Genomic DNA, 57,671 nt, shown 5'->3' with positions numbered 1-57,671 from the left:
GCTTCATACGAACCTCCGTGTTTTTCGGTCACATCCCGCAAGGCTCTAGTGGAGGAAAGATTGGAAACCGTATTCCCCTTTGTCTTGCTCAAAACATAATCAGCGCATGCAACCAAGGTATATTCCTCCCCAAACATTTCACCATCATTACTTATAAAAGCCAAGCGATCTACATCGGGATCCACAACAATACCAAAATCTGCCTTTTCCTTAACAACTAAATCACAGATATCTCCCAAATGTTCCTTAAGTGGTTCTGGGTTATGCGGAAAATGACCGGTAGGGTCACAATATAATTTGATGACCTCCACACCAAGTTCCTCCAACAATTTTGGAATAGCGACTCCTCCTGTTGAGTTAACTCCATCCACAACCACCTTGAAGCCTCCTTTTTTGATGACTTCTTTATCAACCAATGACAGATTCAGCACTTCTTCGATATGGGTATCTATGTATGTGTCATTTTTAGTGATCGAACCCAAATCATCAACTTGCGCAAAATCAAAATCTTCTTTTTCGGCCAATTCTAAAATCAAGGCGCCTTGTTTAGCATCTAAAAACTCTCCACGCTCATTTAATAGTTTCAGCGCGTTCCATTGCTTGGGGTTATGGCTTGCCGTTAGAATTATTCCTCCGTCAGCCTTTTCCAACGGAACGGCGATTTCAACGGTAGGCGTGGTAGAAAGGCCAAGGTCAAGAACATCAATCCCTAGACCAACCAAGGTAGAAACTACCAAGTTTTGGATCATTTCACCAGATAAGCGAGCATCCCTACCAATAACGACCGTTAATTTGTCTTTTCCAGAGTACCCCTTAAGCCAAGTCCCGTATGCAGCGGCAAATTTCACCGCATCTATTGGAGTTAAATTATCGTTTGTAGTTCCGCCAATGGTTCCACGTATTCCAGAAATTGATTTGATCAGTGTCATAGTTGTTGAAAAGTTTTTGCAAATATAAAAGGGTATTCCTTTTTCAAAGTTTCGAATTTGTAAATTTCACAAAGAAAACAAAACTGTACTATTGAACTTTCTTGCACATATCTATTTGTCCTTTGATGACAAAGAAATTACTTTGGGCAACTTTTTTGCCGATCATATCCGTGGCAACAAGTTCAAGCACTTTCCTGAAAAAATCCAAAAAGGCATTTTGTTGCATCGTGAAATTGACACTTTTACGGATTCCCATCCCATTGCGAAACAAAGCAGTAAAAGATTGCACAAAAATTACAGTCATTATAGTCGGGTAATCGTGGACATATTCTATGACCATTTTTTAGCCAAAAACTGGAGTAACTACTCGAAAGTTCCATTGAGGGATTATGTTGAAAACTTCTATGACCTTTTGGAAGACAACTACGACATCCTTCCGCTTGGCACGCAACGCATGATGCCGTACATGATTGCCGATAATTGGTTGTTGAATTATGCCAACCTACCCGGTATCTCAAGAGTGCTCAATGGAATGAATCGTAGGACTCAAAACAGATCCAAGATGAATTTTGCCATTCTGGATTTGGAACAAAATTACGATGCCTTTGAAAATGAATTCACTGATTTTTTTGAAGAATTAGTTACCTTTTCGGGCCAAAAATTAAAATCTTTATGCGAAGAATAATTTTTCTCACCCCTTTAATTCTCTTTCTACATTGTAAAAAACAACCCGCGGCGCCTACAGGCTTGGTCACCGAGAAAGCTATGGTAGTTTCTGCAAGGGAAGAAGCATCACGAATAGGATCACAAATCATGCAGAACGGTGGCAATGCCTTTGACGCAATGGTGGCCACCGAGCTGGCTTTGGCCGTAGCCTATCCGTTTGCTGGTAATTTAGGCGGTGGTGGTTTTATGGTCTACCGTAAAGAAAATGGAGATATTGGAGGAATAGACTATCGCGAAAAAGCTCCGCTGTCCGCCCATAAAGACATGTATCTGGATTCCTTAGGCAATGTAATCCCCGATATGAGTACAGTTGGTGCAACAGCCGTGGGAGTTCCAGGAACGGTTGCTGGCGTTATGGAGGTTCACAAAAAAATGGGCTCTTTACCCATTTCAGAAATCATGAAACCCGTTATAGCCCTTGCTAAAAAGGGAGTAATAGTAACCGAGAAGCAAGCAAAGCGGTTAGAAAGTTATCACGAACGAATCGTTCAGGTCAATGGTGACAGCACTAAGTTTGCACATCACTTTCAAGCAGGCGATACCATCAAATACCCAAAACTGGCCAACACTCTTCAAAAAATTCTTGATGAAGGGAAAAATGGTTTTTACAAAGGTGAAGTTGCAGAAAAATTAGCCGCATTCATTCAAGAAAAGGGCGGTTTTGTAACAGTTGAGGATTTAGAGAAGTATGAAGCCAAATGGAGGCAGCCCATAGTTTTCAAATATAAGGACCTTCGCATTATTTCCATGAGCCCGCCCAGCAGTGGCGGGGTTACCATCAATCAGATTTTTAAAATGATAGAATCGCATGACATTGCAAAATATGGTCATAATTCGGTTAAAGCCATCCAGTTATTTACAGAAGCCGCAAGAAGGGCTTATGCAGATAGAAATTACTTTTTGGGCGATCCTGATTTTGTAGATATTCCTTTAGATGTACTTCTTAGTGGTTCCTATCTCACTCAAAGAATGGAAACATTCTCTTTTGAAAAACCTACCCCGTCCTCGGAAGTATCCCACGGCACAGTTGAAATCATTGAAAGTGACGAAACCACACACTATTCCATAGTTGACACCCACGGAAATGCTGTGTCTGCTACTACTACGTTAAACGGGGGCTACGGTTCAAAGCTGTATTGCGATGAACTCGGTTTCTTTCTTAACAATGAGATGGATGATTTTAGCGCAAAACCCGGGGTTCCAAATATGTTTGGATTGATCGGGGCAGAAGCCAATAACATTGCTCCGGAAAAGCGAATGTTGAGCAGTATGACTCCTACGATTGTTGAGAAAGATGGTAAGTTGTATATGGTTGTGGGTACTCCGGGAGGGTCCACCATCATTACAGCGGTTGCACAGACCATACTCAATGTTTACGAATTTGACCTAAGCATGCAAGATGCTGTAAATGCACCTAGATTTCATCATCAATGGCTTCCAGACCTTATTTCTTTTGAGGAAGAAGGATTTTCACAGGAAACAAAATCCCAATTGAAAAATATTGGATATGAAATCCATGAAGGCAGAAATCGAATTATTGGTAAAGTAGATGCCATTCGGGTCTTACCAGACGGAAAACTAGAAGGAGGAGCTGATAAACGTGGAGATGATACTGCAGTTGGATTTTAAAGCTTCAAACGATGTATGATGTTGTAATACTCACAGATCACCGATACATAAATCCTAGGAACACCAATCAGTATATCCAAAATGTTCTTGAAGAAGATAGATTGGTGTTGGAAGCTTTGAAAAAAGAAGGCTTATCTGTAATACGCAAAGCATGGGATGATGTTGAATTTGATTGGAGTTCCACCAAATACGCTCTTTTTAGAACAACTTGGGATTGTTTTGAGCGTTTTGATGAATTTTTGGACTGGTTCAAACAAACGGGCAACATGACCGAATTTATCAATTCATATCGCCTGATTTTATGGAATATTGACAAGCATTACCTTCGAGATTTGGAAAACAATGGGGTAAATATTCCAAAAACCTTTTATGCTGAACCTAAATCTTCTCTTAGCCTAAAGGAAACCATCGAAAAAGCAAGACAAAAGTTAAAGTTCAATTCCGATGACTTGGTCTTGAAGCCCTGTGTCGCAGGAGGTGCTAGGCACACCTATAAGTTTCATACCTCGGAGTGGAAAAAATATGATGCTATCTTCCAAGAACTTACTGCCAATGAAACCATGATGCTTCAAGAGTTCCAAAAAAATATTGTAGATAAAGGCGAGATCTCCATGATATTGTTCAACGGCACTTTTTCACATTCTGTATTAAAGGTTGCCAAATCGGGAGATTTTAGGGTTCAAGATGATTTTGGTGGAAGCGTCCATGAGCATAAGGCCTCAAAGGAAGAAATTGACTTTGCAAAACATGTTGTTGCCGCAAGTCCGGAAATGCCTTTGTACGCGCGAGTCGACATTTTTAGGGACAATAATGGGCATTTGGTTTTGGCCGAACTTGAAATCTTTGAACCAGAACTCTGGTTCAGACTACATCATAAAGCGGCTTCAATATTGGCTAAAAGCATCAAGCAAAATTACTTTAGCTAATCTCTTCGTTATAAATCCTCAACAATTCAATTTACCAATATTTCAAGGAAAATTTTTAAGGCTTCGTTGTCCGTATTCCTATTCCAAACCGCAAAGAGCTCCGTTTTAAAAGGCTCATCGGTTAGTTCTATAAATTTTACTTTGCATTTTGTAGCTAAGGTCAATGATTTAGGTACAATGGATATTCCCAAACCACTTTCCACCAACTTAAAAATGGTTGGTCCATGAATCGATTGATGTGTAATCTTGGGCATAAATCCATTACTCGAGCAAAGACCAATGATTTGTTGATAGTACATTTGACTCTGCTGATTAGGAAACAGAATAAAGGATTCTTTCGAAAACTGTTTCAGGCTTTCAAATCCCTTCTTCAAAACTGGGTGATTTTCCGGTAAAACCAAACATAGATTCTCTTTTGAAACTGATCTAAAATCCATGGTTTCGGACACCTGATTTGAACGCATCAACCCAATATCGAGTTGGTGGTTTTCCAATAGTTCCAATTGGGTTTGGTTGCTCCCCTCTTGTAGCACAAATTTGACCTTGGGATAAGATTTACCCAACTGTTTGATCTTATCTGGTAAAAAGTCTTGCATTGCAGAACCCACAAAACCAATTTTAATTATTCCTTGGTAGCCCTCCATAGCATGACTCCAACATTCCATAGAACTTTCCATCTGTCCCAAGATTGTTTTTGCCTCCTTTTTGAATAATTTACCAGCATAGCTTAATTCTACCTTTCGATTGTGTCTCTTAAAAAGCGGCTGTTTAACAATGACCTCAAGACGCTGTATTTGCTGACTAAGTGCGGATTGCGAAATCAATAATCTTTCAGCAGCCTTACCGTAATGAAGGGTTTCGGTCAAAACCAAAAAGTATTGCAGATGTCGTATTTCCAATTGATTATTTAAATTAATCATTTTATATAAAATAATAATTAAAAACGATTAAATGTATGGTTAATTTTGTAATTCAATTTGAATTTTAAAAAACAAAGCCATGAAATTCACCAACAATACTCCATTAGAAATCGTTTTGAAGGCAATTTTTGATCCTTATAAAGCTAGTGTTGCGGATGTAGAAGTGATAAGTCAAGCCATGATGGAAAAAGAAATGATTAGCAGTGAGGAAGACATTGTAAATGATCATATAGCTTTTCGGACATTAGGAGTGCCCAATTTGGGAATTGCCTCGCTGGAAAAGATATTCTTGGCTCTTGGTTATCAAAAAAAGGAAGCCTACTACTTCGCCGAAAAAAAATTGGATGCCTATTGGTATGCTCCTCCCGGCCCTAAGTATCCCAGAATTTTTATCAGTGAACTTAGGGTGCACGAACTTTCTTTAAAATCCCAGGGTATAATCAAAAGGTACACAAGTGAAATAACAGAAGATCCCGTTGACCGTTTGAATCTTGATAATCCGAAAGAAGTTGGTGAGTTCTTTTATCGACCATTATGGCAGGTGCCAACCTTGGATGAGTTTTTGGAGTTGTCCAAAGAAAGCGAATATGCTGCATGGGTGATTTATAATCGATATTATCTAAACCATTATACTATTAGTGTTCATGAACTTCCTGAGCCTTACAACAGACTTGAAACATTTAATACATTCCTCGAAGAAACCGGAATTGTTTTAAACACCGCTGGTGGGAAGCTCAAAAAAAGTAAAGATGGTCTTTTAAAACAAAGTAGTTCTGTAGCCAAAATGGTAAATGCCACATTTGCCAATGGTGAACAAATGAAAATTGCGGGAAGCTATGTTGAATTTGCAGAACGTCTCCCTCTTCCTGAATTTGAAGACATGGAAAAAAATCTCTTAAGGCGGGAACACCTTCGTGAAGGTTTTGAAGCGGGCAATGCAGACAAAATTTTTGAAAGCACGTATAATGACCAAGTCCAAAAACTGGCTAAGACTCATTCTTGACCTGCCCCACCTGTCTTTTTAGTTCTTCCATGGATTGCTGAAGCTGTCTTAACAATCCTGTCTCGGTTGTGGCATCCACGTTGAATGTAAGCTTGCTGCTCACTTCCCATATTTCCTGAATCTGAAAGGGTTTTATTTCATACGGGGGATAGGTTTCATTCAAGGAAACCAAGGTTACATTGTTTGAATTCGGTCGCTTCTCAATTTTTTTGACCATGACCGAATCTTGTAGAACCACCACATACATTTTGTTCAAACTTACGTGGTCAATATGTTCAACGGCCTTTGCCAAAACCCATTCCCCTGGCCTAAGATTAGGTAACATACTATCTCCTTCTACCTGAAAACCTCGGTATGTTGCATTACGAAATTCAGGAATGGGCAAATCGAACGCTGGCAATTGCCTGTACCAACTTGTATCTTGTATATTCTGGGGGTATCCTGCCGCAGCCTTGGCATTTACCAGCACCATATTATCTTGGTCAGCACTATCAACAGTGACAACTTTTGGGATAACACTTGTCTGCGAGGTTTCTAAATGTTTTTGGTCACTTTCACCAAAAAGCCAAAGTGGGTTGATTTTGAACTGCCTCAACAATTCAGCCACTACCCTACCCGATAACTTGGTTCTCCCACGTTCAATGTCAGCAGTTGTATTGGAAACGCCTAGTAATTTGGCAAACTCCGCTTGAGTGTATCCGAGTTCCCTTCTTATTTCGGTAAATCGTTTTAGGGTTAGTTCATTTTCCATAATTGTATTTATAAGCTGTTTAAACGTGCTGAATTTGATTTTTAATTCAGTAGGTAAACGGGACTTTACGTTATCAAATATAGATAAAATGGATTATTTCCAAAAAATATTTTGGATTATTTCCATAATTAGGATTATTTCCATAATTTTGGATTATTTACAAAACAATGGGTTATGAAAAATTCAACCACCTTAATTTACGACGGCACTTTCAACGGATTCTTAACTGCAATCTATGTGGCTTTCGATGAAAAAGTAAATGTAAGTGACATCCAAAGAAATAGCGAACATCAAAATGAACTCTTTTCCGAGGTCAAGACTATTTTTACCAATGTTGAAAAAGCAAAACGGGTCTGGAATGGAATACGAAACAAGAACCACATTGCCATTACCAACATTTATTTTGCCTATTTAAGTGAGGTTGAAGGTATTGAACTTGCCCTGTATTCCTATATCCAAAAGCTATTGGAAGCTAAAACCGGAAAATCTTTGAATTATTCAGATGGAATTGTTCAAAGGATAAATCAACTTTCCGCATCTGTTAGGAAAGAAAAACAACATATTGAAAAACGACTTGGTTTTCAGCTCACAAAAGACAATGTTTTTTTTGCAGGCATTGAGCCAGGTTTTGATATACTGCCCTTGATTTCAAAATATTTCAGAACCGCTAGACCCAATCAGGAATGGTTGATTTATGACATGAAACGAAACTACGGTATCTTTTATAACCAAAATCATGTTGAACTTGTATCCCTGAGCTTAAAGAACATACAGTTTGAAAAAAATCATAAAAGTGATGCCTTTCTCAATCACGAATATGATTATCCAACCCTCTGGAATGAATTTGTTAAGACAGCTAAAATCAAATCATTGATTAATAAAAAATTGCATCAAAAACGTGTTCAAAAACGAAATACAAAGTATTTTATTTCCGAAAAAGAGGCCGTATAGCGGGAACGATTTATTTGCTTCGCTCCCCCACCAGCTGATCACTTTTGTTTTTAAAAAGAACATTGAACGAGGTCAAACTACCATATATTCGGGTGATATATTGCTGCAAATCAACCTTCTCTTGATCATCTAAGTTTTTACTGCTGTTTATCTTTTGCTCCATTACCCTGATACGGTCACGAACCATGACAATTTTATGAAAGAAAGTATCAATGGGCATTTCTTTGGCTGCCAATCCACCCGAAGGTTCCAAAATCAATTTTCCACCCTTCCATTTATCTGCTAGGGCAACCTTTTCGTGTGTATCGCTCCATTTTTCGAGAATTTTGACCAGAGAACGTTCCACATCAAAAAAACTCACTGTGTCCACTTCATCCTCAACGCTTTCTATGATTTCAAAATCCGAATCCAAATCAATCGTTTCCAATCCATTATCCAAAAAAGTCACCCAATAATGTTTGGACGACACATTGGTTACCACACCCTTTCCGTATTCAGAGTGATCAATTCGTGACCCTATTCCAAGTAATTTCATTATGCTCAATTTTATTTTTTCAATATCAAAATTTTCAATAAATCAGAATGCCACACTTCAACCATCCCTTGATAAATTCATGATGACATTGTTCCGTGTGACATTACCCTTCTGGGCAACCAAAAATAAGCTAACAATTAACAAAAACGAAACTGGAAGCAGCTTCTTTTTTAAGGCTCAAATCGCTATTTTTGAAGTTTTGCAATATTTTTCATGATTGATTACGAAGAACATATTGAGGTTAAGGGTGCAAGGGTCCACAATCTTAAAAATATTGATGTTACCATTCCAAGGGAAAAGCTTGTGGTAATCACTGGGCTTTCAGGTAGTGGAAAGTCTTCTTTGGCTTTTGATACCATCTACGCCGAAGGACAACGGCGTTATATTGAAACTTTTTCGGCCTATGCGCGTCAATTCCTAGGTGGTTTGGAACGACCAGATGTAGACAAAATTGACGGTCTTTCCCCCGTAATCGCTATAGAGCAAAAAACTACGTCAAAATCTCCACGTTCCACCGTAGGTACAATTACAGAGGTGTACGATTTTCTAAGATTGCTTTTCGCCCGTGCCGGCGATGCCTACAGCTATAATACGGGAGAGAAAATGGTTAGCTACAGCGATGAGCAGATCAAGAATTTGATTATTGAATCGTACCGGGAAAAAAAGATAAACATCTTGGCACCTGTTGTCAAATCCCGTAAAGGACATTATCGAGAACTTTTTGAGCAGATTGCAAAGCAAGGTTTTGTGAAAGTGCGTGTCGATGGTGAGATTTTGGATATTGTTCGGGGAATGAAGGTTGATCGTTATAAAACCCACGATATAGAAATTGTAATTGACCGGCTCAAAGTTGTGGAGAACGAGGATTTTCACAAAAGATTGAACGAAACCATCAATACTGCAATGTACAGTGGCGACAATGTGCTTATGGTTTTGGAGGAAGGTGAGGCCGAACCACGATATTTCAGTCGTGATTTAATGTGTCCTTCTACCGGCATTTCATATCCTACACCCGAGCCAAACACATTCTCTTTTAATTCCCCAAAAGGCATGTGCCCCGTTTGTAATGGTTTAGGACACGTTTATGAAGTAAATGAACATAAAATATTTCCTGATAAAAAGCTTTCGATAAAAGCGGGCGGTATCGCCCCTCTTGGGGAATACAAAAAATCTTGGGCCTTTAAACAGCTTGAAACCATAGCGCAACGTTATGATTTTGATCTTTCTGACCCTATCAACAAAATTCCACAAGAAGCTATTTCTGTTATCCTTAATGGTGGAAACGATAGCTTTGAGGTAGACTCCAAGACTCTTGGTGTAAAAAGGCAGTATAAAATTGATTATGAAGGTATTTCCAATTTTATCAAAAACCAGTTTGAAGAATCCAACTCAACTTCAATAAAGCGATGGGCCAAAGACTTTATGGACAAAACAGCGTGTCCAAGTTGTGAAGGAGCTCGCTTAAGGAAAGAATCCCTATATTTTAAAATAGGAGAAAAAAACATCGCCGAACTCGCCCATTTGGATGTCGCGGAATTGGCTGATTTTTTTGAAAAGTTAGAAAACAAGCTTGAAGGCAATCAAAAGAAAATAGCGGAAGAAATCATTAAGGAAATCAAGACCCGAATCCAATTTCTTTTGAATGTCGGCCTAGATTACCTATCACTTAATAGAAGTTCCAAATCACTTTCTGGAGGTGAGGCACAACGCATCCGTCTGGCCACCCAAATCGGCTCGCAGCTGGTAGGTGTACTATACATTTTAGATGAACCTAGCATAGGTTTACACCAAAGGGACAACGAACGTTTGATCAATTCGTTAGAATCCCTCCGTGACATTGGCAACTCGGTAATTGTAGTTGAACATGATAGGGACATGATAGAACACGCTGACCATGTTATTGACATTGGCCCTAAGGCTGGTAGACATGGCGGAAGAATTATATCCGAAGGAACACCTAAAGATCTCAAAAACTACAATACGCTTACTGCCCAGTATATTACTGGCACTCTCGATATTCCAGTTCCAACCAATCGCAGAAAAGGAACGGGAAAAAAGATAGTGCTTTCCGGTTGCACGGGAAACAATCTAAAGAATGTCAGCGCTGAATTTCCGTTGGGTAAACTAATCGGTGTTACCGGTGTCTCAGGAAGTGGAAAGTCCACATTGATCAATGAAACCCTCTACCCTATCATGAACGCCCATTATTTTAATGGTGTCAAAAAACCCATGCCGTACAAAAAAATAACAGGTTTGGAGCATATTGACAAAGTCATTGACATTAATCAATCACCTATTGGACGAACACCAAGGTCTAATCCTGCTACATATACTGGGGTTTTCAGCGAAATTAGGGCTTTGTTTTCGAAAACCACCGAAGCTACCATTAGAGGCTATAAACCTGGCAGGTTTAGCTTCAATGTTGCGGGAGGAAGATGCGAGACTTGTCAGGGAGGAGGATTGAAAGTTATAGAAATGAATTTTTTGCCAGATGTTTATGTGGAATGTGAAACTTGCAATGGCAAACGTTTTAATAGAGAAACCTTAGAAATCAGATATAAGGGCAAGTCCATAGCCGATGTCCTTGAAATGACCATAAATGAAGCCGTTGAATTTTTCGAAAATATTCCTAAAATCCACAGAAAACTTAAAACCATCAAAGATGTGGGTCTGGGTTATATTTCTTTAGGCCAGCAATCTACCACTCTTTCAGGTGGCGAGGCGCAGCGGGTAAAATTGGCCACGGAACTTTCGAAAAGGGACACTGGAAATACATTTTATATATTGGATGAGCCCACTACAGGGCTTCATTTTGAGGATATTAGAGTGTTGATGGAAGTTTTGAACCAATTGGTAGACAAAGGAAATACCATTTTGGTCATTGAACATAATATGGATGTTGTAAAAATGATGGACCATATTATAGATATCGGTTATGAAGGTGGCAGAGGTGGTGGAATGATTGTTGCCAAGGGCACACCTGAAGAAGTGGCAAAAGACAATAAAAGCTATACAGCTAAGTTTTTGAAAAAAGAGCTGGAACAAACAAAACAGAAAATTGCTCCAGCAGTATGATAAATGCAGTAACATGAGAAAAGAACAACATCATAAAGGGTGGAACGAGATAAAAACCAATGATTCATGGGCCATATTCAAAATTATGGGGGAATTTGTCAATGGGTTTGAGAAAATGAGCGCCATTGGCCCCTGTGTTTCTATTTTTGGGTCAGCACGTACCAAACCTGGGGAGCCCTATTACGAACTTTCGGTCAAAGTGGCCGAAAGCGTGGCCGAAGCAGGATATGGAATCATCACGGGAGGAGGCCCTGGAATCATGGAAGCTGGTAATAAAGGGGCAAATTTGGCCGGAGGGACGTCGGTAGGACTAAATATAGACCTCCCTTTTGAACAACATGACAATCCATATATTGATCCTGATAAAAGCTTGGATTTTGATTATTTCTTTGTCCGAAAAGTAATGTTTGTGAAATATTCGCAAGGATTCGTTGTAATGCCCGGTGGGTTTGGCACTCTTGATGAACTGTTTGAAGCCATTACCTTGATCCAAACCAATAAGATTCATAAATTCCCAATCGTTTTAGTGGGAACCGAGTTCTGGGGAGGGCTTTTTGAATGGATAAAAAGTACGATGCTAGAAGCAGGTAATATAAGTCCTACAGATTTGGATCTTATCAAAATCGTTGATACTGAGGACGAAGTAGTTCAAATTATAGATGCCTTTTACAAAGGACGGAATCTTAGTCCTAACTTTTAAGCAACAATTTTCCTTTGGACAAAGGCTCACCCTCACATATCATCATAGCTGTTTTTTGCTACTTGTACTGCCTTTCTTCCGTAGGGCAGCATCAAAATGAGATAACTGCTACACTTGACGGTATTAGCAAGGAAATTCATATTACCCAAAAATTCACCTACGTAAATAGTTCAAATAGTGGCCTTTCCGTAATATATTTCAACGATTGGACCCACGCTTATGCCAACAAGAACACAGCTATGGCCAAGCGTTTCGGTGAAGAATTCAAACGTAGTCTCCATCTTGCAAAAGACAAAGAAAGAGGGTTCACAAACATTATGAGCGTTGTGGACGAAGAGTACACTGGATTGCAATGGAAATATGAAGGCAACAAAGATATTGTTCGTGTAAAACTCAACAAAACTTTAAAGCCTAAAGAGTCGGTAAAACTCTTTTTGACCTATACTGTAAAATTGCCCCACGAAAAATTTACCGCATACGGTTATAACCCTAGAGGCGGATATTATCTACAAAATTGGTATTTGACCCCAGCAATTTATAATCAAGGTTGGAAGCTGTATAATAATATGAATCTTGATGACTTGTATACGGATATAGCTGACACAACCATAGATTTTAAGTATCCGAAAGGTCTTTTTCTAGCTACAAATTTTGATGAACGAGGAAGTACCTCTTTTCCAGGGGGACAGTATGCGAAACTTCAAGGTGTTGGACGCAAAAATTGTGAGATCATTTTAAGTCCTAGTGATCTTTTTACAAAGCATGTTACTGAATCAATGACCGTCGTCACTGATTTAGATTCCAACAAGTATGATAATAACTCTCAAGGTATTTCTATTAATAGGGTCGCCAATTTTCTAAATGAAAACCTTGGAAGTTTTCCATATGCCAACTTATTGGTGAGTGAAATCGACTATTCAAAATCCCCGCTATATGGTGTAAATCAACTTCCTTCATTTATAAGACCTTACGAAGCCCAGTTTCAATTTGAAATGAAGTTTCTAAAAACAGCTCTACATAGCTTTTTAAGTGAAACCCTGCTCTTAGATCCAAGAAAAGAACGCTGGGTAAGCGATGCCATAGCCAATTACCTTATGATAAAATTTGTGGAAGAGTACTACCCACAACAAAAGTTGGTTGGTAAGCTTTCTAGAATATGGGGATTCAGAGGGTTTCATTTGGCCCAAATGGACTTCAACGAACAGTATGCTTTAATGAGCATGTTTTCTGCCCGAAAAAATACCGATCAAGCGCTCACCACTCCTAATGATTCACTTATCTGGTTCAACCAAAAAATAGCAAATGGTTATAAAGCTGGTTTGGGAATGGCCTATTTATCAGAATATTTGGGTCAAAAGAAAATTGATAGCAGTATTACATCCTTTTATAAAGAACATAACCTAGATCCAAATGTGAAGGCAGCCGATTTCAGAAAGGCGATAGAACGATTTTCGGACAAGGATATTGATTGGTTTTTTGAAGAATATGTTTCTACCCGAAAAAAAATCGATTACAAAATCAAAAATGTTAAAAAAACCGAAGATTCCATAACCTTTACACTTAAAAACAAGAGGAAAACAAAAGTTCCTATTTCAGTTTTTGGACTAAAAAAGGATTCAGTGGTTTCCAAAGATTGGTTTACGGGTATAGATACCTCAAAGGTTTTTACCATTCCTAGAAATGGAGCTGACCGTCTTGTGCTCAACTATGATCAAAAAATTCCAGAGTTCAATCAGCGAGACAACTGGAAAACGCTCAACGGTTTCTTTTCAAGTAATAAAAAGTTGAAGTTCCAATTTTTCAAGGACACGGAAGATCCCTATTACAATCAAGTTTTTTATGTGCCCATTGCCAACTTCAATGTATATGACGGGATTACTCCGGGGCTTAGAATATACAATAAAACCTTTTTGGAAAGACCATTCCAATATGATCTTGCCCCTACTTATTCTTTCTTGGAAAAAACCCTGGTTGGAAAGGCCAGTCTAAGGTATCGGAAATACCATGGTAAAAGTGGATTATATGTTTCCAACTATTCATTTTCTGGGTCCACTTCCCATTTTCAGGTCAACTCGCGTTTTACCACCCTTACCCCTGCCGTAAGTTTTGGCTGGCGACCAGATAATCTACTGTCCAACCGAAGACAATCACTACTTTTCCGTTACAGAAACGTTTTTAGAAACATTGATGATGCCATAGCGGACCAAATTGATACCGATCCTGACTACAGTGTTTTCAATGTCAGGTTTAGAGATGTAGACAATAATATCCTCAATTATTCGTCATGGCTTTTGGATGCCCAACACTCCAGTCAATTCACCAAACTCGCATTTGAATTGGAGTACAGAAAACTGTTTCAAAGCAATAGACAGGTAAATGTGCGTTTTTATGCTGGTAAATTTTTGAGAAACAAAACGGATTCTGACTTTTTCAGTTTTGCTCTTGACCGCCCAACAGATTATCTGTTCGATTTAAACTATTTAGGACGGTCTGAGAATTCAGGAATTTACAGTCAACAAATCATTATTGCTGAAGGGGGATTCAAGTCTAAACTGAAAAACCCCTTTGCCAACGATTGGATAGCCACAACAAACGTAAGTACCAATATTTGGAAATGGATTGAAGCATATGGAGATATGGGCTACATAAAAAACAAAGGGGAAAATGCCCGATTTGTGTACGACTCCGGTATTCGCTTAAACTTAGTCACTGATTATTTCGAGCTTTACTTTCCGGTATATTCCAATCTGGGATGGGAAATTGCGGATAAAGATTATGGAGAACGTATCAGGTTTGTAGTGACCATTAGTCCTAAAACGCTAATAGGGCTATTTACACGAAAATGGTTTTAATTATCATATTCACAAAAAATACTTCGATAAAAACACAATGATTGAAAAATTTATTTTGAATCATTCATTTTATTGATATATTATCACATTATTAACACTCTACGTTATTGCCAATACGGATGTGTTTTAGTATTTTTGCAAAAAATCCTTCATAACCTATGAAACCCAACCCAAAGACAAGCAATGACATTTCCTTCGATGATTTTCAATTGCAAATTCTTGAGGATTATAAAGTTGCGGTCACCAGTCGGGAATGTAGCCTTTTGGGAAGACGGGAGGTACTTTCAGGAAAAGCTAAGTTTGGAATTTTTGGCGATGGCAAGGAATTACCCCAATTGGCCATGGCGCGGGCATTTCAGGATGGAGATTTTAGAAGTGGATACTACCGAGACCAGACATTTATGATGTCTTTGGGCTATTTAAACCCTAAAGAATTTTTCCACGGTCTTTATGCCACAACTGACCTTGAAAAAGAACCCATGAGTGCTGGGAGACAAATGGGAGGTCATTTTGTAACACATAGTTTGAATGAAGACGGTACTTGGAAAGATTTGACCAAACAAAAAAATAGCAGTGCCGACATATCATGCACGGCTGGGCAAATGCCTAGGCTTCTTGGTTTGGCACAAGCATCAAAAATATATCGTAGCTTAAAGGAAATAGACCAAACCAATTTTTCCAAAGACGGAAATGAAGTTGCTTGGGGCACTATCGGTAATGCAAGCACAAGTGAAGGGCATTTCTTTGAAACCATGAATGCCGCTGGTGTAATGCAGGTTCCAATGGTAATTTGCATATGGGATGATGATTATGGGATTTCTGTACCATCTGAATTCCATACCACAAAAGGGGACATTTCTGAAGCTTTGAAAGGACTGCAACGTGATGAAAACCATGAAGGTTTTGAAATCCTAAAGGTCAAAGGATGGGACTATACAGGGCTTATACACGCTTTTGAAAATGCCTCGGACGTGGCGAGGGAAAACCACATTCCTGTCCTGATTCATGTTACCGAGCTCACTCAACCTCAAGGACATTCTACATCCGGTTCACATGAGCGCTACAAATCCCAAGAACGATTGGAATGGGAACGCGAAAACGACTGCAACAAAAGGTTTCGAGAGTGGATTCTTGAAAATAACATTTCCACAGAAGAAGAACTTAAGAGCCTAGAAAGGGAAATAAAGCACAAAATCAGGGCTGCCAAGAAAGAAGCATGGTCAGAATTCCTAAAGCCCCATTTGGATGCAAAAAGACAACTAGTTAAGCTTTTGGGCAATGTTGCAAACCAAAGTCTAAACCGTAATTTTATCACAAAAGTAAAAAACGACCTTATTGCGATTGAAGAGCCGTTAAAAAAAGATTTAGCCTCTATGTCCAGAAAGGCATTACGTTATCTTTTGGGTGAATCATCAAAGGAAAAACTTGCGCTTCAACAATGGATAGACAATTTCTTAAGCAGCGTTCAGCCCAAATACAGCTCACATCTTTACAATGAGCTTGAAGATAAGGCTACCAACGTCAAGCTTCTTGCGCCTCAATATCCAGATGAGGATGAAATGGTGGATGGCAGAATCATTATTAGAGATAATTTTGATGCCCTATTCGAAAAATATCCGGAAGCACTAGTATTCGGCGAAGATACAGGCAGTATTGGAGATGTTAACCAAGGGCTTGAGGGCCTTCAAAAAAAATATGGTGAACTGCGCATTGCAGACACAGGTATTAGAGAAACAACAATTATTGGACAAGGTATTGGCCTTGCACTAAGAGGATTAAGGCCCATCGCAGAAATACAGTATTTAGATTACATTCTCTATGGAATCCAGACTTTAAGTGATGATTTGGCCTCATTACTATATCGTACCGTAGGCAAACAAAAGGCACCGCTTATTGTTAGAACCCGTGGTCACCGCTTAGAGGGCATTTGGCATTCTGGATCTCCAATGGGAGGACTCATTCATCTGCTTCGTGGAATGTACATACTTGTCCCACGAAATATGACCCAAGCAGCAGGTTTCTACAACACACTTATGAAAAGTGACGAACCAGCAATTATTATTGAGAGTCTGAATGGATATCGTTTAAAAGAAAAGAAACCTACCAATTTGGGTGAATTCTGCACACCAATTGGAAAGGTTGAGGTAATGAAAGAAGGCTCCGATATTACCTTGCTTTCATACGGTTCTACTTTGAGGATTGTAGAAAAAGTGGCTTCAGAACTCCAAGAAGTTGGAATTGACGTCGAAGTTATTGATGCGCAATCGCTATTACCTTTTGATTTAGATCACCAAGTGGTAGAGAGCCTTAAAAAAACAAATAGACTACTTATTATTGATGAAGATGTTCCTGGTGGATGCTCTGCCTATTTGATACAGGAAATACTGGAAAAGCAAGGAGGATATAAATATCTGGACAGCGCTCCGCAAACCCTGACCTCAAAGGAACATAGGCCGGCATACGCCTCCGATGGTGATTATTTCTCTAAACCCAACGCTGAGGATATCTTCGAAAAAGTTTACGAAATTATGAATGAGGTAAATCCAAGTGCCTACCCTAACCTAAGGTAAATTTTTAGTGAAATCTTTTCCTTACCCCTGCTTTTAATCGAATAGGGACTCTCAAATTCAGACTTTATTTATACATTCACGGGAAATTAAAAATCCCCCGTGATGAAAAACAATCTTTTGGTACATCTAGGTCTAGCACTTCTTCGTATAGTCCCATCCGCACTTTTAATGACCCATGGCTACCCTAAACTTCAAAAACTTATTAGTGGTGATACTGAGTTTTTAAATCCGATAGGCATCGGACAGGCTCCCTCGCTATTTTTAACCGTAGTGGGTGAATTCATATGTCCCCTACTAATAATTATTGGGTTTAAAACAAGGTGGGCGGCAATACCAGCTGCCATTACAATGTTTGTAGCCGCTTTTATTTTTCATGCTTCCGATTCTTTGGGAGACAAAGAACTTCCAATACTTTACTTTGTCGTTTTTGTAGTAATTTATTTGTTGGGACCTGGAAAATATAGTGTAGACAAAAAATAATTAGTCTACCTGAACAAGCAATTCTTTTAGCAAATCTGCCTGAGAAATACCATTGGCGTTTACACCTTTGCTTTTTAGGTCGAGTTGCCTTAATCCCGAAACAATTCCACTGACCTGTTTCATGGGATAGTTTTTCGCTGCAGTTGTGAACTCATTCACAAAATATGGGTTGATTCCCAATACTTTTGACACATTGTTCGGTGAATGATCTTTAAGACCATGATATTGTAAAAGTTGTGTAAAAAAAGTGCTCAACAAAGAAATGGTGACCACAAAAGGATTGTCTTTTGGATTCTGGGCGAAGTAATCTATTATACGGGTCACCTTTTGCATATTTTTCTCCCCAATAGCTTTTTTAAGCTCAAAATTGTTAAAGTCTTTGCTAATACCGATATGCTGTTCAATCAACTCTGGTGTAATCTCGGTTCCTTCCGGAATAATTAAGGTCAGCTTATCCAGTTCATTGTTGATTTTACTCAAGTCAGTACCTAAAAATTCTACCAACAATATACTGGCCTTAGGAGAGATTTTATATTTTTTCCCGCTTAATGTCCTTCTAATCCATTCAGAAACTTGATTTTCATATAACTTTTTACTTTCAAAAAGCTCTCCCTTTTTTTGAATGGCCTTATACAGTTTTTTTCGCTTGTCCAGCTTTTTGTATTTGTAACAAAGCACTAATATGGTTGATGGTTGCGGATTTTCAACATATGGCACCAAATTTTCAATAGTTCGGGATAGGTGTTGAGCCTCCTTTACAATAACCACCTGATGTTCTGCCATCATTGGAAATCTCTTGGCGTTCGAAACTACTTCATCTACACTGGTATCCTTTCCATACAATACCATTTGATTAAACCCTCTTTCTTCCTCAGCCAATACATGGTCAGCTACATACTGTGAAATTTTGTCAATATAATAAGGTTCATCCCCCATTAAAAAATAAACAGGTTTAGGCGTGCCCTGGTTTATATTTTCTACTATTTCTTTAATCCTGTCCATTCAGAAAAAATCATCAAATTTGTCCAATGCAGCCATTGAACTTTCCAAAGTATACGTTTAGAATCAAAAATAGCGAAAATAGCATCCATATTTTTGACATCGTACGCAAAAAATTTGTGTTGCTACAACCAGAAGAATGGGTTCGGCAACATGTGCTTCATTTTTTAATTTTTACAAAGAAGTATCCGCAAAGTCTTCTCAATGTAGAAAAACAATTGACTGTAAACAATTTAAAAAAACGATACGATATCGTAGTCTTTAAACCAAATGGTAGTATTGAGGTTTTAGTGGAATGCAAAGCTCCCGACATAAAGATTAATCAATCTACCTTTAATCAAATAGCTCAGTACAATTATACTTTAAAATCTAATCACCTCATGGTTACCAACGGAATGGAACACTATTACTGCAAAATGGATTTTAAACGTGAAAAATATGTGTTTTTGAAGGAAATTCCTGATTTTAGCCGTTAATTTGCTGCCGTTTTGAACGTTGCCATCGTCATATTAAACTGGAACGGCAGGAACTTGCTAGAAAGATTCCTTCCATCTGTTATTGCCAATTCTGAAGGAGCGAATGTTTACGTTGTGGACAATGCCAGTACAGATGATTCTATTTCATTTTTGAAGAATAATTATCCTAATGTAGGCGTCGTTAAGAATTCTTCCAACGGTGGTTTTGCAAAGGGATATAACGACGGTTTAAAAAGCATAGACGCCGATATTTTCTGTTTATTGAATTCAGATGTGGAAGTTACCTCTAATTGGCTTACCCCTGTTTTGGAGACTTTTAATAACATTCCCGAAGTAGCCATTCTTCAACCTAAGATTCTTGACTTGAATCGAAAAGAATACTTTGAATATGCTGGCGCGGCAGGCGGTTTTATTGATATGCTCGGATATCCCTTTTGTAGAGGGCGTATTTTTCAGGCTTTGGAAAAGGATCAAGGGCAATATAATGACATCAAGGAAGTGTTTTGGGCAACAGGAGCCTGTATGTTTATTAAAAGTGAGGTATTCAAAGCCCTAAATGGTTTTGATGAGGATTATTTTGCGCATCAAGAAGAAATCGATTTGTGCTGGAGAGCTAAAAATTTGGGTCATAAGGTCTTTTATGTTGGCGAAACCCATGTATTTCATTTAGGAGGGTCGACCTTAAAAAACATGGACCCAAAAAAAACCTTTCTCAATTTTCGAAACTCCCTTTATTCAATCACCAAGAATCTTCCTAGTAAAAGAGCGTTTACCATCATACTTTTACGATTGCTATTGGATGGTATTGCAGGCCTTCGTTTTATTTTTCAATTAAAATTCACCCATTGCTTTGCAATTCTAAGGGCACATCTAAGTTTTTATGCTAATTTTAGAAAAATTTACGGAAAAAGGGAAAAAGCTAATTTTTTGCAAAAATACTATTCCACAAGATCCATTGTCTGGTCACATTTCGTAAATCAAGTAAAGAGTTTTAACATTTTAGTAAAAGATTAACTAAGCCAGGCCCTGCAAGCATTGCATTTTATATAATTTTGGTCTCTGTTTTTCAAAGCTGAAATAAACCACAAACACATTTATAATTTATATTCTCAATTATGAAAAAAATTCTCCTCGGAACACTATCCATGGTAGTGCTACTATCTTCTTGCGTATCGCAGAAGAAATATGCTGATCTAGAAGCCAAACAAAAAGAAACACAAGATCTTTTAAATTCTGCAACCGTTAAATTGAACGATTGCTTAGAAGAAAGTGCCACAACCACATCAAGACTGAAAACCCTTGAAGATCAAAACGCATTCTTAAAAGCGAACAATCAAGAGTTGATCAACAATATGGGCAACTTGACCACCTTGACCACCAAGGGTGCGGAGAATCTTGAGAAGTCTTTGGAAAGCTTACGCGAAAAAGACCTTACCATCAGAAAACTACAAGATGCCGTTACAAGAAGAGATTCTGTAAACCTTGCTTTGGTACAAAGTCTAAAGGGGGTTCTTGGGAACTTGGATGATGAAGATATCGAGGTAAGTGTAGAAAAAGGTGTTGTGTATGTATCTATTTCGGATAAGCTTTTGTTTAGAAGTGGAAGCTACAACATTACAAGTGCTGCACGAAATGTATTGGGTAAAGTAGCCAAAGTGGTCAACAACAAACCTGATTTCGAATTTTTGGTAGAAGGACACACCGATAACCTTCCTTATAAAGGAAGTGGAGGGCTTGTTGACAACTGGGATTTGAGTGCAAAACGTGCTACATCTATAGTTAGAACTTTACAAAACGACTTTAATGTAGATCCAAAGCGTATGACCGCTGCCGGAAGAAGCTATTATATCCCTGTTGCATCTAATGATGATGCTGCCGGAAGGGCCAAAAACAGAAGAACCCGCATTGTGGTGTTACCTAAAATCGATCAATTCTACAGTATGATTGAAGAAGGTATGAAAGACCCTGCTATTGGAGGCTCTGGAAATTAATTGAAGGAAAACCAAGATATGTAAAGCGGCCTATTCGGCCGCTTTTTTTATTTTATAATATATCCAACTCTCCCTTACCCTCCCTTACCACTTCAGGATAGCCAGTGGACAAATCAATAACCGTAGATGCCACGTTTCCTCCATACCCACCGTCAATAACCACATCCACTAGACTTTGCCACTTCTCATAAATGAGTTCTGGGTCGGTTGTGTATTCTAAAATATCATCTTCATCATAAATAGAAGTAGAGACAATGGGGTTCCCCAATTCTGCAATCAATGCTTTGGTGATAGAATTATCGGGAACACGAATACCCACGGTCTTTTTTTTCTTAAAATCCTTTGGGAGATTATTATTTCCTGGGAGTATAAACGTATAAGGTCCTGGCAAAGCTCTCTTCAATATTTTGAAGGTAGCCGTATCGATTTGTCGTACAAAGTCAGAAAGGTTGCTCAAATCTGCACAAACAAAAGACCAATTTGCTTTTTCCAGTTTTATGCCCTTGATTCTAGCAATGCGATGCAAAGCTTTGGAATTTGTGATATCGCAACCCAAACTATAAACAGTATCAGTCGGGTAAATCGCCAATCCTCCTCTTCGGAGTATCTCTCCAATTTTCTCTACTTGTTTCGGATTAGGGTTTTCCTCAAATAGTTTTATAAATTCTGCCATGCCCAAAATTGAATGTTACAAAGCAATGATTTGCCATATTTCAAAATTACACGAAAATAATTTCGTCAACCCAAACCCGCCATTCGTCAATTAAAACTTATTATCCATAAATTGAAACAACCTTTTCTTGTTTTAGACATCCATCTTTACAATGAAAAAGAAAAACTATGGATGTTTTAACAAAATGGCTCTTACTTACTCTGTTTCCTGTTCTAATTTGTTGCAATAACAAAAATGATTCACACAGTACAAAACAAGTTCAATCTGGTAAAGCTTTTGTGGATTCGTTAAATAAATCGATGGAAGAACTATCTTCTTTGCATTCCAGAGGCTCAGAAGATTCTATAGCCCAGTTAAATGAAACTATTAGGGTTTTTATTGAAAAAGTGAACTCCCCAAAGTTACTCCAGGAAATCGACAGGTCATATAAATCAAAAAAACAACACTTCTCTTTTACCATGTCCAATGATGGAAAACTTGCTGTTTTCACTTGGAATACGTATAGCAATTCATCCGCATCAGGTCATAGGAACATCGCCTTGTACTTAAAAAACCAAAAGGTGATACCGACTTCATTATACAATGGCTCCGTAATTTATGATCAGATATATACCGTACAATCCATCAAAGGAAATCTACCCATTTATATTCTTCACGGTCTCGAAAAGTCAAAAGAAGGTGAAAAATATGTCCGTTTGGATGCATATTCGATAAAAAATAATGGTATTGAACTGGAAAAAGTTTTTCCCGATAGAAGGGAATCGATTACTCTATTGTCCACCAATGTGAATTATCCTCTTAACTTGGCCGATTTTAAAATTGAACAAAAGGGAGAACAAATAAAAATACCTCAACTTAAAGATTCTACTGGAAGATATAGCCTCATCAAATTTGACGGAACAAGATATAGTCAAGCCAGCTTAGAAGGTGAGGACTTGATACGGTAGGTGATGGCATAACCAAATACAACTTCTAACCCCCAAGTAGATAATTCGAATTTAAACGGAGAAAGTATTCCCAAGGTATCTTAACCCTGAATTACCCTTCCAATACTTCTAACTTGGCAAATCTGAGAAGGAGTTTTTTAATATCTCCCCGATCAAATTGGATTTCAGCCTTTTTATCATTCCCTACTCCTTCGATTTTGAGTACTTTTCCCTTACCAAAACGGGTATGATTGACCAAAGCGCCTTCAACTAGATTGGCATCGATGGAATTTTTACCATTGTTGGGGGACGAAAGTTCAGGTTTGAGTTTTCTGAGCTTCCGCAATTGATTTTCGTTAGGCCTTTGTACACTGGGGGGCGTTCCGCTTTTTGGTTTGACCTGTCGCAACTTACTTTTATCAACTTCACCAAAAATATCGGCGTTAATCATAGATTTATACCGATAACCATCATTTACCGGAGTAAGATTTTCAACATATTGTTCATCTATCTCCTCCAAAAAACGGCTAGGTTCTGCATCGATAAGCTTTCCCCATCGATATCTATTCTGTGTGTAGGTCAAATAGGCTTGTTTTTCTGCCCTGGTCAAGGCAACATAAAACAATCTACGCTCCTCTTCGAGCTCGCTTCTGGTATTCATGCTCATGGCGGAGGGAAATAAATCCTCTTCCATACCAACAATATAGACATAGGGAAACTCCAATCCTTTTGCCAAATGAATTGTCATTAAGGCCACCCTATCGTCATCTCCAGTATCCTTGTCCATATCGGTAGCAAGGGCAACATCTTCAAGAAACTCGGTCAAACTTCCTGTGGCATCGGCCAACTCCTTTTGTCCTTCCACAAAATCCTTGATACCATTTAGAAGCTCTTCAATATTTTCCATTCGAGCTATTCCCTCAGGCGTGCCATCTTTTTTGAACTCCAAAAGCAAACCTGTTTTTTTGGAAACATGCTCGGCCAGGGTAAAAGCATCGGTGCCATCGTTCATGATCTGAAAACTCTTGACCATGGTCACAAAGTCTTCAAGCTTTCGTTTGGTTCCCGCATTGATTTTTAAATCGAGTTTATCCAAATGCTCTATGACCTCAAAAATGGAACGCCCGTAATGATTGGCGGCTACGGTAAGTTTATCAATCGTGGTCTGTCCAATTCCCCGAGCCGGAAAATTTATGATTCGCTTTAAAGCTTCTTCATCTTTTGGATTTATCACCATACGCAAATACGCCAACACATCCTTAATCTCTTTTCGTTGATAAAACGAAAGTCCTCCATAAATACGATAAGGGATATCGCGTTTCCGTAAAGCATCCTCAATTGCCCGGGATTGGGAATTGGTGCGGTACAAAACAGCAAATTCACCGTTCTGCATTTGCAGCTGCATCTTATTTTCGAAAATGGAACTTGCCACGTACCTGCCCTCTTCGGCATCGGTTATGCTTCTATGTACCTTAATCTTGTTTCCTGCATCATTAGATGTCCATACCACCTTTTCCAACTGGTCCTTGTTCTTCTCAATAATAGAATTGGCCGCATTGACAATATTTTTTGTGGAACGATAGTTTTGTTCCAATCGATATACCGCCACATCGTCATAATCACGTTGAAAGTTAAGGATGTTACTAATGTTTGCCCCTCTAAATGAATAGATGCTTTGGGCATCATCGCCTACCACGCAGATGTTTTGATAACGGTCGGATAATGCCTTTACTATCAAATATTGGGAATGATTGGTATCCTGGTACTCATCCACTAAAATATACCGAAACCTGTCTTGATACTTCATCAGCACCTCTGGAAAACGCGTCAACAATTCATTGGTTCGTAACAAAAGGTCGTCAAAATCCATGGCCCCCGCTTTAAAGCAACGGTCTACATAGTTTTGATAAATCTCTCCCAATCGCGGTCTCTTCGCCATAGCGTCCGCTTCAACAAGTTCTGGGTTTTGAAAATAGGCTTTGACCGTAATTAAACTGTTTTTATAAGAGGAAATTCTGTTTTGAATCTGTTTGTATTTGTAAATATCTTTGTCCAAACCCATTTCCTTGATGATTGAGGCAATCAACCGTTGGGAGTCTTGGGTGTCGTATATCGTGAAATTACTTGGGTAGCCCAATTTATCTCCATCATAGCGTAATAGCTTGGCAAAAACGGAGTGAAATGTACCCATCCAGAGATTTTTCGTCTCGGCATTTCCCGCTATATCCGCAATACGTTTCTTCATTTCTCTTGCCGCCTTGTTGGTAAAGGTCAATGCGAGAATGTTAAACGAATCTACCCCCTGCTCCATTAAATGGGCAATCCTATATGTTAGTACACGTGTTTTCCCAGAGCCCGCACCGGCTATGACCATCAATGGACCATCTTTATGCAGTACCGGGGCCCTTTGGGCATCATTCAATTCATCTAAAAAAGTGCTCAAACCTTCAGATATTTAAAAAGTAAACGTGAAATTAGCCAATAATGACTTCATGCTAAAATGATGCCACCAATACTTATAAACAGGAATCTTAATATTCAGCTGGATTTGAATATATTTAGGAAATCTAAAAAAATGGTAAAACCCCTTCTATTTTCATTTCTTACGATATTATTCATCTTTTTTCATTTTTCGGGAAATTCCCAAGTATCAAAATCAGGGCCAATCATAAATGATTTTGGAAAGGTGTACAAAATAGAAAACCCTGATTTTAAAATCCATGTGGACAAAGAATATAAAGCCGTTATAGATGTTACAGGAAAACCGGATTCCCATTCACAAAGAAATCCACTTATAGAAACTGCTGCTAGATTTTTAAATATGCATGCCCAAAGTGGTGTTCCCGCTGAAAAACTTAAGGTCGCTTTGGTAGTGCATGGTGCTGCTTCAAAAGATGTAATTTCCAATGAAGCATATCAAAAAAGGTATGGCAAAGACAATCCCAATACTAAATTGATAAAATCATTATTACAAACTGAAGTTCCTGTAATTATCTGTGGTCAATCTGTGACCTATCACAAAATCGAGAAGTCTGATTTAATAGACGGTGTTCAAATGGCCTTGTCTGCCATGACCGCGCTGGTTCATTTGCAAGGTGAAGGCTATCAACTTATAAAATTCTAAACTCAATAAATATGTACAAAACGCTAACATTTGCTTTACTGCTCCTAGGTTTTTCTACCTGGGCCCAAGACCATAACCTGAAAAAGGATTATTCCTCGGTAGAAAATAAAGTAATTGAATGGAGACGAGATATCCATCAGAACCCAGAGCTCAGCAATCGAGAATTTAAAACAGCTGAAAAAATCGCCAAACACTTAAAGTCTTTGGGAATAGAGGTTCAAACTGGCGTCGCACACACTGGTGTTGTTGGCTTACTAAAAGGAAATCAACCCGGAAAAGTAGTTGCTCTCAGAGCAGATATTGATGCACTTCCGGTTACAGAACGAAATGACCTTCCTTACAAATCAACGGTAAAATCTACTTTTTTAGGTGAAGAGGTCGGTGTAATGCATGCCTGCGGACATGATACCCATACCGCTATTTTAATGGGAGTGGCAGAAGTTCTCTCCAAAAACAAAGACAAGATAAAAGGAACTGTTAAGTTTATCTTTCAGCCAGCGGAAGAAGGTGCACCTCCGGGAGAAGAAGGTGGGGCATTGCTTATGGTTAAAGAAGGCGTTTTATCCAATCCTGATGTTGATGCCATTTTTGGCCTTCATATCAATTCCCAAACCCCTGTTGGCACCATAAAATATAAACCGGGCGGAAGTATGGCAGCGGCACAGCGCTTTGTTATCAATGTGAAAGGTAAACAGACCCACGGTTCTCAACCTTGGGGTGGCGTAGATCCCATTTTGATCAGCGCAAAAATCATTGATGGTTTGCAAACCATTATTAGCCGAGAAACCGAATTGACCAATGAGGCCGCCGTGATTACGGTTGGAAAGATTACCAGTGGGGTTCGTTTTAATATTATTCCTGAAAGTGCTGAGTTAATCGGTACCATACGTACTTTGGATTATGATATGCAAAAACACATCAACCGCCGTATGGAGGAAATGGTACCAGCTATTGCAAAGGCATACGGAGGTGAAGCTACCATTGACATAAAAAGCTCTACTTCCATTACATTCAATGACTTAGCACTAACTCCAAAAATGGTTCCGACCCTTCAAAGGGTTGCAGGAACAGAAAATGTTGTAGTCCATAAGGCCATCACGGGCGCTGAAGATTTTAGCTATTTTCAAGAAAAGGTTCCCGGGCTATATTTCTTTCTTGGCGGGATGACCCCAGGAAATACAGAATCATTTCCGCACCACACCCCTGACTTTAAAATCGATGACAGTGGTTTGCTCTTGGGAGTGAAAGCAATGACCGAGTTAACATTGGATTATTTGAATATGTAAAATGGAGGTGATTTTGGATTTTTTGGGTTCCATTCCTTGGTGGGGCTGGATTCTAGTCTTCTTGGTTTTAGTAGCCATTCGAGATATCTTTTTGCAGAAGGCACATACCATTAGCCATAATTTCCCAATAATTGGTCATCTAAGATACTGGCTGGAAAGCATTGGTCCGGAAATGCGTCAGTATTTTGTGGCAAATAACCGAGAAGAGCTTCCATTCAATCGTATTGAGCGAGGTTGGATATATGCCTCTGCCAAAAAGGAAAACAATTATGAGGGTTTTGGTACTGATCGGGATATTTTTGCGCACCAGCACATCTTTGTTAAAAATGCCATGATTGGGTATCAAGCCCCAGAAAATCATCCAAATAAACAAAATCCTTATTTTTTACCGAGCGCCAAGGTCATTGGAGCCCATAACAAGCGTAAAAAACCTTACCGACCAGCCTCCGTCATTAATGTATCTGCCATGAGTTTTGGATCCTTGTCCGCTGCAGCTGTGGAGTCGATGAATAAGGGGGTTCTAAAAAGTGATGCTTATCATAATACCGGGGAAGGAGGCCTATCTCCCTATCATAAACAAGGTGGTGACGTAATATTTCATTTCGGAACGGGGTATTTTGGAGTACGGTCAAGAGAAGGCAATTTTTCTATGGAAAAAATGAAAATCTTGGTTGACGAAAATCCCTGTATCAAGGCAATCGAGATAAAACTTTCGCAAGGCGCAAAACCTGGTAAGGGAGGCGTATTACCTGGCGCTAAAATTTCACCTGAAATTGCCAAAATACGTGGAGTTGAAGTAGGAAAAGATGTCCTCTCCCCTGCTACTCATAAAGCATTTGGTTCTATTCCAGAACTTTTACAACTTATTGAAAACATTGCTGATGAAACAGGGCTTCCCGTTGGAATCAAAGCCGCCATTGGTAAATTGGATCAATGGGAAGAGCTTGCCGATTTGATGAAAGAATCAGGAAAAGGCCCTGATTTTATTACCATTGACGGAGGGGAAGGTGGAACAGGTGCCGCTCCACCAAGTTTTGCAGATCACGTTTCGCTACCATGGGTCTATGGCTTTTCATCAGTCTATAAAATTTTTGAGCAAAGGGGGTTGACAGAACGAATCGTATTTATTGGAAGCGGAAAACTTGGGTTCCCTGCCAAAGCAGCCATGGCCTTTGCCATGGGAGTTGATTGTATTAATGTTGCAAGAGAAGCGATGATGAGTATTGGGTGCATTCAGGCTCAGGTATGTCACACAAACAGATGTCCCGCCGGAGTGGCGACCCAAAGCAAGTGGCTTCAAAATGGCATTAACGTTCCCTTAAAATCAGATCGCTTGGCACAATATTTCAAAACGTTTCGAAAAGAATTTCTGGAAATCACCCATGCCGCTGGATACGAGCATCCTTGTCAATTTAGCATGAAAGATATTCAGGTTAATGTAGATGATGATTATTTGAGCAGCGATTTGGAATCTGTGTATGGATATCAAAAAATGGAAGTTCCTTTTACTTCTATGCAAGAACTTTATGATTGTATTTATTTGGGAGGGAATGTAACTTCCGAAAAAACATTATAATTTTGACTGAAGAAAAATGGAACCAAATATTACTTACTTATGAAAAGACAACTACTCGTCGTACTTTGTTTACTAACGGCTTCGATAGGTTTTAGCCAAAAGAAAAGTGAGCTTTTTGCGCAAATTGAAGAACTCAAAACCGATCTTCAAGATACTCAACAGCAATTGGCCGAAACCAAACGCAAAGTTTCTTCCAGTGAAGCAAAAGCAGAGACACTGGAGGTGGAAAACGTGGGATTGAGAGATGCCAATGCCACACTGTTAAAAAATCTCAGCAGTTTTTCTGAACTTTCAAAAAAGAATAGCGAAAACGTAAACAAAACATTGGCCGCCCTTGAACGGAAAGAAAAACAGCTTAGTGTTTTGAACGAGATGATCGCTTCAAATGATTCAACTGCCATTGTATTGCTCACCAAAGTAAAACAAACACTTGGTGAAGATGCAAATGCAGATGTAAGCGAGGGCGCCATCATAATATCAAACAGTCTTACAAACTTGTTCGGTTCCGACACCTCTACAGATTTAACCGATACCGGAAAAGCTTGGTTGACCAATGTATCCAAAGTAATTATTGCCAATCCGACCCTTAAGACTGAAATTGAAGGGTTGAACATTACAGGAGAGTTCGGGGTTACTTTGGATCAGACTGCTTCCGTTTCCAAGGAATTAATCGGAACGTTAAACGTACCCGCCGGCGCATTGAATGTTTCGGTAAAAGATGGCAATTTTAAGGAAGGCATTGTAATAAAGCTTCAACCCGACCACAAAGGCTTCTACAACAGAGCCAAAGAACGTTTGACAAAAGGGTTGTAATTAACAGATAGTACCTTAAGGCCATTGTTGGATTGATTCTCTTTTTTTAGGTTTTTAACCCAATGGCCTTATGCTTGTAATAAAATGTATTGGTTGTTGCGCTGCGGTTATTGGTCGATTTAACTATAAAAAAGAAATCGATTACCTTATCTTGATTTCTTAATTAGCAAATCAACTTTTCCATGATCGTTTTCCGCAAAAGATTCCTCTTCATTGGTGCTATAGCTTTATTTATCCTTTCCTGCTCTCAAGAAAACAAAAAGAGTCCGACACAAATAGACCCTATAGCTTACGTAGATCCGTTTATTGGCACCGGATTTCATGGACACACCTTCCCCGGAGCAGTTTTACCTCATGGAATGGTGCAACTCAGCCCTGACACGCGTTTAAATGGCTGGGATGCTTCAAGCGGGTACCATTATAGTGACAGTACCATTCATGGTTTCTCGCATACACATTTAAGCGGAACGGGTATCGGTGATATGGGAGATGTTTTAGTACTTCCCTTCACTGAAGACAAAAATGAAAAACCCATTGCCCGTTTTAACAAATCAAATGAGCAAGCAGAAGTGGGACTTTACACCGTCAAATTCGACAATTATAATGTTGAAGCTGAATTGACCGCAACTGAAAGAGCTGGTATGCATCGTTATAGTTACGGCTCAACCTCCGAGAAAAGAATTCTATTTGATCTAGGACATATATTACAACAGACCTGGGGTCATAATAATCTGTATAACGAACTAGAAATTGTAAATGATAGCACTTTAAAAGGGTTTAAACATTCCCGCGGATGGGCATACGATCATAAAGTATACTTCTATGCAAAATTCTCAAGTCCTTTTACTGTGAATAGCGTAGTAGTTGATAGTGTAGTAACTGGTGCAAATGCGAACCCATATCAAGGGGTTAACATACATAGCATTCTTAGTTTCGATTCACTCAAAAACACCGAACCACTCCTGCTCAAAGTTGGGATTTCTGCGGTGGATGCAAAAGGGGCTGAAAAAAACTTGAATGCCGAAATACCTGATTGGAATTTTGATTCAGTAGTGTCAGATGCCAAGAATAAATGGAGAAAAGAATTAAGTCGCATAAAAGTTGAGACAAAGAACAAAGAAACACTTACTACTTTTTATACCGCCTTATACCATACTATGATAGCACCAATGCTATATCAGGACGTTGATGGCAGGTACAGAGGTATTGATAAAAAAACACACCACGCCAAAAAAGGTGAAGAGAATTATACGGTGTATTCGCTTTGGGACACATTTAGGGCTCTTCACCCACTAATGGTGATTATAGACGAACCCAAATCCGTTGCATATGTCAACAACCTATTGTCAAAATATGAGCAGGGCGGCTTATTGCCAAAATGGCCACTTGCCTCAAATTATACAGGTACCATGGTGGGTTATCCGGCAGTAGCTAATATCGCCGATGCCCTTTCCAAGAAACTGCCCGGTATTGACCAAAAATTAGCTTTGAGAGCATCAGTCACCAGTGCTTCATACATTCCAGAATTAATATCCGATAAAGATGAACCCCGGAAAAAAAGAGTCATGACCGAACACAACAAATACATTAACGAAGGCCTTCATATTCCTTCGGATAAAATTACAGGCTCCATTTCTTACGGTTTAGAAAACGCTTATTATGATTGGTGCATCGCTCAAATTGCAGCTTTTGCCAATAATGATTCCATTGCCGAAAAGTTTCAGCGTAGAGCCTTAAACTATCAGCAATATTTTGATACATCAACCGGATTCATGAGAGGAAAAAATGCGGATGGAACATGGAGAGAACCTTTTAATCCAAGGTACTCAGACCATGAGCATTCCGATTACATCGAAGGTAACGCTTGGCAATGGAACTGGTTTGTTCCCCATGACATTGACGGTTTTGCCGAACTGTATGGTGGTTATGATCAGTTCGCAGTTAAATTGGACAGCCTTTTCACCACCTCTTCAGTGATTGAAGGAGACAACGCAAGCGGAGATATTACAGGACTTATAGGCCAATATGCCCATGGTAACGAACCTAGTCATCATATAACCCATATGTATACCTATGCAGGTCAAGCATGGAAAACCCAGGAGTTGGTCGATCAAATTTTAAAGGAATTCTACACCAATGAACCTGATGGAATAATAGGAAACGAAGATTGTGGCCAAATGTCAGCATGGTATATACTCAATGCCATTGGATTTTATCAAGTTGCACCGGGCAAGCCCGAATATGTAATCAGTAGACCCATTTTTGACAAAATTGAAATTCCGCTGGAAAACGGAAAAACCTTTAGTATAATTGTTGAGAATAATTCACCTGATAATATGTATGTGCAATCGGCTTCAATCAACAATAAGAGTCTTGATGACCTTTTCTTTACCCATGAGGATATTGTGAACGGAAGCATCTTGACAATAAACATGGGCAATCAACCTAAAAAATAAGCAAGTTCGAGTGGAGAATACTTTTTGTTCTTTTCGTCCGTTGTAGTTCTATAAAATCCAAAAACTAACTATCCCATGACCGGAGATCAAATCTTTCAACTTTTTGCTTATTTACTTCCTGCTGTAGTTACTGGAGCAGTCGCTTTTTATTTCTTTAGGTTACATACCAGAAACGAAGATGGGCGCAGACGTTTTTTATTACACAAGGATTCGCAAAAAGACACGCTGCCTGTTCGCTTACAAGCTTATGAACGAATGGTACTGTTTCTAGAAAGAATCTCCATTAACAGCTTGGTTGTTCGCGTAGCGCCAAAGGGAAAAAACAAAAGTGACTACGAAAATTTGCTCATTAAACAGATTGAAACCGAATTTGAACACAACCTTTCCCAACAAATTTATATGTCGGATGAATGCTGGAACATCATCAAGGCTGCCAAAAATGCAACTATCCAGATTATTCGTTCTGCCGGAATGAGCGAAACTGATTCGCCAGATAAACTTCGGGAAGACATTCTAAATAAAACTTTGGAAAAGCAATCTCCGTCATCAACCGCTTTGGCTTTCATTAAGAAAGAGGTCAGCGAACTCTGGTAGTTTTACACCCCTATTCCATATGGTTGGGGTCAATGGGGCTCGTTTCATCATTTTTATTCTTAGCGTATAGATATCCTCTTTTCCACCAAAGGGTCATTCGTTCTTTGTCAAAAATCAACGAATTGGTCGTTAGAATAGTAGGCGTGTAATAAAAGTTGATGATGGCATCTTTTTGGTTCGCCACTAATTTTCCTATCCGTACATTCTGGTTTTCAATACGATCCAGCACAAAACTGAAAATTGTGGTAATTAGTTCAAACGGATTCCTCGCAGGCATTCGATTTAGATGGCTTACCTCAGTATGCAGCACAATAACATCAACTTCGGTCGCTCCACGCCTTACAGCCTCCTCAATGGGTACTAAACTTCCCAATCCGCCGTCTGCATATTCACAACCATTGCGCCTAACCAAACTCATGAAAGGTGCATAGTTTGATGAAATCCATATCCAATCGCAATATTCGTCGTAAGTACAATCTTTGATAGACTTATATTCCACTTGATTTAAGGATAGGTTGGAAACAGTCACCACCAATTCGGTCGGACCTTGTTTTAGCTCGTTGAACTCTTCAGGCGTTATGGACTCCCGAATTAATTTTCGTAGGTTTTCGCTTTCCCCAAAAGTCTTCTTTCCCCTGATGAAGTTTTTGACCACATTCCAATGGTTTATGGTGATAATCTCAACTCCGTGTTTCTTTCTTATTAAAAAAGGACTATTGCTAAAAATACTATCTTGGTTGACCGATGAGTAAATTTCCTTGATCTTGTCCAATTTGTTCAAAGCCAAATGCGAAATGAGCAAACTACCCGTAGACGTGCCTACAAACAAATCATACTTGTGCTGGGCTTCTTGAATCAGGAATTGTGCCACTCCACCTGCAAAAGCACCTTTGCTACCACCACCAGAAATTACCAATGCCCTCATTTACCCAAAGTTTTATCAATGTATTTTTGTTGTTCAAGACTTAGTGTTGGGTATATGCCCTTTAACCTTTCTTTATTTGCTTCTGTTTTCAAGAAATCCTTTAGCAATTTTCGGCAAGATTTCTTAAAGTGCCAAACATGGTGGTCACACGCTTGAATTAAATTTTTTATCGTAGCGTCATTAAAAGCACCAAGGCTTTTTAAATATTGGAATGCCAATAATCTTACCTCAAAATGATGTTCAGAACCCGTATACCCACTTAATTCCTCATAATACTTCGGCTTTAAATCCATTTTATAGTCTGGAGTTGCCAACGCAAGCGTCAACCATAATAATCTTACATTCCTATCGGGGAGCCCTATAATTTTTGAAGTTTCATCCAAGTACAGATTTCTACGCTCTGGGAAATCAGTCCACAATTGGTACAACGCGGACTCCACAGTTTTATAGCTTTTATCCTTTAATAAGCTTTCAAAGTCTTTTTTAATAATCGTGGGTACTTTTCTTAAAGCAAAAGCTATAGCCTGTCTAACCTTCAGATTTTCTTGATTCAAAACCTTCATTATGAACTCCGGTGACAGGTCATTTACATAGTCCAAAAGCAATTGATATTTTAATTTATCGGATGTCAACATAGCCCATTGCTCTGTTAATAGGGCCTCCGCAAAAGTCGTCATGTCTCCAATACCATCCTTTATTTCAAAATATGTTTTGATAGATGGATTATGGCTAATCAAAAATGCTTTAGCTTTTTCGAGTGGAAATTCCGATTCTTGCAACCACGATTCCTCAAAATCGCTAAGTTTCATTCCGGATGCCTTTTCCATTTCCCACATAAAATCCCGAATGGTCACGTTCTTATAGGCATATTTTGATAGGTGATTTTCAATTCCTTGTCTAAAATTAGCTTCCCCTACTCTTTCCTTTAGCATAACAAGTGCCCAAGCTCCTTTTTCATAAAAGGTTAGGCTGCCTGCTTTGGGATCTGTAAGCGCTTCTCCGTTTCCTTCTCCAGAAAAATTGTTCAGCGCTTGCGCTGTTTCCAAAAGTCTCCAATAAAAATAATCCTCGCCAAAAATTTCTTTTTCGGCCAAATAGGCATAATAAGTGGCAAAACCTTCGTGCAGCCAATGGTGTTCCCCACTCTGTTCAGTCACTAGGTTGCCAAACCATTGGTGTGCTAATTCATGCGCATTGACATTCACAAAATTTTTGTCCATAAAAGCTGTGGAGTCTACCACAAAGGTGTTGGAGAAAATGGTTGCACCGGTATTTTCCATTCCGGCATATAGAAAATCCTGCACCGGGATTTGTTTATAATTCTGCCAAGGGTAAGTCACCCCAATTTCACTTTCCAGAAAATCAAAAATCTTTTTGGTATACCGATAAGTAGGTTCAACTTTCAAACTGTCCTTAGGTTCATAGTACAACTCAATAGGAATACCCGATTTGGATTTGATAGTTTTCTTTTTAAAATCTCCTATGGCAAACGCTAACAAATAACTGCTCATAGATTTTTGCATATCAAACTTCCAAAGAGTATGGTTATTATACTCTTTCTTTTTTATTAGAATTCCATTGGCAAATACTTGGTATCCTTTGTTAAATGAAATCGACAAATCAAACACCACTTTTTCGGTCATATCATCAAAACTGGGTAGCCAATGACTGGTATATTTGCCTTGACCCTGGGTCCAAATTTGATATGAGTTAGATTGGCTGAGCGGAGTTGAAGCCAAAGCACCAAGGTCACTTCCACTCCATTCAGTGTTCTCTATAAAATAAACTGTCTGTTTAGGAGTGGTTTTATAATCAAGAAATAGCAAATGCTTTTTACCTTTTTTGAACTTTCGTTTTATAACAAGGTTTTCTCCACTATTTGTAAATTTTACTTTTTTAGAATCAAGCAGGACATTGGAAAATTCCATGTTCTTGGCATCCAAAAAAACAGAATCTACATCCTTTAAAACATTAAATTCGTATTGGACAGTTCCAATAATTTCTTTTTCCTCAGGGTTTGGTTCAATATACACATCACCTTTTATGAAATCTACTTTATCCTGAACCTGAGCTTCTAAGAGCTGTGCAAAAAGAAAAAAAACAAGTACGAGGCTAAGCTTCATATTGGGGATATATCAAAAGTCCTTCCAAATTACATATTTTAGTTCGATGAATCCCAATTTTCTGCAAACTCCCATCCCCTATTTAAAAGGTGTCGGTCCCAATCGGGCAGAAACCCTTCGCACTGAATTGGGCATTGAGACCTATCGGGATTTATTGCACCTGTTTCCTAACCGTTATTTGGACAAAACCCAATACTACAAAATCAATCAACTGCAGCCCAGTGGGGCCGATGTTCAAGTCGTTGGAAAAATCATTCATATCAAAACGGTTGAGCAAAAAAGAGGGAAGCGTTTGGTCGCCACTTTTATGGATGAAACAGGGCAGATGGAACTCGTATGGTTTCGTGGTCATAAATGGATTCGTGAAAATCTAAAGTTGAATGAACCCTATGTTGTTTTTGGAAGAACGGCACGCTATGGAAGCACGTTTTCCATGCCCCATCCAGAAATGGAATTGTTATCGGAACACCAGCAAGGGTTAAAAATTGCCATGCAGCCTATTTATCCCTCCACAGAAAAACTGAGTGCCAAGGGTATTACAAATCGTGTCATCAGCAAAATGGTGCAACAGCTTTTTTTGGAATGCAAAGGACAATTTCCAGAGTCCCTTTCTTTATCCATTATGGATGAGTTAAGACTTGTCTCAAAAAGTGATGCGCTTTTTAATATTCATTTTCCCAAGAATCAAGATTTATTGGCGAAAGCCCAATTTCGATTAAAGTTTGAAGAATTATTCTTTGTCCAACTACAATTGATTTCCAAAAAAATCCTGCGAAAGCAGAAAATCAAAGGGCTCAAATTTGATGAAGTGGGCACCAACTTTAATTCATTTTTCAATGAGCATCTTCCATTTGATTTGACCAATGCCCAAAAAAGGGTTATCAAAGAAATCCGAAAAGATATGGGCAGTAATGCCCAAATGAACCGTTTGCTTCAAGGTGATGTGGGTTCTGGAAAGACCATAGTTGCATTGATGTGCATGCTTCTGGCCATAGACAACGGGTTTCAGGGCTGCTTAATGGCACCAACCGAGATATTGGCCCAACAGCACTACAATGGCCTTAAGGAATTGCTGGGCAAAATGGATATGAAAATTGCTTTGTTGACGGGCTCCACAAAAAAATCGGAACGAACCTTGTTGCACAACCAATTGGAAAATGGGAATCTGAATATTTTGGTAGGCACCCACGCGGTTCTAGAGGATAAAGTGCAATTCAAAAATCTTGGATTAGCGATTATTGATGAACAACATCGCTTTGGGGTCGCTCAACGCTCCAAACTTTGGCATAAGAATGATGTTCCACCACATATTTTGGTGATGACCGCCACTCCCATACCTAGAACTTTGGCCATGAGCTTGTATGGGGATTTGGACATTTCAGTAATTGATGAGCTGCCACCGGGGAGAAAACCAATTAAAACAGTGCACCGGTTTGACAATAACAGGTTAAAGGTTTTTCAGTTCATCAAAGATGAAATCAAAAAGGGAAGACAAATCTATATTGTTTATCCATTGATCAAAGAATCTGAAGCTTTGGACTATAAAGATTTGATGGACGGCTATGAAAGCATAGTTCGTGATTTTCCGATGCCAGACTACCAAATCTCAATTGTTCATGGCAAAATGAAACCTGCTGACAAAGATTATGAGATGGAGCGTTTTGTAAAGGGTGAAACACAAATTATGGTTGCAACAACGGTTATTGAAGTTGGGGTTAATGTGCCCAATGCCTCGGTAATGATTATTGAAAGTGCCGAGCGATTCGGTCTTTCACAATTACATCAGTTAAGGGGTCGTGTTGGTCGTGGTGCCGAGCAAAGCTTTTGTATTTTAATGACGGGTTCCAAACTATCTGAAGATGCCAAAACACGGTTGCAAACCATGGTCAGAACCAATGATGGTTTTGAAATTGCGGAAGTCGATTTAAAACTTCGTGGACCTGGAGATTTAATGGGAACACAGCAAAGTGGAATGCTGAATCTAAAGATTGCTGATATTGTCAAGGACAATCAAATACTAAAATCCGCAAGGTTTTATGCCCTGCAACTGTTTAAGGATGACCCCAGATTGGAAAAAGAGGAAAATAAATCAATTTTGTTAGCTTATTCCAAAATAATGCAACAATCGAATATCTGGAACTATATCAGTTAGTATCAATTCGTAATAAAAAGCCCAACTAAAGTTGGGCTTTTAAAATTGCGGTTGTAGTATTGGTTAATTGATTCCCTCTCCTTTTTCGGCTTTGGCCAAATTAGCCGCTACCCTATCTTTATTTACTTGTGCAGGAGCATTTTCCATAGCTAGTTTTAGGTGCTTAACGGTCGACTTATTATCGCCCAAAGCGGAATAACCTCTAGCCAAACCATAATGTACAGGCCAAGTACCCTTATGGTTTTTGGCATTCCATTTGAAGATTTCCAAAGCCTCATTATTCTTGCCTTGTCCTATGAGTTGTCTACCATATCCGTGCACTTGGAAAACAGTTCCCAGAGGCAATGCTTCTTCCATTAAAGCTTCCGCCTCTGCTGTTTTGCCTTGCTTCGCCAAAATTTGTGATTTGATACTTAAGTTATTGAAGGTTTTCTGGCTGAAAAATTGTCCCGCAATTGCAGCATCAACCCATGCCAGGGCTTCATCCAAATCACCTTCATTATTTAAAGCAAAATTTGCGGCTTGCTCCCAACTTTGTCTACTAAAACCAGGTGTAGTCTGTAATTGTTGTCTGATTTCGACAAGGATATTTTCGGTAACATCAGTTTCTATTTTGAACGGAATTTGTTTTTTCTCCCAATTCAAAGTAGCAATGGCCGATGTTGCATCAACATTTTCAAAATTGAAAGTAAGTTGTTCCACATGTGGAATTTCCTTTGTTTCAACATCTACACGAAGGACGTCTTCTTCAGGTTTGTAAAAATAACTCCCCCATGCATCGTGATTTTTTGAGAAAATCACCGTTGCCGTATTGTTTTCATTGACAATCATATGCAAACCGTATTTTCCTGCAGGTAAAGTCTTTCCGCCTATGGTAAGGTCATGAGTAGTTTTAAAAATGCTGTTTTCATTGGCTCCTGCTCTCCATGGAGATTCTTTGGCAGTTCCAAATCCTAAATTATTCATGCCATAAGGCACAAGGGCTCCCCATACTTCCCTGTCATTTACACTTGGACGGGAATAGATAATAGAGACATCAGTATTTCCTATTCGCTGTGAAACTTTGGCCATTTGGCTACCACGTGGTAAAAAATTCAATTGGGCAACAGCACTGGTGGAAATAAAAAATACTGCAGTTAGTATCATGGCCGAAATGGCCGAGTAACTTTTTTTCATTTGTTCGTTTTTAGATGAGTTAATGAATAAACTTTTAGGTCGTTTCTTCTAAAGTAGTCAGCACACTGCTTTGATACCGTTACAGCAATGTTAAATTAAAATAGAGGGTGTTAAAATTCCCGTAAACGACCTTAATTCACTCAAAACCAACACATATATGACTGCGAACGTAATTTCTTTACATCATAGACCCAAATTAAAGATTCCTACAAACGTTTTATCAAACTAGTTCTGTAATGTGGGTTACTTCCATTAAACGGGTAACAATTGAATTGGTTTTTGTTTTAAATCCTCATGACCAGAAAAGTCAACCCTATTCATGTTGCAAAACAAGCCTTGAACATCGTAATTTTCATCCCAAAATAACAAAGGTTTTCTTTTCATACTTTAAATTTACCAGCTTATAAAATATTGAATTCGACCATGAGTAAAACACTATTTGATAAAGTTTGGGATTCCCATGTTGTGCAGCACATAGAAAATGGGCCCGACGTGCTTTTTATAGATAGGCATTTGGTACATGAGGTTACTAGCCCCGTGGCTTTTCTAGGATTAAAAAATAGGGGTATTAAAGTCCTATATCCGGAGCGTACATTTGCCACTGCGGATCATAACACTCCCACAATCAACCAACATTTACCGGTTAAGGATGAACTATCTGCCAATCAATTGAAAGCATTGGAAGAGAATTCCTTGGCACACAATATTCCTTATTGGGGTCTTGGACATGAGAAAAATGGAATTGTACACGTTATCGGTCCAGAAAACGGAATTACCGTTCCCGGGGCGACCATAGTTTGTGGAGATTCCCACACATCAACCCACGGAGCTTTTGGAGCTATTGCCTTCGGAATAGGTACAAGTGAGGTTGAAATGGTGTTATCCACCCAATGTATTATGCAACCAAAGCCTAAGAGCATGCGTATCAATGTAAATGGCACATTGAACAAGGCGGTTACACCAAAAGACGTTGCACTTTTTATCATTTCCAAACTGACAACTTCTGGAGCAACTGGATATTTCGTGGAATACGCCGGTGATGTTTTCCAAAATATGTCCATGGAAGGTCGAATGACCGTTTGTAACTTAAGTATTGAAATGGGTGCTCGTGGAGGCATGATCGCTCCAGATGGAAAAACCATTGATTACATAGAAGGAAGAGAGTTTGCCCCTAAAGGTGCTGCTTGGGACAAAGCAATGAAGTATTGGGAGACGTTATATTCAGATGACAATGCCACTTTTGACAAAGAACTTACTTTCAACGCATCAGAAATAGAGCCCATGATTACCTATGGTACCAATCCTGGAATGGGAATGGGCATCAAAAATGATATCCCACTAGCTGAAGCTGTTGAGGGAGGCGTTGCCACCTATAAAAAATCATTGGAATATATGGCTTTTGCCGAAGGGGATGCTATGATTGGAAAACCAATCGATTTTGTGTTCCTTGGAAGTTGTACCAATGGCAGAATTGAAGATTTCAGGGCATTTGCCTCCATTGTTAGGGGAAGAAAAAAGGCCGACAATGTTACAGCTTGGTTAGTTCCCGGTTCTCATCGCGTTGAAGATGCCATCAAAGAAGAAGGTATCTTAGATGTTCTTCACGAAGCAGGATTTGAACTTCGTGAACCTGGATGCTCTGCTTGTCTTGCAATGAACGACGATAAAATTCCTGCTGGAAAATACGCGGTCAGCACTTCCAATCGAAATTTTGAAGGTAGGCAAGGTCCCGGAGCCCGTACACTTTTGGCAAGTCCACTAGTTGCCGCTGCAGCAGCAGTTACCGGAAAAGTCACTGATCCAAGAGAATTGCTAGAAGAAGTTCTGGCTTAAAACCTATTTATAATTGCAAATTGACTATTGAAAAATGGCTTACGATAAATTCAACATATTAAAAAGTTCTGCGGTTCCACTACCAATTGAGAATGTGGATACCGACCAAATCATCCCAGCCCGGTTTTTGAAGGCCACCGAACGTAAAGGTTTTGGAGACAACCTTTTTAGGGATTGGAGATTTAATTCCGACGATACTCCAAAAGAGCACTTTGTGCTCAACAATCCTATCTACAGTGGAAAAATTCTTGTGGGAGGAAAAAATTTCGGTTCAGGTTCATCCCGAGAACATGCTGCTTGGGCAGTTTACGATTACGGGTTCCGTTGTGTGGTATCCAGTTTTTTTGCGGATATCTTCCGAAATAATTGTTTAAACATTGGGGTGCTTCCCGTTCAGGTAAGTGCCGAATTTCTTGATAAGATTTTCAAGGCAATCGAAAGCAATCCAAATACAGAGTTGGAAGTAAACCTTCCGGAGCAGACCATTACCCTTTTGGAATCTGGTGAGAATGAAAGTTTCTCTATCAACGATTACAAAAAACAAAATATGCTCAATGGATTCGATGATATTGATTTCCTATTGAACATCAAAAACAATATCCAAGAATTCGCAAAGAACACTCCACTTTAAAGCTGTTAAAGTTTAAAGGTCTAGAATTTGAAAATGGAAAAAAGGACGGTTGAAATCATGGACACTACCCTTCGGGATGGTGAACAGACCTCAGGGGTATCATTTTCGGCTTCCGAAAAACTTACCTTGGCCAAGTTGCTATTGGAAGAACTAAAGGTAGACCGTATCGAAGTGGCTTCGGCTAGAGTATCCGATGGTGAGTTTGAAGCTGTCAAAAACATTACGGACTGGGCAAATACAGAAGGTCTTCTTTCCCAAGTAGAGGTCTTGACTTTTGTGGATGGTGGCGTTTCTTTGGAATGGATGCAAAAAGCAGGTGCCAAAGTACAGAACCTATTGACCAAAGGGTCTTTAAATCATTTAACGCATCAACTCAAAAAGACTCCGAAGCAGCATTTCAAAGACATTGCGAATGTGGTGGCCAAGGCATCTGAGTTGGGTATAATGACCAACGTATATCTTGAGGATTGGAGCAACGGCATGCGAAATTCACCTGAATATGTGTTCCAATACTTGGATTTTTTGGTCACCATCCCAGTGAAAAGGATTTTATTGCCAGATACTTTGGGCGTGCTTACACATGAAGAGACTTTTACCTTTTTAAATCAGATTATTGAACGTTATCCCGATACCCATTTCGATTTTCATGGCCACAACGACTATGATTTAAGTGTTGCCAATGTCATGGAGGCGCTAAAAGCCGGTGTAAAGGGATTGCACCTGACCGTCAATGGCATGGGTGAGCGAGCTGGTAATGCCCCATTGGCAAGTGTGGTAGCTGTGGTTAATGATTTTATGCCTGAAATTTCTATCGGAGTCAAGGAGTCCTCACTTTTTAAAGTGAGTAAATTGGTTTCTGCGTTTACCGGTTTTGGCATTCCTGCCAACAAGCCCATTGTCGGTGACAATGTTTTCACTCAAACAGCTGGAATACATGCAGATGGAGATAGCAAAAAGAATCTTTACTTTAATGATTTGTTGCCTGAACGTTTTGGTCGAAAACGGAAATATGCTTTAGGAAAAACTTCGGGTAAAGCCAACATTCAAAAGAACCTTCAAGAACTTGGATTAACTCTAAACGACGAAGAGCTCAAAAAGGTAACCGAACGTATCATTGAACTGGGTGATAAAAAGGAAAGAGTTACTAAAGAGGATCTTCCGTATATCATTTCAGACGTTCTGGACACAGGATTACATCAACAACGTGTATTTGTAAAATCGTATGTTCTAACGCATTCCAAAGGATTAAAGCCTTCCACTACCCTTTCCATTGAGATTGACGGGAAATCGTACGAGGAAAATGCACAGGGTGATGGGCAATTTGATGCTTTTATCAATGCCTTGCGAAAAGTTTATATAAAAGAAGGTACGGAACTTCCCAAATTGGTGGACTACGCTGTTCGTATCCCGCCAGGAAGTAACTCTGATGCCCTCTGCGAAACCATAATCACCTGGCAGACCGAAGAAAAGGACTTTACCACAAGAGGATTGGATTCAGACCAAACGGTATCTGCTATAAAAGCAACTGAAAAAATGCTCAATCTTGTTTAAATACAATATGCAATTAATACAATAAACAATTGATAATGAGCAGTGAGAATATTTATCCATACTTCAACTAAATAACCGACAACTGATAATTGACAACTGATAATTGATATAAATGAAATTAAACATAGCCCTTTTAGCCGGAGACGGAATTGGACCTGAAGTCATAGACCAAGCCGTAAAAGTATCCGATGCCATTGCAAAAAAGTTCAACCATGAAATCAACTGGGCACCAGCTTTGACTGGAGCGGCTGCCATCGACGCTGTTGGCGAACCTTACCCAGATGAAACTCACGAGGTGTGCGCAAATTCTGATGCTGTTCTGTTCGGTGCTATAGGACACCCACGATTTGACAATGATCCATCTGCCAAGGTACGCCCAGAACAAGGCCTGTTGAAAATGCGCCAAAAACTGGAACTTTTCGCTAATGTACGTCCAACATTTACCTTTCCTTCTTTGATTGACAAATCACCATTAAAACGTGACCGAATCGAAGGAACAGATTTAATCATCTTACGTGAGCTTACCGGAGGGGTTTATTTTGGTGAGCGTGGTAGAAAAGATAACGGTGACACCGCTTTTGACACCATGACTTACCAACGTTTCGAAATAGAACGTTTGGCACGCAAAGGCTTTGAAATGGCATTAAAACGCGGAAAAAAGCTTTGCTGCGTAGATAAGGCCAACGTTTTGGAAGCCTCCCGCCTATGGCGCGAAACCGTTCAGGCATTGGAAAAAGAATATCCTGACGTGGAAGTATCTTACGAATTTGTAGATGCCGTTGCTATGCGTTTGATCCAATGGCCAAAAGGGTACGATGTTATCATTACCGCTAACCTATTTGGTGATATTCTTACCGACGAAGCTTCTGTAATCTCAGGTTCTATGGGACTAATGCCTTCTTCTTCGCTTGGCAGTGAAGTTTCTTTGTATGAGCCCATCCACGGATCATACCCGCAAGCCGCCGGAAAGGATATTGCCAACCCATTGGCAACCGTATTGTCCGCAGCCATGATGTTCGAAGATTTTAACCTAAAAGAAGAAGCTGAAGCCATTAGAGCAGTTGTGAACAAATCCTTGGCCGAAGGTGTGGTCACGGAAGATTTGGCCGATGGTGGAAAAGCATACAAAACCAGTGAAGTGGGTGATTGGTTGGCTGAAAACCTCTAACCCCAACAGAAAATAGATATAAAGGGCACCAATTGGTGCCCTTTTTTATTGCTCCCCGTCAATCGATACACCTCATTTATCAATTCATACTCCCCATCCGTAAATCCAGGCTCCTATAGAACCAAAATAAAGGGTATCATTAATTGTTAACATCTAAAATCAGACAATATGAAACAATTAAATCTTACCATTGCCCTACTTTTTGCTGCAGTATTATGCACTTTATCGTCTTGTAGCAAAGATGAAAACTGTACTGAAAAAACCTATTACAAAGATGCAGATGGAGATGGCTTTGGCGATGCTGCCAATTCCCAAAGCTCCTGTTCACAGCCCGAGGGATATGTTGCCAATAATACCGACCCTAACGACACTGATGCAAAGATTTTCCCTGACTGTACCGAAATCACCTATTACGAGGACGCCGATGGAGACGGGTTCGGAAACGAGAACAACTCTCAAAAAACCTGTGGTGCACAGCCAGAGGGTTATGTGGAAGACAACACCGATCCAGACGACACTAATGAAGAAATTTTCCCAGGATGTGAAGAAATCACCTATTATGAAGATGCGGACGGTGATGGGTATGGAAATCCAGATGTTTCGCAAAATTCCTGTGTTGAGCTTGAAGGTTTTGTAACCGACAATACTGATTGTGACGATGCCAATGCCGATATCAACCCCGAAGCTGATGAAGTACTCGGTGACAACATTGATAACAATTGTGATGGCATATTGGGAATAATCTGGGACGGCCCTGATTTTGTATTTACCAAAGCAGCGAATGCAGATTGGACCCTGCCTGAAAACCAGGACAAGCTAACCGACAATGTGATATTCACTAGACAAGACAAGGGGCCGATGTACAACTACCAATGGTGGCAAGATACTTTTGAAGAGGATGCAATACACAATAATGTTTCTTCATCTGATTTAGTTTCAGATTTTCATAATGCTGAAGATGCTGCTGTAAAGGATTTTGCCTCTATAAACCCCACAGGAGGTACAAAAAGAGTTCGTTGGGCCATTTTACCACAGGATGACCTGCCTAACCAAGCTTGGCAAGATTTCTCCTTATATGGCACACTTGGTGATGATGAGCATTTTTACAGCTTTAATAATATCATAGCAATTATTTCGGTATTAGATAATAATGTTGCAATAAACGGTGTTGTCGATGATTTTGGTTTGAATCCTAATCTTGGAGACGTACAGCACCCTCCATATCTTGTTGGAAAGAAACTTGGGGTATGGCTAATGGAAGACGATGTTTACCTGACCCTCACCTTTACTGAATGGGGAGAAGGAAACGCTGGTGGAGGAGCTATTTCCTATACTCGCTCCACACCTATAAATAATTAATGCATTTTTTTAATGGTTAATGATAAGGGCCCTGCGCTTTGCGCAGGGTTTCTTTTAGTACATATACCCCTTGACCATTGATTCTTTTAACCATTTGATCCATCCAAAAGGCAGATATATCAATCCATATTGGCTATCCGTCAATTGTACTACATAAAAGGCAGCTATTGCTTATACTTTAGCTTGGTTAACAATAGGCTTGAGCATGAGAATATTTATTTCTACATTAATTTTACTGATTACAGCAACAGGTTTTGGACAGAAAAAAATCAAGATCACCAAAAATCCGGTGGCTTGGTCCTATCAAATTACACCAAAAGCTCTTCTACCCGATGAGCTTAGAAACTATGCCATTCACGTAGAAACCGATTTGGATCCGATGACTTTTTGGGGAGAAATTGATTGGAGGTTACAGCACGCAAGTATGGAAAGGTCAAAAAAAGAACGCCTATTAGAATTAGCCAAACAAGACACCATAAATAAATGGGTCGATAATCACATGGTCCTTCGCTACCCCGATTATGTGCGAACCAAACCAACGGAATTTACCATCACGTTAAACACCGACCAATTTAGTGTGGACAGCCTCAACACCAATATCGATTATGAAGATCAAGAAAGCTTGTTGGGCATTGTGAACGTATCGGCAAGACTTACTCTAGAACTTGCTGATGGTTCTATACTGCTGGATCAAGAGATTCCCTATTATATTGATGATTTTGATGGCCCTACAAAAGAACTTCGCTTAAAACATTTGATATTGAACCCATCATTTAAACTAAAGTTCAAAATGACCAAAAAGCCAGAAAAAAAGAAAAAGCTTTTAGCAAAACGAATCAAAAAGTTTGATGCTGACATTCTGGAATACTACATACGACAAGCTGGAAAAATTTTAAAAGACGAATACCAGAATCAAAAGATAAATGCATATAGTGCCGTTTTTGGAATCAAAAACAAAGGTTTTGAAGCCTTAAACGATGCGACGGAAATCGCTCAAAGCTCCATCAATGCCCTTTCAGCTTTAAGCAAAAAGAAAAGAAAGACCTTTGACCAAGTAAAACCTGATTTGGAATACGCTAGAGATTATTTTTCGGACAAATTATCCCGAACAGACCATCCAAAAGTTCAAAGCATTTTAAATGCCAATCTCGCAACCGTACATTTATTATTGAACGATGTTGAAACTGCCAAACTTCACCTTCAAAAAGTCCCTGAATTCCATGAATTGAATTCGAAAACCATATGGGAAGGTAGTTTCGCATATTACCTTCAAGAATTGGGCAAAGCAATCAAAATCAAAGAAAAGTACTTAGGCAGAGCCGAGTTGCAAAACTCTGGGGCGTCAACTCAATCCCGCTAATCTCATAAAATATAATCCGTACTTAAAAAGTTACTTACTTTGGCCTCTAACAATTGTTCGATGGTTTCATTGTTGAGTTCATTATCCTTAAAAGCCACAAAAGTACGAATTGAAAAAGAGCGCAAAGCGTCATGAACACTGAGAGTAGATTGAGCAGAGTCTTTTCGACCTGTAAACGGGTATACATCCGGCCCACGCTGGCAAGAGCTATTCAGGTTTACCCGGCACACCAAATTGGCCAACGTATCAATAAGCGGTGATAGTGTATACACATCTTTTCCAAACAAACTTACTTGTTGGCCATAATTGGACTCAGCCATGTCATCCAGAGGCTCTTCAATATCTTTAAAGGAAACCACTGGAATAATCGGCCCAAATTGCTCTTCCTCATATACCCGCATATCCTTGCTCACAGGGTAAAGCACAGCAGGCCAGATATAGTTGTCTGAATGTTTTCCTCCTTTTTTGTTCAAAATTTTGGCGCCCTTTGCTTTGGCATCATCTAATAGTTCTTGAATATAAGCTGGTTTGCCAGGTTCGGGAAGCGGCGTCAATTTCACCCCTTCATCCCAAGGGTTTCCAAATTTTAGGGCATCAACTTTCTCGGAAAATCGTTTTAAAAACTCTTCTTTCACATCCTCATGCACGTACAAAACCTTCAGAGCTGTGCACCGTTGTCCGTTAAATGAAAGTGTCCCTGCGATACATTCGTTTACGGTCAGGTCCAAATCCGCATCTGGTAATACAATAGCTGGATTTTTGGCTTCCAGACCCAAAACCAAACGCAATCTGTTGCTTTTAGGGTGTTGATCCTGTAGCGCATTGGCCGATTTGCTATTACCTATCAATGCCAATACATCCACTTTGCCGGTTTTCATGATTGGAGCAGCTACTGCCCTACCCCTTCCAAACAAAATGTTGACCACACCCTTCGGAAAACTGCTTTGAAAAGCTTCCAAAAGTGGTGTTATCAGGAGTACGCCGTGCTTTGCTGGTTTAAAAACAGCTGTGTTTCCCATAATCAAAGCTGGAATCAACAGGGCGAAAGTCTCATTCAAAGGGTAATTATAAGGTCCGAGACAAAGTACAACACCCAATGGTCCTCTACGAATATGAGCATAAACACCATCATGTTTTTCGAACTTGGCCGAATTACGATCCAATTGCTTATAATCCTCGATAGTGTCATAAATATATTCAACGGTACGATCGAATTCTTTATAAGAATCTGGCAAGGATTTTCCAATCTCCCACATGAGAAGCTTAACCACTTCTTCCCGCTTTTCCTCCATCTTTTTCACAAAGGATTCCATGCATTCAATACGATCTTTCACCTTCATTGTAGGCCAAACACCTTGTCCTTTGTCATAAGCAGCCAAAGCAGTATCCAAAACTTCCAAAGCTTCCTCTTCTCCCATGTCGGGAATGCTGCCCAAAATTGTATGGGCATATTCATCTGTGGAGGATATGGTGGAAATTACTTCTGAACTTTTACCATTCCAAGTTCGAAGTTCACCATTTATCAAATATGTTTTTTGATGAATTTGGTTTGATATCTGAAATGCTTCGGGAATTGCAATTTTGGTCTGCATAGCTTTACTTTTCAAGGTTGACAAAATGCCCCATTTTGGGCTCAAAAGGCAAAACTAAAACAAAAAAAACTAGAAAACCCCTTTGTTTTCAAAGGTTTAGATTCGAAAACGTTGTAGCTGGATATTTTTCATAATCCTTCAAAAAATTGTTACGATGCCGTATAATTTTTTAATGACCAATCCATTGTTTATGTGATGTATCTCTACGCATTTTTGCCAATCTGTATTGTTTGTAAATAAACCATGCGCTATCGGTATATTTTTACTATTTTCTGGCCCAAAACCAAACCAAATACCAAAAAACTTATTTATGCGAAACCGAATCGGGATTTTATCCAACACCCCTATCCTGCCCTTTGTTTTAGTAACCGTCTTATTTTTTGGCTGGGGTGTTCCCAATAACATGACCGAACCCCTAATTGCAGCCTTTAAGGATATCTTCAAGGATATGTCCACCTTTCAGGCCTCGCTAGTTCAATCTGCTTTTTATGGTTCTTACTTTGTATGGGCCATTCCTGCTGCCTTACTGGTTAAAAGAACAAGCTATAAAACCACTTTGCTTTTGGGTATCTTTCTGTTTGCCCTTGGCTCTTTTTTGTTTTATCCCGCCAGCCTAGAGCAAGAATATTGGTTTTTCTTGACCGCACTGTTCACACTTGCTGCCGGACTTTCCTTTTTGGAAACTGCCGCCAATCCCTACATTATTGCCATGGGAGATCAAGAAACCTCGGTTCGAAGACTGAATTTGGCCCAATCTTTTAACCCTATTGGTCAATTGACAGGAACCTTTATTGCAACAAATTTTATCTTGAAAAATTTGAGTGGCGATACCGATAAAGCTCAATTGAATACAGAACAATTGGCGAACTTGCAGACCGAGGAATTAGCAATACTCGCCAAACCGTATATTTATATTGCTATTGTTGCCTCCATTTTCTTTATCATTTTCTTGGCAAATAAAATGCCCCGTTTTCAGGCCAATGTGGAAGAAGCCAAGGAAGGTTTCTTTTCTATTTATAAGCGCATACTAAAAAAGAAGCGATATGTATTGTCCGTAATGGCACTCTTTGCAGCCATGTGTGCCCAGTTTGGCACTTTTGCATTTACCATTCCCTATCTAAAAGAAAATTACACCTTGGCGGACGGAAGCTTTATCAGTACCGGTGACGCAGGTGATATCTTATTTATTGGGGTTGTTGTGTTTGCCATCATGCGTTTTGTCTGTACAGGTTTAATGAAGTTTATAAAGCCTTCCAAACTTTTGGCTATTTTGGCCTCTATAGCAACTATTGCTGCTGTTGTAGCCATTGTATTTCCAAGTAATTTTGGAGGATATATGTTGATTGTTATGAGCGGTTGTGCTGGTTTACTCTTTCCAACCATTTATGGACTCGGCCTTGAGGGGCTATCTGAGCAAGAAGCCAAAGTTGGCGCTTCTGGTTTGATTATGGCCATTATTGCCATTGGAATCATGAATCCTATTCAAGGGTTAATCATTGATTTGGCCAGCGTGAACGTATCTTATATCTGTGTTGCCGTTGCCTTTGCTCTATTGATAGCTTATGGAGCAGTAATCGGCAAACACTCGAACAAGGCTAGTTAAACCAAGCTTTATACCAAATATTGAAAGAGGTCAGGTTTATCGTTTAGGTAGTCCCCGAAAAAATTGTTGATTTTCATCCTTTGGATGAGTGGAGCGAGGTCTTCCGCGGATTTCAATTCGATTCCCACCACCGCTGGGGCATTTTCCCTACTCGATTTTTTGGAATATTCGAAATGAGTAATGTCGTCATTGGGGCCTAGAATATCTGCCACAAACTCCTTTAATGCTCCAGGGCGTTGAGGAAAGCGGATTATAAAATAATGTTTCAGGTTGGCATGGAGCAAAGCTCTTTCTTTGATTTCCGCCGTTCGGGTAATATCGTTATTGCTTCCACTAATGACACAAACAACATTTTTCCCCTTAATTTCATCAGAAAAATGGTCTAACGCTGCAATGGTCAATGCTCCGGCAGGTTCTACCACAATGGCATCCCTATTGTACAGCTCTAAAATGGTCTGGCATACCTTCCCTTCTGGAATGGTCTCCATTTTACACAAATAATCTTTACATATCGGAAAAGTGTATTGTCCCACCTTTTGAACCGCTGCCCCATCAATAAACTTATCGATTTGCTTTAGCTCTACTAGCTCTCCTTTTTCCATGGAAGTTTTCATCGAAGGAGCTCCTTCAGGTTCAACACCAATAATCTTTGTTTTAGGCGAAAGAGCATTAAAAGTAGCACAAAGGCCTGCTGCCATTCCTCCGCCTCCAACAGCTACGAAAACATAATCGATTGATTTTTCCGATTGATTCAAGAGTTCTAAGCCAATAGTAGCCTGTCCTTCAATAATCTTTGGATCATCAAAAGGATGAACAAAGGTTTTGTTTTCTGCTTTGCAGAAAATCTCAGCTGCTTTTTGGGAGTCATCAAAAGTATCCCCTACCAATACCACTTCAATCCAATCTCCACCAAACATTTTGGTTTGGTCAATTTTTTGTTTCGGGGTAACAGCGGGCATATAAATGGTGCCTTGCACTTTTAAATGATTGCAGGCAAAGGCAACGCCCTGGGCATGATTACCAGCACTTGCACAAACCACTCCCTTTTGCAAATCTTCTTTTGGAAGTGAATTGATTTTGTTGAACGCCCCTCTAATCTTATAGCTTCGGACAAGGTGAAGATCTTCTCGTTTCAAGAAGATATTGGCCTGATACTTTTCGGAATAGCGGATACTATGCTGCAATGGTGTTTGGTCAGCTATTAGTTTAATAGTTTGAGCAGCTTTGTAAATATCCGCTATTTCCGGAAAATATGTTGTCGCTGTTCCTTTCATAGTGATAGTATCAGCGTAGATATTATAGTTTAAACGATAGGCTTCATCGCCGTCATTGATTCCCGCAATCTTGTACCAACGATTTCCACATCGTGGTCACGTAGGGCCTTGTTTACGGCAATCAATTTTACATTATCTACTCCATTGTCTTTTCCTTCTCCATAATGGGTTCCAATCACATCGGTATCGATATTTTTCATGAAATCGGTCAATAGAGGCTTACAAGCGTGATCAAACAAATAGCATCCGTATTCTGCGGTGTCAGAAATCACACGGTTCATTTCAAAAAGCTTCTTTCTTGCGATGGTATTGGCAATCAAAGGTGTTTCATGCAAGGATTCGTAGTAAGCAGATTCTCCAATGATTCCAGACTCGGTCATGGTCTCATAAGCCAACTCAACTCCTGATTTCACAAAAGCAACCATCAACACTCCATTGTCATAGTACTCTTGTTCGGAAATTTCTACGTCTCCAGCAGGTGTTTTTTCAAAAGCAGTCTCTCCTGTTGCCGCTCTCCAATCCAAAAGGTTTTTATCGCCGTTGGCCCAATCTTCCATCATGGTTTTGGAGAAATGACCACTCATAATATCGTCTTGATGTTTTTGGAACAACGGACGCATGATGTCTTTCAATTCTTCTGCTAGATCAAACGCCTTGATTTTTGCAGGGTTCGACAAACGATCCATCATGTTGGTAACTCCTCCATATTTTAATCCTTCTGTGATGGTTTCCCAACCATACTGAATCAATTTTGAAGCATAGCCTGCATCGATTCCTTTTTCCAACATCTTATCAAAACAAAGGATAGATCCTGTCTGCAATAGCCCACAAAGAATAGTTTGCTCGCCCATCAAATCAGATTTCACTTCTGCAACAAAGGAAGATTCCAAAACCCCAGCTTTGTCTCCACCAGTGCCTGCAGCATATGCTTTGGCCTGCTCAAGACCTTTCCCTTGAGGGTCATTTTCTGGGTGTACGGCAATCAGAGTTGGTACTCCGAATCCTCTTTTATATTCTTCACGAACTTCAGAACCAGGACTTTTAGGAGCGACCATGATCACGGTCAAATCTTCACGGATTTGCATTCCTTCTTCCACAATATTAAATCCGTGAGAGTAAGACAAAGTCGCACCATTTTTCATCAATGGCATTACAGCGCTCACTACATTGGTGTGCTGTTTGTCCGGTGTTAGGTTGATCACTAAATCAGCAGTAGGAATCAGCTCCTCGTAGGTCCCAACATTAAAGTTGTTCTCCTTTGCATTTTTATAAGATTGTCGCTGCTCTTTAATTGCGGCCTCACGAAGAGTATAGGAAATATCAAGTCCTGAATCCCTCATGTTCAATCCCTGGTTTAGTCCTTGCGCGCCACAACCAACAATTACAATTTTCTTTCCTTTCAATGCTGTTACGCCATCTGCAAATTCGCTGGCTTCCATAAATCTGCATTTCCCCAATTGTTCTAACTGATCGCGAAGCGATAGCGTATTAAAATAATTTGTCATTTTACCTTTTTAATTTAGTGCTATATTATTTTATTGATTTTGAAATTCTTCCAAGATTTCAGTAATAGGCATAGTTGCCTTGGTCACCGCAATACGACCGGATCGTACAAACTGCATGATTCCATAAGGTTCCAATGCATCATGCATTTCATCAATTTCGTGCCTACGTCCTGTTTTTGCCAAAACAAAAAAGTCCCTTGATACAGTTACGATCTGTGAATTACTTTCTTTGATGATATTTTGAATCTGTCTTTCATCAAAAAGTAAGTGCGAGGCAATTTTGAACAAGGCAGACTCTTGATAAATAGTTTCATCGTCGGTATGATAAAAAGCCTTTATCACCTCTATTTGCTTCTCAATCTGCCCCACGATATTGCGTACCCAATCCTCCGTGGTGTTCACCACAATGGTGAATTTAGATACATGTTCTATCTCCGATTTTGAAACATTTAAACTCTCAACATTAATATGTCTTTTTAGAAATATGCCCGATATTCTGTTTAAAAGACCAACATTATTCTCAGAATAAACCGATATGGTATACCACTGTTTTTCCATTCTTATTTTGTTTTGACCGCAACAATTATTCCTGTTGACCAGTCCATTTTTGTAATTGTTAAATCTTCTTTTGCTTCTAATATTTTTACTAACTCCACAGCATTAAGGTCATGTCCTTCTGGCCAATTGGGTTGTTTGCTCATATCATCTATCACGTAGAATCCACCGAGCTTCAACAAGGACAACGTTCTGTCCAACAAGCTGTACTTTCCGGGCCAAGCATCTGCAAAAATCAAATCAAAGGCCTCACCTGAATAATTTGACAACCAGTCTGCACCATCTTCACATATCAATTCAAGTCTGGTTTCCCTCTCGAAAAAATCTTTCGCAATCTCTATTAACTCTTCGTCATTATCTATGCTGATAACCTTTGAATCTGAATCCATTCCTTCCAGCATCCAGGCTAGCGATAATCCAATTCCTGTTCCTAGTTCCAAGAAGTTTCCGCCAGGTTTTGATGACACCAAAGTTTTCAACAGAGAACCGGCATGAACATCAGAAGGCATGTCAAATCCGATTTCCTCAGATTTTGCTTGCAAATCTGCATATACAGACGGTAGGTTTTTCAAAATTGCTTGGTCCACCCTTACTTTAATCTAATATCTGAAACCGATGCGCCCGATGGTATCATTGGAAATACGTTGTCCTCTTTTTCCACTCGAACTTCCAAAAAGTAAGGGTCTTTAGATGCCATCATTTCCTCTACAGCATCTTTTAGATCTGAACGCTCTACTACCCTTCTTGATTTAATATGATAACCTTCTGCGATTTTTACAAAATCAGGATTGGTCATTACAGTAGAGGCATATCTTCTTTCAAAGAAAAGCTCTTGCCATTGACGTACCATTCCCAAGAAATCGTTGTTTAACACCACAATCTTAACAGGGACGTTATGCTGAAAAATCACTCCAAGTTCTTGGATGGTCATTTGGTATCCACCATCACCAATAACGGCAACCACTTCCCTGTCCATGGCACCCATTTTGGCTCCGATAGCGGCTGGTAAAGCAAATCCCATGGTTCCCAAACCTCCGGAAGTAATGTTACTTTTGGTCTGCTTGAATTTAGCGTACCTACAAGCCATCATTTGGTGTTGCCCAACATCTGTGACAATCACAGCCTTATGGTCAGACGCCTTATTAATCTCCTCGATTACTTCTGGCATGGTAAGTCCTTCTTTTGTTGGTTGAAGGCTGTTTTTTATAACAGTTTCGTATTCAATCTCATATTTTTTATCGAATTCGGCCTTCCAAGCAGTGTGCTCGTTCTTATTGATCAAAGGCAACAAAAGGTCTAAAGTTTCCTTGGCGTTCCCCAACACGGCTACATCTGCACTTACATTTTTGTTGACCTCAGCAGGGTCAATCTCGAAATGAATCACTTTTGCTTGTTTAGCATAGGTGTCCAAACTTCCTGTAACCCTGTCATCAAAACGCATCCCAATAGCGATAAGCACATCACATTCGTTGGTCAATACATTGGGACCATAATTTCCGTGCATCCCAACCATACCCACATTCAAAGGATGATCAGTATCCATAGCAGAAAGTCCTAAAATAGTCCAAGCTGCAGGAATCCCAGCTTTTTCAACCAAAGCCTTTAGTTGTTCTTCAGCCTCGCCCAAAATAACCCCTTGACCAAAAACGATATAGGGTTTCTTGGCATTGTTTATCAACTCCGCTGCTGCTTCAATCGCCTTCAAATCTGGCTCCGGAACAGGTTTGTAACTTCTTACCCCTGTACATTTCTCATACGAAAAGTCAAACTCATCAAATTGGGCATTTTTAGTAATATCCACTAAAACAGGTCCAGGTCTTCCAGATCTTGCGATATAGAATGCCTTTGCCATGATTTCAGGAATTTCATCCGCTCTTGTTATCTGATAGTTCCACTTCGTTACTGGTGTAGAAATTCCAACAATATCGGTTTCCTGAAATGCATCAGAACCCAGAAGATGTCTTGGTACTTGTCCAGTAATACAAACCATAGGTGTAGAATCAATCTGGGCATCTGCAATACCAGTCACCAAGTTTGTAGCTCCGGGTCCAGAGGTTGCCATGGCCACCCCAACTCTTCCAGTCACACGGGCATACCCTTGAGCGGCATGTGTTGCGCCTTGCTCGTGCCTAGTAAGGATGTGTGTCAACCTATCTTGAAATTTATAAAGCTCATCATAAACCGGCATGATAGCTCCTCCTGGGTAGCCATAAATTAAATCCACCCCTTCGGCTAACAAGCAATGTATTATAGCTTCTGCCCCACTTATTCGAATGGTCTTAGCCGTTTTGTTTTCTTCTTTTTTCAAAGTTTCAGTATTCATAATCTCAACTTTAGTTGATGAGATTCCTGCATAAGCAGAAATGACAAAATTTTTTAATATTTATCGGTTACACATCCCTCTGAAGCCGATGCTACAGATCTTGCGTACTTATACAATATTCCTTTGGTAAATTTTAATGGTGGAGCTTGCCATTTGGCCCTTCTGCTTTCCATTTCCTCATCTGAAATGTTTAAGGTAATTGAATTGTCCAAGGCACTAATGGTAATAATATCTCCTGTCTCCACTAGGGCAATAGCCCCACCCACCTGGGCTTCTGGAGTTACGTGACCTACGACAAAACCGTGCGTTCCACCTGAAAAACGACCATCTGTGATAAGTGCGACCGATTTACCTAAACCGGCTCCCATAATCATGGATGTAGGTTTTAACATTTCGGGCATACCAGGACCTCCTTTTGGTCCTACATAGCGAATAACCACAACATCACCTTTTTCCACCTCTCCTTTGGATATGCCTTCATTGGCCTCGGGTTCGCTGTCATACACCACAGCTTTCCCTTCAAACTTTAGGCCTTCTTTACCTGATATTTTTGCAACCGCACCCTCTTCTGCCAAGTTTCCTTTAAGGATTTGTAAGTTTCCAGAAGATTTCAGGGCTTTGTCAACGCTGTACAACAAATCTTGCTCCTCAAATTCCATTGCCTCAACATCTTTAAGATTTTCAGCCAAGGTCTTTCCGGTTACAGTCATACAATCTCCATGTAAAAAGCCTTGCTCTAACAAGTATTTCATGATTTTTGGGGTTCCGCCAATACCATGAACATCTTCCATCAGGTATTTTCCAGAAGGTTTTAAATCGCCAATAAGAGGCGTTCTGTCACTTATCCTTTGAAAATCTTCCAATGTAAAATCAATATCCGCTGCATATGCAATGGCTAAATAATGTAATACCGCATTGGTAGAACCGCCAAGGGCATTGACCAAAGTGATTGCATTTTCAATTGATTTTTTAATAACAATGTCTTTTGGTTTTAAGTCTAGTTCCAAAAGGTTTTTTATTGCCTGGGCGGTACGTTCCGCCTCCGAAAGTTTGTTGGGGTTGACAGCCGGAATAGATGAATTATAAGGCAAAGCCATACCCATACATTCTATCGATGATGCCATGGTATTTGCCGTATACATGCCTCCACAGGCGCCTGCTCCGGGAATTGCTTTCTTGATAATTTCTTTATATTCAGCTTCATCAATTTCTCCAGCTATTTTCTGTCCCAAAGCTTCAAATGCAGATACGATATTCAGCTTTCGTCCATTGTGATTTCCCGAAGCAACACTACCGCCATAAACCATAATGGATGGTCTATTCAAACGAAGCATCGCTATAATGGCCCCAGGCATATTTTTATCACATCCCACAACCCCTATCAATGCATCATATGACATCCCGTTCATCACAGTTTCCATAGAGTCTGCGATAATATCTCTTGAAGCCAACGAATATTTCATTCCCGGTGTTCCCATAGAAATACCATCAGATACTCCAATGGTACCGAATGTGAGTCCTACTTGTCCGGTTTCGTTTACATGTTTTTTTATTTCTTGCGCTATACTGTTTAAGTGCAT

45 protein-coding genes (2 of these 45 only partly in view) are annotated in these 57,671 nt (G+C 39.5%); 28 read left to right on the top strand and 17 right to left on the bottom strand.

Features of this window, described 5'->3' with window-relative positions; genetic code table 11:
- On the bottom strand, positions 1–929 hold the 5' portion of the coding sequence (gene glmM, locus E4661_RS05140; protein WP_136465752.1) for a phosphoglucosamine mutase. Its footprint begins 460 nt before the window's first position; only the first 929 of its 1,389 coding nucleotides appear in the window; it begins with the start codon at positions 927–929; the stop codon falls past the left edge of the window.
- 91 nt (positions 930–1,020) lie between these two features.
- On the opposite strand from glmM, the gene E4661_RS05135 reads away from it, so the two are divergent.
- Genes E4661_RS05135 through E4661_RS05125 form a run of 3 tightly spaced genes read left to right on the top strand, consistent with a single transcriptional unit; the run spans position 1,021 to position 4,210 of the window.
- Positions 1,021–1,614: an acyl carrier protein phosphodiesterase gene (locus E4661_RS05135; protein WP_136465751.1), complete on the top strand. Its 594-nt coding sequence runs from the start codon at positions 1,021–1,023 to the stop codon at positions 1,612–1,614.
- Positions 1,602–3,284 (top strand): gamma-glutamyltransferase, encoded by a 1,683-nt coding sequence (gene ggt / locus E4661_RS05130; protein ID WP_136465750.1) that lies wholly within the window; start codon positions 1,602–1,604, stop codon positions 3,282–3,284. The genes E4661_RS05135 and ggt overlap by 13 nt, the downstream gene beginning before the upstream one ends.
- Positions 3,285–3,295: 11 nt before the next feature.
- On the top strand, positions 3,296–4,210 hold the full coding sequence (locus E4661_RS05125; RefSeq protein ID WP_136465749.1) for an ATP-grasp domain-containing protein: 915 nt from the start codon (positions 3,296–3,298) through the stop codon (positions 4,208–4,210).
- Between the two features lie 26 nt (positions 4,211–4,236).
- Here the strand turns inward: E4661_RS05125 and E4661_RS05120 are convergent, their stop codons facing one another.
- Positions 4,237–5,130 (bottom strand): LysR substrate-binding domain-containing protein, encoded by an 894-nt coding sequence (locus E4661_RS05120; protein WP_136465748.1) that lies wholly within the window; start codon positions 5,128–5,130, stop codon positions 4,237–4,239.
- Positions 5,131–5,209: 79 nt separating this feature from the next.
- On the opposite strand from E4661_RS05120, the gene E4661_RS05115 reads away from it, so the two are divergent.
- Positions 5,210–6,133 (top strand): DUF1338 domain-containing protein, encoded by a 924-nt coding sequence (locus E4661_RS05115; protein ID WP_136465747.1) that lies wholly within the window; start codon positions 5,210–5,212, stop codon positions 6,131–6,133.
- Here the strand turns inward: E4661_RS05115 and E4661_RS05110 are convergent.
- Entirely contained in the window at positions 6,117–6,884 is a 768-nt protein-coding gene (locus tag E4661_RS05110; protein ID WP_136465746.1) for an XRE family transcriptional regulator, read from the bottom strand. The two genes, E4661_RS05115 and E4661_RS05110, sit on opposite strands and share 17 nt — an antisense overlap.
- 174 nt (positions 6,885–7,058) lie before the next feature.
- Here E4661_RS05110 and E4661_RS05105 point away from each other — a divergent pair, with 174 nt between their 5' ends.
- Positions 7,059–7,835: a TIGR03915 family putative DNA repair protein gene (locus E4661_RS05105; RefSeq protein WP_136465745.1), complete on the top strand. Its 777-nt coding sequence runs from the start codon at positions 7,059–7,061 to the stop codon at positions 7,833–7,835.
- 10 nt (positions 7,836–7,845) lie between these two features.
- Here E4661_RS05105 and E4661_RS05100 read toward each other — a convergent pair whose 3' ends face one another.
- A complete protein-coding gene (locus E4661_RS05100; protein ID WP_136465744.1) occupies positions 7,846–8,370 on the bottom strand; it encodes a hypothetical protein in 525 nt (174 codons plus the stop codon).
- A 213-nt stretch (positions 8,371–8,583) separates the two neighbouring features.
- Here E4661_RS05100 and uvrA point away from each other — a divergent pair, with 213 nt between their 5' ends.
- The 5 genes from uvrA to E4661_RS05075 all read left to right on the top strand — a co-directional run bounded on the left by uvrA (position 8,584) and on the right by E4661_RS05075 (position 18,047).
- Positions 8,584–11,445, top strand: a complete 2,862-nt coding sequence (uvrA, locus tag E4661_RS05095) for an excinuclease ABC subunit UvrA (protein WP_136465743.1) — start codon at positions 8,584–8,586, stop codon at positions 11,443–11,445.
- A 13-nt stretch (positions 11,446–11,458) separates the two neighbouring features.
- Complete coding sequence (locus E4661_RS05090; RefSeq protein ID WP_136465742.1) at positions 11,459–12,145, top strand: LOG family protein; 687 nt, start codon at positions 11,459–11,461, stop codon at positions 12,143–12,145.
- A 14-nt stretch (positions 12,146–12,159) separates the two neighbouring features.
- Complete coding sequence (locus tag E4661_RS05085) at positions 12,160–14,997, top strand: gluzincin family metallopeptidase (protein ID WP_313779246.1); 2,838 nt, start codon at positions 12,160–12,162, stop codon at positions 14,995–14,997.
- A 158-nt stretch (positions 14,998–15,155) separates the two neighbouring features.
- Positions 15,156–17,567 (top strand): alpha-ketoacid dehydrogenase subunit alpha/beta, encoded by a 2,412-nt coding sequence (locus E4661_RS05080; RefSeq protein ID WP_136465741.1) that lies wholly within the window; start codon positions 15,156–15,158, stop codon positions 17,565–17,567.
- A 102-nt stretch (positions 17,568–17,669) separates the two neighbouring features.
- Complete coding sequence (locus E4661_RS05075; protein ID WP_136465740.1) at positions 17,670–18,047, top strand: DoxX family protein; 378 nt, start codon at positions 17,670–17,672, stop codon at positions 18,045–18,047.
- Here E4661_RS05075 and holA read toward each other — a convergent pair whose 3' ends face one another.
- A complete protein-coding gene (holA, locus tag E4661_RS05070; RefSeq protein ID WP_136465739.1) occupies positions 18,048–19,049 on the bottom strand; it encodes a DNA polymerase III subunit delta in 1,002 nt (333 codons plus the stop codon). It abuts the gene before it with no gap.
- A 26-nt stretch (positions 19,050–19,075) separates the two neighbouring features.
- On the opposite strand from holA, the gene E4661_RS05065 reads away from it, so the two are divergent.
- From E4661_RS05065 to E4661_RS05055, 3 genes are all read left to right on the top strand, one after another.
- The gene (locus E4661_RS05065; protein ID WP_136465738.1) at positions 19,076–19,522 is read left to right on the top strand and encodes a type I restriction enzyme HsdR N-terminal domain-containing protein; all 447 of its coding nucleotides are present in this window, start codon (positions 19,076–19,078) and stop codon (positions 19,520–19,522) included.
- 12 nt (positions 19,523–19,534) lie between these two features.
- Positions 19,535–20,536, top strand: a complete 1,002-nt coding sequence (locus E4661_RS05060; protein ID WP_136465737.1) for a glycosyltransferase family 2 protein — start codon at positions 19,535–19,537, stop codon at positions 20,534–20,536.
- A gap of 101 nt (positions 20,537–20,637) precedes the next feature.
- Positions 20,638–21,513, top strand: a complete 876-nt coding sequence (locus E4661_RS05055; RefSeq protein WP_136465736.1) for an OmpA/MotB family protein — start codon at positions 20,638–20,640, stop codon at positions 21,511–21,513.
- A 52-nt stretch (positions 21,514–21,565) separates the two neighbouring features.
- Here E4661_RS05055 and E4661_RS05050 read toward each other — a convergent pair whose 3' ends face one another.
- Positions 21,566–22,186, bottom strand: a complete 621-nt coding sequence (locus E4661_RS05050; RefSeq protein WP_136465735.1) for an L-threonylcarbamoyladenylate synthase — start codon at positions 22,184–22,186, stop codon at positions 21,566–21,568.
- 299 nt (positions 22,187–22,485) lie between these two features.
- Between E4661_RS05050 and E4661_RS05045 the strand changes: the two genes are divergently transcribed.
- The gene (locus tag E4661_RS05045) at positions 22,486–23,133 is read left to right on the top strand and encodes a hypothetical protein (protein ID WP_136465734.1); all 648 of its coding nucleotides are present in this window, start codon (positions 22,486–22,488) and stop codon (positions 23,131–23,133) included.
- 91 nt (positions 23,134–23,224) lie between these two features.
- Here the strand turns inward: E4661_RS05045 and E4661_RS05040 are convergent, their stop codons facing one another.
- A complete protein-coding gene (locus E4661_RS05040) occupies positions 23,225–25,555 on the bottom strand; it encodes an ATP-dependent helicase (protein WP_136465733.1) in 2,331 nt (776 codons plus the stop codon).
- Positions 25,556–25,687: 132 nt separating this feature from the next.
- Here E4661_RS05040 and E4661_RS05035 point away from each other — a divergent pair, with 132 nt between their 5' ends.
- From E4661_RS05035 to E4661_RS05010, 6 genes are all read left to right on the top strand, one after another.
- Positions 25,688–26,236, top strand: a complete 549-nt coding sequence (locus tag E4661_RS05035; RefSeq protein ID WP_136465732.1) for a DsrE family protein — start codon at positions 25,688–25,690, stop codon at positions 26,234–26,236.
- 11 nt (positions 26,237–26,247) lie between these two features.
- Positions 26,248–27,522, top strand: coding sequence for an amidohydrolase (locus E4661_RS05030; RefSeq protein ID WP_136465731.1), 1,275 nt, complete (start codon positions 26,248–26,250; stop codon positions 27,520–27,522).
- Position 27,523: 1 nt separating this feature from the next.
- Positions 27,524–29,098, top strand: a complete 1,575-nt coding sequence (locus tag E4661_RS05025; protein WP_136465730.1) for an FMN-binding glutamate synthase family protein — start codon at positions 27,524–27,526, stop codon at positions 29,096–29,098.
- A 39-nt stretch (positions 29,099–29,137) separates the two neighbouring features.
- Positions 29,138–29,911: a coiled-coil domain-containing protein gene (locus E4661_RS05020; protein WP_136465729.1), complete on the top strand. Its 774-nt coding sequence runs from the start codon at positions 29,138–29,140 to the stop codon at positions 29,909–29,911.
- Between the two features lie 182 nt (positions 29,912–30,093).
- On the top strand, positions 30,094–32,367 hold the full coding sequence (locus tag E4661_RS05015; RefSeq protein WP_136465728.1) for a GH92 family glycosyl hydrolase: 2,274 nt from the start codon (positions 30,094–30,096) through the stop codon (positions 32,365–32,367).
- 75 nt (positions 32,368–32,442) lie between these two features.
- Positions 32,443–32,961, top strand: a complete 519-nt coding sequence (locus E4661_RS05010; protein WP_136465727.1) for a DUF7935 family protein — start codon at positions 32,443–32,445, stop codon at positions 32,959–32,961.
- A 10-nt stretch (positions 32,962–32,971) separates the two neighbouring features.
- Here the strand turns inward: E4661_RS05010 and E4661_RS05005 are convergent, their stop codons facing one another.
- Together E4661_RS05005 and E4661_RS05000 are read right to left on the bottom strand one after the other, a co-directional pair.
- A complete protein-coding gene (locus E4661_RS05005; RefSeq protein WP_136465726.1) occupies positions 32,972–33,886 on the bottom strand; it encodes a patatin-like phospholipase family protein in 915 nt (304 codons plus the stop codon).
- The gene (locus E4661_RS05000; RefSeq protein ID WP_136465725.1) at positions 33,883–36,009 is read right to left on the bottom strand and encodes a M1 family metallopeptidase; all 2,127 of its coding nucleotides are present in this window, start codon (positions 36,007–36,009) and stop codon (positions 33,883–33,885) included. The genes E4661_RS05005 and E4661_RS05000 overlap by 4 nt, the downstream gene beginning before the upstream one ends.
- Positions 36,010–36,055: 46 nt before the next feature.
- Here E4661_RS05000 and recG point away from each other — a divergent pair, with 46 nt between their 5' ends.
- Entirely contained in the window at positions 36,056–38,161 is a 2,106-nt protein-coding gene (gene recG, locus E4661_RS04995) for an ATP-dependent DNA helicase RecG (RefSeq protein ID WP_136465724.1), read from the top strand.
- Positions 38,162–38,224: 63 nt separating this feature from the next.
- On the opposite strand, the gene E4661_RS04990 is transcribed toward recG, so the two are convergent.
- Positions 38,225–39,337, bottom strand: coding sequence for a DUF2911 domain-containing protein (locus E4661_RS04990; protein WP_136465723.1), 1,113 nt, complete (start codon positions 39,335–39,337; stop codon positions 38,225–38,227).
- A gap of 423 nt (positions 39,338–39,760) precedes the next feature.
- Here E4661_RS04990 and leuC point away from each other — a divergent pair, with 423 nt between their 5' ends.
- From leuC to E4661_RS04960, 6 genes are all read left to right on the top strand, one after another.
- Positions 39,761–41,170 (top strand): 3-isopropylmalate dehydratase large subunit, encoded by a 1,410-nt coding sequence (gene leuC, locus E4661_RS04985; RefSeq protein ID WP_136465722.1) that lies wholly within the window; start codon positions 39,761–39,763, stop codon positions 41,168–41,170.
- Positions 41,171–41,204: 34 nt separating this feature from the next.
- Entirely contained in the window at positions 41,205–41,801 is a 597-nt protein-coding gene (gene leuD / locus E4661_RS04980) for a 3-isopropylmalate dehydratase small subunit (protein WP_136465721.1), read from the top strand.
- Between the two features lie 33 nt (positions 41,802–41,834).
- Positions 41,835–43,352, top strand: a complete 1,518-nt coding sequence (locus E4661_RS04975) for an alpha-isopropylmalate synthase regulatory domain-containing protein (RefSeq protein ID WP_136465720.1) — start codon at positions 41,835–41,837, stop codon at positions 43,350–43,352.
- A 112-nt stretch (positions 43,353–43,464) separates the two neighbouring features.
- Complete coding sequence (gene leuB, locus E4661_RS04970) at positions 43,465–44,520, top strand: 3-isopropylmalate dehydrogenase (RefSeq protein WP_136465719.1); 1,056 nt, start codon at positions 43,465–43,467, stop codon at positions 44,518–44,520.
- A gap of 168 nt (positions 44,521–44,688) precedes the next feature.
- Positions 44,689–45,879: a putative metal-binding motif-containing protein gene (locus E4661_RS04965; RefSeq protein ID WP_136465718.1), complete on the top strand. Its 1,191-nt coding sequence runs from the start codon at positions 44,689–44,691 to the stop codon at positions 45,877–45,879.
- 205 nt (positions 45,880–46,084) lie between these two features.
- Positions 46,085–47,239 carry a hypothetical protein gene (locus E4661_RS04960; protein WP_136465717.1) on the top strand — a complete coding sequence of 385 codons (1,155 nt, stop codon included), beginning with the start codon at positions 46,085–46,087 and terminating at the stop codon, positions 47,237–47,239.
- Between the two features lie 2 nt (positions 47,240–47,241).
- Here the strand turns inward: E4661_RS04960 and E4661_RS04955 are convergent, their stop codons facing one another.
- Entirely contained in the window at positions 47,242–48,831 is a 1,590-nt protein-coding gene (locus tag E4661_RS04955; protein ID WP_136465716.1) for an NADP-dependent glyceraldehyde-3-phosphate dehydrogenase, read from the bottom strand.
- A gap of 310 nt (positions 48,832–49,141) precedes the next feature.
- Between E4661_RS04955 and fucP the strand changes: the two genes are divergently transcribed.
- A complete protein-coding gene (fucP, locus tag E4661_RS04950) occupies positions 49,142–50,434 on the top strand; it encodes an L-fucose:H+ symporter permease (protein WP_136465715.1) in 1,293 nt (430 codons plus the stop codon).
- A gap of 8 nt (positions 50,435–50,442) precedes the next feature.
- Here the strand turns inward: fucP and ilvA are convergent, their stop codons facing one another.
- The 6 genes in view from ilvA to ilvD are tightly spaced (at most 53 nt apart) and all read right to left on the bottom strand, a layout consistent with a single transcriptional unit that may run on beyond the window.
- On the bottom strand, positions 50,443–51,708 hold the full coding sequence (ilvA, locus tag E4661_RS04945) for a threonine ammonia-lyase IlvA (RefSeq protein ID WP_136465714.1): 1,266 nt from the start codon (positions 51,706–51,708) through the stop codon (positions 50,443–50,445).
- 29 nt (positions 51,709–51,737) lie between these two features.
- Positions 51,738–53,213 (bottom strand): ketol-acid reductoisomerase, encoded by a 1,476-nt coding sequence (ilvC, locus tag E4661_RS04940; protein ID WP_136465713.1) that lies wholly within the window; start codon positions 53,211–53,213, stop codon positions 51,738–51,740.
- 30 nt (positions 53,214–53,243) lie between these two features.
- Positions 53,244–53,771 carry an acetolactate synthase small subunit gene (gene ilvN / locus E4661_RS04935; protein ID WP_136465712.1) on the bottom strand — a complete coding sequence of 176 codons (528 nt, stop codon included), beginning with the start codon at positions 53,769–53,771 and terminating at the stop codon, positions 53,244–53,246.
- A 2-nt stretch (positions 53,772–53,773) separates the two neighbouring features.
- The gene (locus tag E4661_RS04930) at positions 53,774–54,340 is read right to left on the bottom strand and encodes an O-methyltransferase (RefSeq protein WP_240751410.1); all 567 of its coding nucleotides are present in this window, start codon (positions 54,338–54,340) and stop codon (positions 53,774–53,776) included.
- Positions 54,341–54,357: 17 nt separating this feature from the next.
- Complete coding sequence (ilvB, locus tag E4661_RS04925; RefSeq protein ID WP_136465710.1) at positions 54,358–56,091, bottom strand: biosynthetic-type acetolactate synthase large subunit; 1,734 nt, start codon at positions 56,089–56,091, stop codon at positions 54,358–54,360.
- Between the two features lie 53 nt (positions 56,092–56,144).
- Positions 56,145–57,671 carry the 3' portion of a dihydroxy-acid dehydratase gene (gene ilvD / locus E4661_RS04920; protein WP_136465709.1) on the bottom strand. The gene runs 153 nt beyond the window's last position, so only the last 1,527 of its 1,680 coding nucleotides appear in the window; the start codon falls outside the window, past its right edge — the gene reads right to left on this strand; it ends in the stop codon at positions 56,145–56,147.

It is taken from the genome of Flagellimonas onchidii (assembly GCF_004804315.1).
Lineage (GTDB): Bacteria > Bacteroidota > Bacteroidia > Flavobacteriales > Flavobacteriaceae > Flagellimonas > Flagellimonas onchidii.
Note: the sequence above shows the minus strand (reverse complement) of the source record. Positions and strands in the feature narration are given on the sequence as shown.

Coding starts and splice junctions, on each gene's coding strand:
- ggt (WP_136465750.1), top strand. CDS start 1,602: ATGCGAAGAATAATTTTTCTCACCCCTTTAATTCTCTTTCTACATTGT.
- E4661_RS05125 (WP_136465749.1), top strand. CDS start 3,296: ATGTATGATGTTGTAATACTCACAGATCACCGATACATAAATCCTAGG.
- E4661_RS05120 (WP_136465748.1), bottom strand. CDS start 5,130: ATGATTAATTTAAATAATCAATTGGAAATACGACATCTGCAATACTTT.
- E4661_RS05115 (WP_136465747.1), top strand. CDS start 5,210: ATGAAATTCACCAACAATACTCCATTAGAAATCGTTTTGAAGGCAATT.
- E4661_RS05110 (WP_136465746.1), bottom strand. CDS start 6,884: ATGGAAAATGAACTAACCCTAAAACGATTTACCGAAATAAGAAGGGAA.
- E4661_RS05105 (WP_136465745.1), top strand. CDS start 7,059: ATGAAAAATTCAACCACCTTAATTTACGACGGCACTTTCAACGGATTC.
- E4661_RS05100 (WP_136465744.1), bottom strand. CDS start 8,370: ATGAAATTACTTGGAATAGGGTCACGAATTGATCACTCTGAATACGGA.
- uvrA (WP_136465743.1), top strand. CDS start 8,584: ATGATTGATTACGAAGAACATATTGAGGTTAAGGGTGCAAGGGTCCAC.
- E4661_RS05090 (WP_136465742.1), top strand. CDS start 11,459: ATGAGAAAAGAACAACATCATAAAGGGTGGAACGAGATAAAAACCAAT.
- E4661_RS05080 (WP_136465741.1), top strand. CDS start 15,156: ATGAAACCCAACCCAAAGACAAGCAATGACATTTCCTTCGATGATTTT.
- E4661_RS05075 (WP_136465740.1), top strand. CDS start 17,670: ATGAAAAACAATCTTTTGGTACATCTAGGTCTAGCACTTCTTCGTATA.
- holA (WP_136465739.1), bottom strand. CDS start 19,049: ATGGACAGGATTAAAGAAATAGTAGAAAATATAAACCAGGGCACGCCT.
- E4661_RS05065 (WP_136465738.1), top strand. CDS start 19,076: ATGCAGCCATTGAACTTTCCAAAGTATACGTTTAGAATCAAAAATAGC.
- E4661_RS05055 (WP_136465736.1), top strand. CDS start 20,638: ATGAAAAAAATTCTCCTCGGAACACTATCCATGGTAGTGCTACTATCT.
- E4661_RS05050 (WP_136465735.1), bottom strand. CDS start 22,186: ATGGCAGAATTTATAAAACTATTTGAGGAAAACCCTAATCCGAAACAA.
- E4661_RS05045 (WP_136465734.1), top strand. CDS start 22,486: ATGGAAGAACTATCTTCTTTGCATTCCAGAGGCTCAGAAGATTCTATA.
- E4661_RS05035 (WP_136465732.1), top strand. CDS start 25,688: ATGGTAAAACCCCTTCTATTTTCATTTCTTACGATATTATTCATCTTT.
- E4661_RS05030 (WP_136465731.1), top strand. CDS start 26,248: ATGTACAAAACGCTAACATTTGCTTTACTGCTCCTAGGTTTTTCTACC.
- E4661_RS05025 (WP_136465730.1), top strand. CDS start 27,524: ATGGAGGTGATTTTGGATTTTTTGGGTTCCATTCCTTGGTGGGGCTGG.
- E4661_RS05020 (WP_136465729.1), top strand. CDS start 29,138: ATGAAAAGACAACTACTCGTCGTACTTTGTTTACTAACGGCTTCGATA.
- E4661_RS05015 (WP_136465728.1), top strand. CDS start 30,094: ATGATCGTTTTCCGCAAAAGATTCCTCTTCATTGGTGCTATAGCTTTA.
- E4661_RS05010 (WP_136465727.1), top strand. CDS start 32,443: ATGACCGGAGATCAAATCTTTCAACTTTTTGCTTATTTACTTCCTGCT.
- E4661_RS05005 (WP_136465726.1), bottom strand. CDS start 33,886: ATGAGGGCATTGGTAATTTCTGGTGGTGGTAGCAAAGGTGCTTTTGCA.
- E4661_RS05000 (WP_136465725.1), bottom strand. CDS start 36,009: ATGAAGCTTAGCCTCGTACTTGTTTTTTTTCTTTTTGCACAGCTCTTA.
- recG (WP_136465724.1), top strand. CDS start 36,056: ATGAATCCCAATTTTCTGCAAACTCCCATCCCCTATTTAAAAGGTGTC.
- E4661_RS04990 (WP_136465723.1), bottom strand. CDS start 39,337: ATGAAAAAAAGTTACTCGGCCATTTCGGCCATGATACTAACTGCAGTA.
- leuC (WP_136465722.1), top strand. CDS start 39,761: ATGAGTAAAACACTATTTGATAAAGTTTGGGATTCCCATGTTGTGCAG.
- leuD (WP_136465721.1), top strand. CDS start 41,205: ATGGCTTACGATAAATTCAACATATTAAAAAGTTCTGCGGTTCCACTA.
- E4661_RS04975 (WP_136465720.1), top strand. CDS start 41,835: ATGGAAAAAAGGACGGTTGAAATCATGGACACTACCCTTCGGGATGGT.
- leuB (WP_136465719.1), top strand. CDS start 43,465: ATGAAATTAAACATAGCCCTTTTAGCCGGAGACGGAATTGGACCTGAA.
- E4661_RS04965 (WP_136465718.1), top strand. CDS start 44,689: ATGAAACAATTAAATCTTACCATTGCCCTACTTTTTGCTGCAGTATTA.
- E4661_RS04960 (WP_136465717.1), top strand. CDS start 46,085: ATGAGAATATTTATTTCTACATTAATTTTACTGATTACAGCAACAGGT.
- E4661_RS04955 (WP_136465716.1), bottom strand. CDS start 48,831: ATGCAGACCAAAATTGCAATTCCCGAAGCATTTCAGATATCAAACCAA.
- fucP (WP_136465715.1), top strand. CDS start 49,142: ATGCGAAACCGAATCGGGATTTTATCCAACACCCCTATCCTGCCCTTT.
- ilvA (WP_136465714.1), bottom strand. CDS start 51,708: ATGAAAGGAACAGCGACAACATATTTTCCGGAAATAGCGGATATTTAC.
- ilvC (WP_136465713.1), bottom strand. CDS start 53,213: ATGACAAATTATTTTAATACGCTATCGCTTCGCGATCAGTTAGAACAA.
- ilvN (WP_136465712.1), bottom strand. CDS start 53,771: ATGGAAAAACAGTGGTATACCATATCGGTTTATTCTGAGAATAATGTT.
- ilvB (WP_136465710.1), bottom strand. CDS start 56,091: ATGAATACTGAAACTTTGAAAAAAGAAGAAAACAAAACGGCTAAGACC.